Source organism: Thermococcus paralvinellae (assembly GCF_000517445.1).
Classification (GTDB): Archaea; Methanobacteriota_B; Thermococci; order Thermococcales; family Thermococcaceae; genus Thermococcus_B; species Thermococcus_B paralvinellae.
In genome coordinates, this window is the sequence record NZ_CP006965.1 from 392661 (window position 1) to 447037 (window position 54377).

Consider the following 54377-nt stretch of genomic DNA (forward strand, 5'->3'; position numbering starts at 1 on the left):
AGGTGATGGAAATGGTAGTGATAGGTGAAAAGTTCCCAGAAGTTGAAGTTAAGACAACTCATGGAAAGATAAAGCTCCCAGACTACTTCACAGAGAAGGGCAAGTGGTTCATCCTCTTCAGCCACCCAGCAGACTTCACACCAGTCTGTACAACAGAATTTTATGGAATGCAGATTAGATTGGATAAGTTCAGGGAACTTGGTGTTGAACCAATTGGCCTGAGTGTTGACCAGGTATTCAGTCACATCAAGTGGATGGAATGGATTAAGGACAAGTTGGGTGTTGAGATCGAGTTCCCAATAATAGCCGATGACAGAGGGGAGCTTGCAGAAAAGTTAGGCATGATTCCAGCTGGTTCAACAATTACAGCAAGAGCAGTCTTCATCGTTGACGACAAGGGAATCATAAGGGCAATTGTCTACTATCCAGCCGAAGTTGGAAGAGACTGGGATGAGATACTCAGATTAGTTAAGGCACTCAAGATAAGCACTGAGAAAGGTGTTGCATTGCCACACAAGTGGCCAAACAACGAGCTCATAGGTGACAAGGTCATTATTCCACCAGCTAGTACCATTGAGGAGAAGAAGCAGAGAGAAGAGGCCAAAGCTAAAGGCGAAATCGAGTGCTACGACTGGTGGTTCTGCTACAAGAAGCTTGAGTGATTTCTTCCTTTGTTCCTTTATTATTCCCTATCTTAGAAGTTTCTGATAGGTATCTAATTCAAAGAGCTAAAGAATAAAAGTATAAGTTCCTATGAGAATTTGGAGTATTATAAGGAGAATGGCAATTATTGCCAAGTATTGATGTTGTTTTCTTGATATTTTCCTCATTAGGAATGCCTTCCCGCTTAGAGCAGTAAAGAGAACATAAAAATAGATTAGGATGCCAACTTTCCCATGTGTGGAGGAAACCCCTCCAGTAATATGGATCATATATATTATTGCTACTGTCGTTAATCCAACCGCGATAAAGATAAAGTAATGGTGCATTCTGATAGTGTGCTTCTTGGCATAGTATACTCCATTGAGAAAGCTTAGAAAAGCTAAAATTTGGAGTATTGCGTGTATTTGATATGGTTCCATATTTTCACCTCATGCTTTATCAAGAGTGAGTTCCCCACTCCCCCGTATTATGTTGTGTTTTTGTGTAAATTCATCACTATCAGCTAAAGCAAAGATAAATTTAACTTTTTGACTGGGAATGAGAGATTTATCGTAGTGATCTCCAGTATCAAGCCTCCTTTTGAACTCTATAACAGTATACTCGTCCTCTTCTTTTCCAGCATATTCCAAGATGTCATTTGTTCCACCGAGCTCCTCATCTGGTGGATGTGGCCCATAAGTTCCAGTTGAATATGCATCAATTACGATAACTTGTCCGTTTTTAACCCATCCAAAGATTATATCTGCGTCTTTCATTGCATTGCTGGGCTCAAAGCCTATTGCCACCCATCCAGTCGTCTGACCTTTGAGAGCCATATAGAGGTATTCACCATCGTTTCTCCAGTACACGATGAACTTCCCTCCAGCGAGGGACTGTTTGTGGGGGTATTCATTTGGACTTATTACCCCATCTGCTTTCCATTCTCTCAAATGAGATAAAGTAGCTGGGTTTGTTTCTGCTGTTGTAGTTGAACCTTGTTTTCCTTCAATGCAACCGCTTAGTAAAAGTATAGAAACAACAAGCCACAAAATCAGTAATGTTTGGCTTTTCATATCAAATCCCTCTATGTAAACACATGTAAGTGAGAATGTAAAAGAAAGATCAGAAATTGAAGTTTATATCCTTCATAAGCTGGTCGTAGAATTCTTCTTTATAAATTTCTGGATAGCGCATTATGTATTCATACTGTTTTTTAAGGATATTGTAGTGATTTCTTTCCATATTTGCAAGTATTTCGAGTAGGAGTTTGGTTTTCTCGGTGGCGGCATATCTGGCAAGCTCTCTATAGAGTTTCTCACTAACAAGTTCGGCCTGCATAGCAATTTCATAAACTTTGTCAATATCTAACTCTGGCTTTTTAATAACTTCACCCATTTTTTCTGCTATAACTCTAAATTCGCTCATAGTTTCAATCTCAACCTTTTTTGGTTCTGTTTCCTCACTTTTTAGCTTTTCACTAATTTTTTCAATTATTTCACGGTGTTTATCCTCCTCTTTCGCTAAAAAGAGAAGTTCATCTCTTATAATATCGCTTTTCACAATGGAGGCGAGCTTCTCATAAGCCTCCTTAGCCTTAATCTCGGAGTTTATAGCTATTTCAAAAACTTCTTTGTCTGTAATTTCCATAGATGTCACCATATTTAGTTTTTACATTAGTATTATTAACATTTTCTGAACAGATTTGAACAGAACTTTTATTTATTGGATTATAGAAATTTTAACCTGGAATATTCTAAAAGAAAAATCAACTATGTAACTAGCGACTATGGTGTCTAACTTTGAAGCTTTTGTAATTTGATAGTTCTATTTTTAAGTAACATATTTGACTAACATCCCTCAGGTTGATAAAATAGGAATATAATTGTGTATTATAGAAAAAACTTATTATAACGAAAATCAAACCCATTTGAGAGGGATTTGATATGGCAAAGTTTACAGAAGATGTTTCTATTGTTTTGGGTGGTGCAGCTGGACAAGGAATACAGACTGTTGAAGAAATTCTTACAAGGGTCTTAAAGATCTCTGGTTACGACGTCTATGCGAACAAAGAATACATGTCTAGGGTAAGGGGAGGAATAAACACAACAGAGATCAGGGTTTCATCAAAAAGGGTCAGAGCATTTGTCAGAAAAATAGACATCTTAATACCCTTTAAGCGTGGAGTTTTGCCTTGGGTTAAAAAAAAATCTCAGAAAATACAGTTGTTCTTGGTGAGAGGGAAAACGTTGAAGATGAATTTTTAGAAAAAGTGAACTTTATTGAGATTCCATTGAGCAGAATGGCTAAAGAAGTTGGAAGTCCCCTCTATCTAAATACAGTTGCTGCGGGAGTAATAGCAGGCCTTTTCTACGCTGATATTGAAGTTTTGGAGGAATATTTAAGGAAAAGATTTGCGAGTAAGGGCGAAAAAGTTGTTGATAGAAATATTGAAGCGGCTATAAAGGGATATAAGTTGGGTAGGACGCTATGTGAAGAAGGTATAGTAGGAGTTGAAGTGTCTAGAGATAGGAGTGTTAAGGATGAGATCCTCCTCAGCGGAACTGAGGCAGTCGCTTTAGGAGCTTTAGCTGGAGGAATGAATTTCCTCAGCTTTTACCCTATGTCTCCTTCAACGGGAGTTGCCGTCTTCTTAGCCCAACATGCAGAAGACTTTGAAATAATCGTTGAACAGGTGGAAGATGAAATTTCTGCTATAAACATGGCTTTAGGAGCATGGTTTGCTGGAGCAAGGGCTATGGTGACAACATCTGGCGGTGGCTTTGCTTTAATGACAGAGGCAATCAGCTTGGCGGGAATGGCTGAGAATCCAGTAGTTATTCACCTCGCTCAAAGACCTAGCCCTGCAACTGGTTTGCCAACGAGAACAATGCAGGGTGACCTAAATCTGGCTTTGCATGCAGGTCATGGTGAATTCCCAAGGATTATTTTAGCGCCAGGCAGTATTGAAGAGGCATTCTACCTTACAGCGGAGGCATTCAACTTAGCTGACAAGTATCAAGTTCCCGTTATAGTAATGACTGATGAGTATCTCGTGGACACTTACTACAATATCCCAGACATTGAGCTGGACAGGATTAAGGTGGAAAAATACATAGTTGAAGCAGAAGAAGATTACAAAAGGTACAAACTCACAGAAGATGGTATTTCTCCAAGAGCTATTCCGGGATATGGAAAAGGCATAATAGTTGCTAATGGAAATGAGCATGATGAATATGGAGATATAACTGAAGATGGAGAGCTTTCAAGGTTAATGCAGGAGAAGAGAGCTATAAAGAAGCTTGAGACCATAAAGAAGAATGCAAAGCTGCCAAAACTTGTTGGTGATAAAAATGCCAAATATCTTGTAATCGGCTGGGGGTCAACGTATTATGTAATAAAGGACGCACTTGAACAGCTTAATAGAGATGACGTAGCGTTTCTGCACTTCTCATGGGTGTATCCTCTTAGAGATGACATCAAGGAATTATTTGATGGAAAAGTCCTCATTGACATTGAAGGCAATGTAACAGCACAGTTCGCGCAGCTCTTAAAGAAAGAGATTGGTGTTAATGTGAGTTATAAAATCCTCAAGTATGATGGAAGGCCGTTTTCTGTTGAGGAAATTCTTGATGCCCTTAAGGAGGTGTTAGAATGAATTTAAATCCTAAGATTTTTGAGTCCAAAAGACCTGGAAGTCAAGACGTTGCATGGTGTCCTGGCTGTGGAAACTTTGGGATTAGGAATATTTTGATGAATGCTCTCGCTGAACTTGGTTTAACTCCTCAAGAAGTCGTCATTATTAGTGGGATTGGTCAAGCTGCCAAAATGCCTCACTATATCAATGTTCATGGTTATCACACACTCCACGGAAGAGCAATTCCAATAGCAACTGCTGTCAAAGCTTCTAATCCTGAGCTTACTGTCATAGCTGAGGGTGGAGACGGAGATATGTATGCCGAGGGTGGGAATCATCTGCTTCATGCAATAAGGAGGAACCCGGACATAACAGTTCTCATTCATGATAACCAGATTTACGGTTTGACGAAGGGACAAGCATCTCCAACAACGATGCTTGGAATGAAGACGCCCACACAGCCATGGGGTGTCTTTGAAGAACCTTTCAATCCTATTGCTCTTGCCATAGCTCTTAATGCCTCATTTGTTGCGAGAACATTCATGGGCTATTTTAAGGAAAGCGTGGAAATCATAAAGAAGGCCATTCGGCACAAGGGTCTTGCCATAGTTGATATACTCCACCCCTGTGTGAGCTTCAATAAAGTAAACACTTATCAGTGGTATCGCGAGCATACATACTGGATGGAAGACCATGACCCATACAATAGAGAGGATGCTTTTAAGAGGGCTATTGAAAGTGACCCCTTACCATTAGGAATCTTCTACATAAATGAAAGACCTACATTTGAAGAAATGTCTCCTGCATATAAGAGAAATAAAATGCCGCTGTGGAAGAGAGAGCCTAAGATCGAGGAGATAAAAAAGATTTTAGATTCAAAGAGGAGGTTTTGAAATGGTGAAACTTGGAGATACTGCACCAGACTTCAGTTTAAAAGACCAAAATGGGGAGGAATTTAGGCTATCAGATTATAGAGGAAAAAAGGTTCTGCTCTCTTTCCATCCCCTTGCATGGACGGGTATTTGTGCCCAGCAAATGAAAGATTTGGAAGCAAATTATGGGCGTTTTGAGGAGTTAAATACAATTCCAGTAGGAATAAGCGTGGATTCAGTTCCATGCAAGAAGGCGTGGGCAGAATACTTGGGACTAAAGAAGTTGAAAATTTTAGCAGACTTCTGGCCTCATGGAGAAGTTGCAAGGCTCTATGGTGTCTTCAGAGAAAACAATGGTTTCTCTGAGAGAGCAAATATCATAGTAAATGAAGAGGGGAAGATAATATTCATTAAAGTGTACCCCATTAGAGAATTGCCAGATGTTGAAGAACTATTGGAGTTCCTTGAGGAATGATATCTTTTATTAATCCCTGGGAATATAATGTTAAATTGAGGTGAATCAAATGCCAAGGGTTTGGATTGAAAAAATTCTTGATGAGCCGGAACTTTATCTGCTGAGGATTGACGACGACCAAATAAAATACTTTGAAGCAACTTGGGGAATTCCAGAAGGAATAACTTATAATGCTTACCTTCTAAAGCTAGATGGCGCTGTTGTGCTTTTTGATGCTTGGAAAAAGAACTATGCTAAAGAGTTTATAGAGGCACTCTCAAAGCTTGTTGATCCTGAAGAGATAACACACATAATAGTTCATCACACTGAGCCTGACCACAGTGGCTCTCTTCCTAAAGTCCTCGAACTCAATGGCTATAAAGCTCAGCTTATAGGGACAAGCTTTGCAAAGAGGCTTCTTGAGGCTTTTTACGGATCAAAAGCTGTTGAAAACTTCTATACAATTAAAGACGGCGAAGAAATGAAAATAGGTGGAAAAACCTTCCGCTTTATCACAGTTCCATGGCTCCATTGGCCCGATACAATGATTACATATATAGTTGAGCATGGCTTGATGTTTAGCTGTGATGCTGGTGGTGGCTATTCCATCCCAAAGGGTATAGATGACAGCAATGAGGAAATTGTTCAAAATTATCTTCCTTACGTTACAAAGTACATAGTCACTGTCATTGGCCATTATCACAAGTACATTATCCAAAACATAGAGAAGCTTAAGAAGCTTGGAATAATCGAAGAAACGAAAATGATCTTACCTGGGCATGGTCTTATATGGAGGAAGAACCCAAAAAGAATTTTTGAATACTATGAAGCTGTTGGGGCTGGAATTCCAAAGAAAGGCAAAATTCTTGTAATTTATGACTCAATGTATGGCTTTGTTGAGAAAACTATCGAAATAGCCCTCGATGAGTTGAAAAAGCATGGCTATAATCCAGTTGTATATAAGTTTACTGATAAAGAAGCTCCGGCAGTCAGTGATATTCTTGGTGAGGTTCCAGATAGTGAAGCACTTATAATTGGAGCATCAACATATGAAGCAAACATCCATCCAAGAGTCCGCTATGTCCTCTATGAGATAGTTGATAAGGCAAACTACGAGAAGCCTGTCCTAGTCCTTGGTGCATATGGCTGGGGAGGTGTCGCTGGGAGAGAAATTGAGACAATGATAATGAGGAGCAAGTTTGACCATGTTGATACAATTGAAGCTAAAGGAAGGGCAACTAAGGAAGATGAAGAGAAGATTAGAGAGGGAGTTAGAAAGCTCTTAGAGAGGCTGAATAAATGAGGCTCATTATAGTCGGAAACGGTGTTGCAGGAGTTACGCTTGCGAAAGAGCTTTCAGGAGAGTTTGACATAACCATAGTTGATAAAGAAAACCTTCCATACTACAGCAAGCCAATGCTGAGTCATTACATAGCTGGCTTTATTAATGAAAAGGCTCTCTTTCCATATTCTTTTGAATGGTATGAAAAGAAGGATATAGAACTTAAGCTTGGAGTTGAGGCTAAAGTAATAGACAGGGCAAGGAAAAGGCTGATAACCTCTGAAGGGGAGCTTGACTATGATATTTTAGTTCTTGCAACGGGAGCAAAGGCAAGAGAGCCTATGGTGGAAGGCAAAGAGCACTTGAAGGTACTGAGAACGTTTGAAGACGCGAAGGCTATAAGAGATGCTCTTGAGCACGAAGGGGAAATAATAATTTTGGACGGTGGATTTATATCCGTTGAGCTCGCTGGAAATCTTGCAAAGGCTGGCTATGATGTAAGGCTCATTCATAGAAGAAATACACTTCTTGGTCTTGACGAGGAACTGAGCGAAATATTGAAGGAGAGGCTTGAAAACGTTGGAGTTAAGTTTCATCTCAACACAAATCTAGTAAAAGCTGATGAGGGCGGTGTTTTTACAGATAAGGGCTACATTGAGGGCACACTTAAAGTGTGTGCTTTTGGTATAATACCAAATAGGGAGATTGCAATGAGGAGCGGAATACATACTGGGAGAGGTATTCTAATTGATGAGCAATTCAGAACCTCAGCGAGAGATGTGTATGCAATTGGAGACTGTGCCGAGTACAATAGTATAATCTGTGGAACTGCCAGAGCTTCTATGGAACATGCGAGAGTTCTGGCAAATCTGCTTAGGGGAAAAAAGGATAGATATAATTTTGAGCTTCGCTCCTCTGTTTTCAAGCTCGCTGATTTTTCAATCGCAATAATTGGAAAAATTAAAGGAGCAGGGCAGTGGATAAATGAAGATGTCAAAATATTTAGTGCTCAAGGGAAGATTTTGGGTGCAGTGGTTTTTGATGACTTAAAAACTGCTATGAAACTTGAAAAACTTATCAAGACTGGAGCAGGCTATAATGGGCTCTTATAAAAATTATAACAACTTATGGCTTGAGAAAGTCTTTTATATTTCTTTTTCGAAAATATATTGAAACGATTCGATGGGGGTGAATAGCATGGCTGTGAAAAGGGAAATGACAAAGAAGTTTTTAAGCGAAGCTTATGCAGGTGAAAGCCAAGCCCACATGAAGTACCTTATTTTTGCAGAGGTTGCTGAAAAAGAAGGATTTCCAAACATCGCAAAGCTCTTTAGGGCAATCGCCTTTGCTGAGTTTGTTCACGCTAAGAACCATCTCAAAGCTCTTGGAAATGTAAAGGATACAGTTGAAAATCTCCAAATGGCCATAGATGGTGAAACCTTTGAGGTTGAGGAGATGTATCCAGCTTATAAGGCTGTTGCAGAATTGCAAGGGGAAAATGAAGCTGTTAGGAGCACACACTATGCGTTAGAGGCAGAAAAGATTCACGCTGGACTATACAAGAAAGCAAAAGAACTTGCAGAGCAAAAGAAGGACATCGAAATTAAGAAGATTTACATATGTCCTGTCTGTGGTTATACAGCAGTAGACGAAGCCCCAGAAAAGTGTCCAGTCTGTAATATACCGAAAGAAAAGTTTGTTGTCTTTGAGTGAGCTTTTCTTTTTCTTAACTTTTCAAGTTTGAGACACAAACTTTATAAGGTCGACCTAATAATATTAGAGTGAGGTTTGTAAGATGGCAAAGTGGAAATGTATAGTTTGTGGATATATCTACGATGAGGAGGAAGGCGACCCAGACAATGGAATAGCTCCGGGAACAAAGTTTGAAGACTTGCCGGATGATTGGGTTTGCCCGCTCTGTGGAGCTGGAAAAGACATGTTTGAGAAAATAGAGTGAGGTGATGAAGATGTTGAGCAAAACTATAGCTTCTGGAGATTGGAAAGGAGAGAAGCACGTTCCAGTTATAGAGTACAAGAAGGATGGAGATTTGCTTGAGATTGAAGTTAGCGTTGGAAAAGAAATTCCACACCCAAACACACCAGAGCACCACATAGCTTGGATTGAACTCTACTTCCACCCAGAGGGAGAGAAGTTCCCAATTATGGTTGGCAGAGTGGCATTTACCAACCATAGCGATCCACTCACTGAGCCAAAGGCAAAATTCTACATCAGAACAAACAAGAAAGGCAAACTCTATGCTTTAAGCTACTGTAACATTCACGGGCTCTGGGAGAACAGTGTTGATGTTGAGTGATTTTCTTTTCTTTATTCGTTTTTGTCCAGCAATGTTTTTTAATAAGCATGCTGATTTTAGTTTGGTGAAGAGTAATGAAGATTTATAGCCCAGATAGAGAGTATCCACCTGAATATCTCGAAGTTCTTGAAGAGCTTAGGAGAATAATTGATCCCGTTACTGGTGGAGATATACTTGACTCAGGTGTTGTTGCGGGCTTAGAGGTTACCAAAGATACCTTGAAGATATGGCTCAGGTTTGAAAGCCATGCAGAATACAATATAATTGGCGAATCTCCGATAGCTTACTCCAAGATAATCGGCGACATAATGGAACGCTTTGCATTGGTTAAATTTGATAATGTTTACGTTTATGATTTGGCTAACAATATAGTCGGAAAGTTTGAAAATAAGGGCAGGCATAGGCCAGAAGACTTAGGAGATGTCTAAGCAATGGGACTTTTTGACTTTTTAAAGCAGAAGGAACCAAAAGACGTGAAAAAGAAAGAGTTGCCCGAAGAGGTTAGACGTGTTGTTGAAATTCTGAAAAAAGTCAGAGATCCTGAAACTGAGCTGAGCATAGTGGATGAAGGTTTGGTTTATGGACTAACTGTAAAAGGAAAACTTGTCCAAGTTTTTCTCCTCATGGCTCGTTCAACTCCAGAGTGCCATTTCTGCCGGATGATAGCTATAAACGTGCAAAGGAAAATTTTGGATGAAATTATTCGTATACTTAAAGAGGAAGGATTTGACAAAGTTGAAGTTTACAATGAATTAGGGCTACTTTTAGCAGAAGAATAACTCAAAAAATATCTAGAAAGGCGTTAGAATTCGACTTTTATGCCTGTCTCTTCTTCGACCTCTTCGAATCCTTTTTTCATGTACTTGCCAAGTTCAGGGTCGAGCTTTAGGAGCAGAGCTAAGAACTCACCTACATGTTCTTTTTCCTCATTTGCAACATCAAGGAAGGTGTGTTTTACAGCTTCATCATCAATCAGCTCGGCAAACTGCTCGTAGAAGTTTATAGCATCGAGTTCAGCTATAACAGCCCAGCGAAGGGCTTGAACAATTTCGTTTTTGGACAGTTTTTTCTTGTTTATGGAAATTGGATTCAATCCAAGCATGCTATCACCGCTTATATTTCGACCTTAGAGGCAATAAACATTTCCATTAATCAACCTCAAGACTAAAGTCCTGGTAATCCATCCAGATGCCGGTCTTCATAACTGAATCATATTGAGCCTTTAAAAGTTCATAGTGGGCTTTCTCCACTTTAGCCAGTTCGAGAAAAATCTTTTTCACGTTCTCATCTTTTGCTTCCTCAGCAGCCTTTTCATAGAACTCCCACGTCAGCTTTTCCTGTTCCATGCCTATCTCTACCGCCTTGACTTCACTCAGGGACCCTTCATATTTTGGGCTCAGCTTTTCTAAGACTCTCTTATCAATCGTCGGAAGTTCACATTTCTCCACAATCTTCTCAACGAACTTCCTCTCAAAGACGTTCCAATGCTCAGCTTCTTCCCCCGCTAGAAATAGAAACATCTTCTTTGCCCTTTCGTCTTTGGCTTTCTTTGCCATTTCTATATAGAACCTAAGCTCAGCCTTCTCAACTTCAAGTGCCAAAGCAAGTGCTTCAAGCTCGTTCATATTATCACCAAAATTTATTTAGGGCTTAGAGCTATAACTCTTTTGGGAACAAAAATGAAGATCGTCAAAGTGGAAAATCCATTATCACTTAAAAATGAGCTGCTTAGCTTTGTTTTCAGAGTGTACCAAGGCACTAATGGAGCGTATCCAGCTCTTGAGTGGGTTGAGAACAAGCCAAACCCAGAGGACTTTGAAGGCTTCAAAAGGGTATATGAACCTTTTCTAGAATTCAGACTTGGAAAGGAGTTCGATGAGCTGTACATTTTAAAGGGAAATGGGGAGATAATAGGTGTTATTGCCCTCGTTTATACTTTTGAAGACAAAAACATCTGGTGGGTACCGGAGGAACTGAAAAATGAAAAAACTGGTCTAATAGAGTTTTTTATGGTTGATCCAGCATTTAGGGGAAGAGGTTATGGGTCAAAGCTTTTAGAGTTTGCCGTTAAGAGGCTGAAAGAGCTTGGGAAAGAGCCATATTTGATAACGTTCAAACATCTTGGGGCTTATCAGTATTATCTCAAAAGAGGGTTCAAGGAATTGGGGGAATATAAAGATTTTGTCGTATTGAAATATGAGGATTGATATTGAAATAAAGATATAGTTAAGTGTAAAACTTTCGAAAAAGTAGCAAGATACTTTTTCATTTAATAGTGCAAAAGTTTTATATAAATCAAGTTAATGAGATAATATTCTAGAGGGAGATAATATGACTCGCATTTCTACTGGTGTAAGAGGGTTGGACAAAATGCTTAATGGAGGGTTAATACCGGGTAGAGCATATCTCATTAAAGGTGGTCCTGGTACTGGGAAAACAATATTATCCATCCATTTCCTTATGGAGGGAGTTAAGAATGGGGAAAAAGTTCTTTATATAACTCTTGAAGAGCCAATTGAAATTCTCAAGGAGGATATGAGAAAATTGGGTTTTGACATAGATAACCCTCTGTTTGTAGGAATAGATGCAACCCCTGTAAAAGAGAAAAGGAGTATCTTTGAAGGATTCCACTATGAAGAATTCGCAAAGGGTTTTACTGAGCTTGTAAGAGCCGTCAGAGAGAGATTAAAAGAGGATAAGTTTACACGTGTAGTCATTGATCCCATTACAATGATAAAGCTGACGATGGAGGATGAGCTTGAGTACAGGAGGACTTTCCTTGCATTTTTAAAGGAGATTGCAAACTATAATGTAACTTTGTTTTTGACGTCTGAAGTTTACGAAATGAGTATTGAGGACTACTTGGTAAGCGGGGTCATAGAACTGAAAACATTTGAAACAGGCGGGAAGACGGTTAGGGGGATTAAAGTTGTTAAATTCAGAGGCAGCGACTTTGATGAAACTATGAGACCATATAAAATAACCAGCAGTGGAATTGAGGTGTACAGTGAAGAGACAATTCTGTGAGAGTGATTAGGATGAAGTTTGGCATCCCCAAGCTTGATAGATTACTTGGGGAAATTAATGAAGGGAGTGTTGTGCTGATTGAGACGCTTGGGAATCTCGGTGAGGAGATAGTGATAGAGGCACTTAAGAAAAACAGTGACAAAAGTGTTGCGTTTGTTACAAAAAGACTGAAGGAGGAGCTTGGAAAAATACCGGAGCTTAAGGATTTAAAATATATAGTGTTTGGAGAGGACTTTGCCCCTCAGGAACTCTTTAAGATCACGTATCAGCTCAGACAAATTCTTAATGGATACCTCGTTGCATTGTTTTTCTTGCAACCCTTGTTAGTGTACCATCCACCAGAGACAGTGTATAAGTTTTTTTCTGAGGTTTCCTCAATAGCTCATGATAATAAACTTGTACTGATAGCTATACTTGACAAGAGATTAATTGATGAAAGAACTCTTGCCATGTTTGAGAATGTCTCAACTCATGTTATTGAGATTGGTGAAGAACTTGAAAAATTCAGAGTGATACGTGGGATACGGATTAAAAAGTCTCCAAGAGGCTCTTCAAGTTTTTACGAGCTGGTAATTAAGGATGGAAAAGTCACCATAGGTGAGCCACTTGGATGAGGAATCCTTAATAAGAGTTTTGATAAACCTAATGGTGGTGTTAAGTGTTGCATATACTGGCATTATCTTTAACCTACTTGGACAATACTTGCAGAGAGGAGAGAGAATAGTAGCCATGCAAATAGGAGGATCTGTCTTAATTGGATTTTCACTAGTTATGATGCCTATTAAAGATACGACATTAGAACTTATTTTAGGGATTTCATGCGGTATTATAGGAACCTTTCTCCTCATATACCCACTACTTAGGTATAGGCTGGTAAAGTTTTCAAGAGTAACCGTACTTCAATGTGTTCTTATAATATTTTCAAGTCTATTTGGGCATTTATTGGGACTACATGGGGGCGCTGTTTTAAGATCTCTTAGTTTGTTGTCTATTCTTCTATTAGTTCAAGCATTGAAATCGATACATCTGTCTGATGTGGCCTTAAAGACTATTCTAAATGCTTCACTGTGGGTTTTAATACTTTATGCTTGGCTTTGGTATCCGGCCATTAGATATTTTGGAAAATGTGGATATTATTTGGTATATCTTATCTACTTTGGTGCAATTTTGATGTGGTTCTTTTCAGCCATGGCGGTTCATAGCCATCTCAAGAGGTGGTTATAATGGAATGCGTTATCATCCGGGAACTCGTTGAAATAGTAATTGGAATCTCAGTTATATCACTGTTTTTTTCAAAAAAATTTCCTATAATGTACCGATCACTACTTGCTCTTACAATTGGGGTTTTCTTCTTAGCTGAGCCCCTCACAGATCTTATTGTTGGAAATTACTCAATTCTCTTTGAGTATATTGGAGCTCTCGTGTTACTCTGGATAATAGAGAGATTTATTGCTGTGAATACTGGAACTTCATTAAGCCCGTATTACCTCGGAATGTCTGTGTTTGCTGGCATAACCCTCATTACAGTAACAAAAAATCCAACCTTTTTACATGCTGGGACTCTCTTAACGTTTGCCCTTATAACTATAAGGACTGCAGTTGCTGTGGATGTTGTTCAGTGGAAGCACAAGAATGCATTCCTTGCATCTTCACTTTTTCTGCTTGTGGCTACAGTGGCGTTTTTTATGAATTTCTTAATCTTGAGTGATTTTCTTTACTTTGGGGGCATATTCATTTTTATGCTTGCTGTGATAGAGATAACGGGGGTATAGTAATCGTTGAAACGTTAAATTTATTATCTCAAAGACTTAATGAAGGTTCATGAACATATTCATCCCCCTACTAGCAGGAGTTGTATGTGGATATTTGTTCAGGAGAAGGATTAACATAAACCTTGATAAGCCTATGAGTGCAACTTTATTGCTGTTAATTTTCTTTATGGGAGTTGAAGCAGGTAAAGTTGAAATAAACGCCTTAAACTTGTTCATCGCATCATTGACATTTGCGGTTCTGACTATTTTGGGTAGTTTGTTTTTTGCAGTGCTGTTAGGAGGCAGGTTAAGATGAGCTTTTTGTACTTGGTTTTAGCCTCTCTTTTTGCTGGGCTTTTAATTGGGAAATACACAACCCTCGAATTTGGTAGCTTATATGAAGTAATGCTATATCTGTTAATCTTCATTATTGGACTCGACTTGGGAAAAAGTAAAGGAGTGGGGGAAATTAAAAAGCTTGGAAAGATTGCATTGATTCTGCCACTTGCCACTGTAATCGGTTCTCTGCTGGGAGGACTTTTAGCGTCATTTTTGCTTAATATTCCAATAAAATGGGCATTAGGGATTTCAGCAGGATTCGGATGGTATTCATTGACAGGGCCTCTCCTAGCACAGTACTCGACTGTTTATGGTGTAATCGGATTTTTGGCAAATTTAACAAGGGAGATACTAACGATTTTGTTTTATCCGCTGGCTATTAAGAAAATACCCAAGGAACTTGCAGTTTCAATGGGAGGAGCTACGACAATGGATTCTACATTGCCAGTCATTGTAAAATTTGGAGGAAGAGAAATTACGATAATTGCTTTTGTTCATGGCTTTATCCTGACAGCAATATCTCCATTTTTAATTCCTCTTATACTTCAGCTTTGAACCATTAAGTTTATAAGTTCGAACATATTAGTTCTATTTGCAAACTATGGGGTGATCAAAATGAGCAACGAAGAAGTTATTTTGGAAGTTATGAAAAAAGCTGGAAAGCCGCTCAAAAGCGCTGAAATTGCTGAGATGACTGGCATACCAAAGAAAGAAGTTGACAAAATCATTAAAAAGCTGAAGAAGGAAGGAAAGATAATCTCACCAAAACGCTGTTATTATGCTCCTGCCGAGTGATTATTCTTTTTCTCTTTATCTTTCATGAGTTCTTTAATAAGCTTCTGGAGTTCTTCTTCGGCTTTTGCTTTTTCATATATTTCATACTCTTTTGAAACAAAATCATAGTGGTAACGTTCATCGTTTGCAAGTTCCAGAAATATCCTCTTATGCTCTCGGTTTTCGACATTTTTTTCAAGGTATAAATATATCTCTTCTGCAAGTTTTTCGGCTTCCATTGCGATTTCAAGAATATTCTTCAGTTTATATTCTCTCTCTTCAAATGTCTTTTTCCAGCTCTCAATTTTGATGTCTCTTGGTTCTTCATTTGGGAAAAGAGTTTTAAAAATCTCCATAACTTTCATATCATGGGATTTCTCCATCTCAATGAATTCTTTAAATTTTTCTTTATGATATGGGCTGGGGATGTTCTCATAAAGGAAGGTGTAAAGTTCCGTCGCGTCTCTCTCCCCTTTGATGATATAGCTCAGAATATCCTTAAGGGGCATTTTAGTAATTTGTGCTAGAAGTTCCTTTACTTTTTCTTCAATTTCAGCTTTTTTCATAAAAACATCCAATGGAGTTTCCATAATTGCCCCCTCGTCATTATAATATTTTTCCACTTTAAAATCTTTTTTTGCTAAATTTCATCCAACTTTCAAAAATTCTAAGAAAAAATTTGTTAAATAAAATACCGGAGCACTAAGCTATTGTTTATATTTCTCAAAAAGCTTTTTGAGCAATATGCTATGTTGTTCTTCATTGTTAGCTATACTTTCCATAAGTTGCTTGATAATTGGGTGGGAAACTTTTTTAGTCAATTTCTTATATACATTAGCCATTTCTTTTTGAAGTTCTAGATATTTTTCTAAAATTTCTCTAATTTCTTCCAGCTTTTCCTCTGGTATTACTGCTGTTTCTGGAAACTCTTTAAAGTACTCTTCTAGAACCTCTATGGGTGGAATTCTCTCATTCATTACACCAAACTCTAAAGGCATTGCAATCATTGGAACTCCTGGGATTAAAACAGTATTATCTGCTATTGCTTCACCTTCAAATTCTTCAATGAGATCTAAAGCTTCGCTGTAGGATTTCTCAAGGGCTTCCATTATATTTTTGTGGAGCACGGTATCAATTGTAATTCTCAGGAATAGATTTTTGATATCCACATACTCTGGCTCTTTAAGTTTCTTCATACCCCTTATGTATTCTTTTTCTGCTTTCTTTTCTACCTCCTTAGCCTTTTCTACAAGCTCAATAAGTCTTTCCATCACCTTTCACCTCCATAATAGTTTAATAACATTTTGTATTTAAAACTTATGGTAACTCCCTCTAAGCAAAAACATTTTTAAAGGGTTTAGACTTAGGGAGGCATGCAAGATAATACCTCATGGCTCGGGGGTATCCGAAAAAGTAGGAACCTACCGGGCCTCTGTGAGGAGGTGGAAAAATGAAGTATCCGAAGCAGATAAGGACTTACTGCCCGTTCTGTAAGAAGCACACCATTCACAAGGTCGAAAAAGTGAAGAAGAGACCAAGAAGTGAGCTTAGTGCAGGTCAGAGAAGATTCAGGAGAATTCTCAAGGGTTACAAGGGTTTTCCAAGACCAAAGCCAGAGGGCAGAGAAAAGCCAGTTAAAAAGCTTGACTTGAGGTTCAGATGTACCGAGTGTGGAAAGGCTCACACGAGAGGAGAAGGCTTTAGGGTAAAGAAGTTTGAGCTTGTGGAGGTGTGACTATGGCACTTCCAAGGGGATTAATCCCAATGCCAAGGTCAAGGTTCCTTAGGGTTAAGTGCATTGACTGCGGCAATGAGCAGATTGTTTTCAGCAATCCAGCAACAAAAGTGAGATGCCTAGTTTGCGGTGCTACTCTTGTTGAGCCAACTGGTGGTAAGGGAATCATAAAGGCCAAGATATTAGAGGTTCTTGAGTGAACCTTTCTTTTCCTCTTTTCTCCGAAACTTTAAAAACCTCTTTTGCCAACAATCAAAGGGTAAAAATAATTTAGGAGATGGTGAAAATGCCAAGGAGAGCAAGAGAATTTCCTGAAGAGGGAGAATTTGTAATTGCAACTGTTAAGAGCATCCATCCTTATGGGGCATTCCTTACACTTGATGAGTATCCTGGAAAAGAGGGATTCATGCATATAAGCGAAGTAGCATCAACTTGGGTAAAGAACATAAGGGATTACCTTAAAGAGGGTCAAAAGGTAGTTGCAAAAGTGATCAGAGTTGACCCTGGGAAAGGGCATATTGATCTTAGCTTGAAACGTGTGACTCAGCAGCAGAGGAAGGCGAAGATTCAGGAGTTCAAGAGGGCTCAAAAGGCCGAGAATCTTCTAAAGATGGCAGCTGAAAAGCTCAGTAAGGACTTTGAGACAGCATGGAGGGAAGTTTGGGTGCCGCTTGAAGAGGAGTACGGGGAAGTGTATGCAGCCTTTGAAGATGCAGCTCAAAATGGAATTGAAGTCCTCAAGGGTTTAGTGCCAGATGAATGGCTCCCAATTCTGGAGGAGATAATTAAGAGCTATGTCGAAATTCCAACAGTTACAATTGATGCCGAATTTGAAATCACAGTTCCAAAGCCAAACGGTATTGAAATCATCAAGGAAGCGTTAATAAGGGCAAGGGACAGGGCAAATAAGGAGAAGGACATTGAGGTTAAGTTCACCTACCAAGGAGCACCGAGGTACAGGATTGACATCACTGCTCCAGACTATTACAAAGCCGAGGAAGTCCTTGAGGATATAGCAGAAGAAATACTCAGAGTGATTAAAAAGGCTGGTGGGGAGGCAACGCTAATTAGAAAAGAAAAGAGGATTAAGAAGATTAAGAGGAGAGGTAAATGAGGTTCCGCATAAGAAAATGCCCTAAATGCGGAAGGTATACCCTAAAGGAGACATGCCCAATATGTGGTGAAAAAACTAAAGTAGCTCATCCTCCGAGGTTTTCGCCCGAAGATCCGTATGGGGAGTATCGTAGGAAGTTAAAGAGAGAACTTTTGGGTATTGGGAGGCGTTCAGAATGAAAGAAACAATAGTTGTTGCGTATGAGAGGCCAGATATTTACGACCCTATCTTTATTGAGGGTTTACCTGGAATTGGGTTAGTTGGAAAATTAGCAGCTGAGCATCTAATTCAAGAGCTTAACGCTAAGAAGTTTGCTGAGCTCTATTCCCCCCACTTTATGCACCAAGTTTTGATTAAAAAAGACTCAACCGTTGATTTGATGAAAAATGAATTCTACTACTGGAAGAGTCCAGATGACGAGCACAGGGACTTGATCATAATCACTGGAGATACCCAAGTACCCCCAACAGACAGCTACGGTCACTTTGAAGTGGTTGGAAAGATGCTTGACTTCGTTGAGCAGTTTGGAACAAGAGAGATAATAACAATGGGCGGTTATCAAGTTCCAGAGCTTCAAGGTGAGCCGAGAGTTTTGGCTTCATTCACGGATTTGGAAACAAAGGAGAAGTATAAGCAAATCCTTGGGGATTCTGTAATTTTCAGGGAAGATGAAGGAGGAGCGATCGTTGGAGCAGCAGGACTTTTGCTTGGTATAGGAAAGCTTAGAGGAATGAGAGGAGCATGTTTCCTTGGAGAGAGCTTGGGGTATATAGTGGATGCAAAAGCAGCTAAGTCAGTGTTAACAGTTGTAGCAAAGGTCCTCAACCTTGAGATTGATATGACTGCGCTTGATGAGAGAGCTAAGGAGACTGAAGAAATTCTCAGAAAGGTACAAGAAATGCAGAGAGCCATGTTTGAGCAACAATTGCCTCAGCCAGGTCATGAGGAAGAAGACAGAGGGTATTTGTGAGCTGTTCACTTTTTATTTCCATATTTTCTGGTGATCCTATGCACGTAGATGCTGATTTGCACATACACTCACGATATTCAAAAGCAGTTTCAAAACTGATGATTTTCCCCATCCTTGCTGAGTATGCCAAACTTAAAGGACTTAATGTGGTTGGTACTGGGGATATTTTGAATCGTAAATGGGAAGAGGAGCTTTTAAAACATGCAGAAAAAGTTGATGAGGGAACATATGAGATTAAAAGCGTTAGATTCCTCCTCACAGCTGAAGTTGAAGACAGCAAAAGGGTTCACCATGTCCTGATTTTTCCGAGTATTGATGCAGTTAGAGAAATGCGCGAGCATTTGAGGAAGTATTCCAGAGACATAGATACCGAAGGCAGACCCCATCTGAACTTGAGTGGGGCAGAAATAGCGGATTTAGCTAATGAGCTTGATGTTTTGATTGGTCCGGCGCATAGTTTTACCCCGTGGACAGCTCTGTACAAGGAGTATGACAGCTTAGAAGAATGTTATGGAAACGCCAAAATACACTTCCTTGAGCTTGGGCTCTCAGCTGATTCACAAATGGCGGACATGATAAAAGCTCACCATAAGCTAACTTATTTATCAAATTCAGATGCCCACTCTCCCCAGCCCCACCGCTTGGGAAGAGAGTTCAACCGTTTTGAGGTTAAAGATGCAACTTTTGAAGAAATCAGAAAGGCAATTCTAAAGAGAGGCGGAAGGAAAGTAATCCTCAATGCGGGCTTAGATCCAAGATTGGGGAAGTATCACTTAACTGCCTGCTCCAAATGTTATACAAAATACAAGCTTGAAGATGCTAAGCGCTTGAACTGGAGATGCGAGCGCTGTGGAGGAGTCATAAAGAAAGGTGTGAGAGATAGAATTTTGGAACTTGCTGATGCCGAAGAAAAACCCAAAGACAGACCTCCCTATCTCCATTTAGCTCCTTTAGCAGAGATAATTTCAATGGTAACTGGCAAAGGTGTTGAAACCAAAAGTGTAAAGGCAGTTTGGGAGAGGCTTTTAAAGGAATTTGGCAGTGAAATTAAGGTTTTAGTTGATGCTCCAATTGAAAGCATAGCACAGCTCATTGGTGAAGACATAGCTAAAGCTATCTGGGCTTTCCGCAATGAGAAGCTCATAGTTATTCCGGGTGGAGGAGGTAAATACGGTGAAATTAAGCTTCCTGAAGAAATACGGAGAGCAAAAATTCAAGATTTAAACAGTGTTGAGGTTAAACAAGAAGATGTTTATTACAAACCAAAACAGGCTTCAATTCTGAGCTTTTTGAAAAAGAAATAAAAGTCCAAAAGTCACGCCAAAAAGAGTGGTTTTATGAGAACAGCAACTACTGGTACAGCAACATTGTCGTCTATCACTTTTTGGTATTCTGCAAGCATTAAGATAACTGACCATGCAATTTTCATCAAGATGTTCAGTTGTGGCAAGATTAAAAAGGCAATTATGACTGCACTTACAATGTAACCAACGCTTCCTATCCAGTGTTTCCTGAGCTTAACGTTAAATCCATTCTTTCTGAAGTAGTAGAACCTTAGCACACCTGTAATTCCATCACTTATTGCCATCACAAGCATTATTGCTGATGCATAATTGACGTCCATAAATAGAGCCATGGCAGAGAACATAATGCAATAGAACACTTCCCCGTAGTTGTTTCTTATCTGATACCAAGAAAGCTCTTTGTTCATGAGATGGGTAAGTAACTGTCCAATTGCAAAGAGCATAACTACTGCGGCAAGTTCCTTTCCAGTGACTAAACCTTCTCTAAAGAATAGAATTGCAGGAACACTGCTGAAGTGTATTATTTTTCTGTTTATCCAGGCATACTCTTCTCCGAGGTACTTTGTGAACAGGATTGCCAGTACTGGGAACATGACACCAATTATCAAGTATTTTAGCATCTTATTCCCTCCAGTATTTCTAGATTGTTGGATATTTTTTAAGTGAGCTTTATAAATTTTTCTGCAGTTGTTAAATATATTTTCGATAATTGTCGGCAATATGCAGAGTATTATCATGGCAATTCTAATAAACCTGTCTGAGCTAATACCCAGCTGATAGCTATGGAGCAAAAAATCATTGAGATGTTCATGAAGCATCTCAAATTTCAAGGGGATTTGCCATTGGGAGATGATGCTGGAGCGATAAAAATTGGCGAGGAGTGGCTGGTTGCTACAAACGACATGCTTGTAAGAGCAACTGATGTGCCGGAGATAATGACCCCGGAACAAATTGGATTTAAAGCCGTAACAATGAATGTAAGCGATTTAGCTGCTATGGGAGCTAAGCCATTGGGATTTCTCTTTTCACTTGGTGTTCCTCAGAATTTTGATATGGAATACTCAGAAGGAATTGCGAAAGGAATTGCACGGGCATCAACATTCTACAATATTCCTATTCTAAGTGCTGACACGAATGAAGCCTGTGATTTGATAATTGATGGGATTGCTTTGGGGAAAACGGAAAGGCTCTTATTAAGGAGTAATGCAAAGCCAGGTGATTTAGTTTGCGTTACTGGAGATATTGGAAGAGCTTTAGCTGGACTTAAAGTGTATTTTGAGAATCTTGAGATTGAGGTGAGAATCCAAAAAGTCCTTTACGAAAAGCTCCTCGAGCCAAAGGCCAGAATTAGGGAAGGACAGGTTTTGAGCAAATATGCTAATGCCGGAATAGACATAAGCGACGGCATGAGCAAGGAGCTACACCTAATTGCAGAGATGAGCGATGTTAGGATCGTGATTGAGTCTGAAAAATTACCAATTAGAAGAGAAGTCTTTGAAGTGGCTGAGATTTTAGGGTTAGATCCTATTGAAATTGCTTTAGCATCTGGAGAGGAGTTCGAGTTAATATTTACTATCCCAGAGGAGCATTTAAGCAAAATTGACTTTGATTTCACTGTGATTGGAAAGGTTGAAAAGGGAGAAGGAGTTTATCTGAAGCGTGAAGATAAGCTGGAAAAAATGCCGATTTTGGGATGGGAACATCTGACGAAATCCTAATAACTTTCCATATCAATTCTTTTTTGGATGCATATGAAGCGAATCTTACCCACTTACTGGCTTTTTGTTGTTTAAGAGGAGGATTCTCTGACCTCCTCTTTTTGACCAAAAGCTTAAACTACTATGAGTCTTATTTTTTCATGGTGAGACTATGAGGGAAGCCATGTATTGGGAATCTTTAGAGAATAACCGGGTGAGATGCCACTTATGTCCCCTGAACTGCATCATAGATGAAGGCAAGAGGGGCTCATGCAAAGTAAGGAAGAATATAGATGGGATACTTTACACACTCAATTATGGAAAAGTGTCCTCTATGGCTTTAGATCCTATTGAGAAAAAACCTCTTTTCCACTTTTACCCTGGTTCATGTGCATTCTCTATTGGAACTGTAGGCTGTAATATGCACTGCAAGCACTGCCAGAACTGGGAAATCAGTCAAGCTGATGAGAGATTTCCTTATCTCCAAGATGCTACACCAGAAGCAATAGTGAGTTTAGCAAAACACTACGAGTGTGAGAGCATAGCATATACATATAATGAGCCAACAATATGGTATGAATTTGTTCTTGACACGGCAAAGCTTGCCAAAAAGGCTGGGCTTAACAATATTCTCGTCACTAATGGTTACATAAACGAGGAGCCCTTTCGTGAATTGGCGCCGTATATAGATGCAATGAATATTGACATTAAAGCCTTTGACGACAAGTTTTACATGAAAATAGCCAGCGTACCAGGTGGAGAGCCGAGCAGGAGAATAGCTAAAATAGCAAAGAAAGAGTTTGGGATTCATGTTGAGCTAACTTATCTCATAATACCTACGCTTAATGATAAAGAGGATGAAATCCGAACATTTGCAAGATGGGTTGTAGAAGAGATTGGGGATGATACACCTGTCCACTTTTCGAGGTTCTTTCCGCAGTATAGGCTAACCAATCTACCACCAACGCCAGTAGAGACTGTGGAGATGGCATATAGGGTTGCAAAAGAAGAGGGATTGAAATTTGTTTATATAGGCAATATACCAGGGCATCCGGGAGAACATACATATTGTCCAAAATGTGGAAAACCTTTAATAGTGAGGTGGGGCTTTACAATTGAGGAGTATCACATTAAAGATGGAAAATGTAAGTACTGCGGTGAACAAATTCCAATAGTTGGAGATTATAGGAAGAGGCATTATAAGGGAATGTGGTGGTAAAATTGACAGAAATTGGTGTGATTTTTTATATTGAAGGTCTTGGAAATGACAGGAAAGCTTTAGAAAGAGCTATAGAGCAAGTTGTTAAAGAACTAAAGGAAGAGAATACTATAAAGGTTAAACGTGTTAAAGCTGAAGATATCATAGAGAGCAATTCAGAAGATGAACTGCTCAAGTACTCAGCTATGATTGAGGCTGAACTAGAGGGGTCTTTTAATGAAATTATAAAAGCCACCCTAAAATATTCCCCTGTTATAGTCGAGGTATTAAAACCCGGTAAATTGGAGATTAATGCAAAGGAATTAATGAGAACTTTAGGAGATGTGGCTTTATTTATGGGCAAGTTAATGGATCAATTTGGAGGATTAGCTGCATATCCTCCTCTTGACAAACTTCCCAAACCTAGAATCGGTTACAGTGATGAGGAAATTGAAGAATTCATTGTTGACGAGAGGAACGTAAGGTATCAATTTGTAATTGAGACATATGGGAAAGACAAAGAGACAATAGAAGAGACCATAATGAAAGCATTCTACCTTGAAGGATGTAAAATTAACAAGTTTGTCGTACAAGTGCAGGAAGAGAAAGAAGACAAGGTTTATGCATTAGTTGCAGCTGAGCTATTATCCTCTTTTGAAACTCTCATGCAGCTTACAGCAAAATATGCCCCGGTTGCAATTTCGATCCTTGAGCCAGAGATTATCGACGTTACTGCATCAGAACTTCAGAATGTGCTGACAGATTTAGCAGGATTTGTGAATGAACTTGTCCATAGACCTTTGAAGAAAAAGCTTGTTGAGCAAGATACTATTAAATTTAGCCTTTCTTAGTGGTTTTATTTTCACTCTAGTTTTTTAGGATTTTTAAACGGAAACCTTTTTAAGTTAAACTTGCTTCTTTTCTTGGTACTTACTTAGAATCTCCCCCAAGATTTCGACATTTGAGGAGGAAATATTATCGGCAAAAGGCGAAGAAATTGTAGGCATTTAGTAAAGCTCCTTTCAATTTTTACGGCAATTAGCGAGCTTATTAAATCGTTTGAAAGCGTCTGAAACCGAAAAGTATATATACCCCAAGTTTATAGTTAGGTATTGACAACACATTAGAAAACACTCTAGGGCTTTATGCCCAAAACCATGGAGGTGTTGAGAAATGAAAGTTAGAAAGATTGCGGCCCTTGCAGTTGGTGCCGCAATGGTTGGAGCAACGATGGGCTTTGCAAGTGCTCAAGCAAACCTTCCAGGAAAGGACTTCTTCGTTAAGGATGGTGCCCCAAACGTTAAAATCGTCGTTGGTAGCCAAGCTGCCGCAATGGACGTTGCAAGCGCAGCTGACATTGCTGTTGCATTAGGAAGCTTACTCTACACTGAAAAAGAAGTCGAGGCAAGCGGTGTTAGCGTTGTTGTTAAGAAGGACTTAACCCCAGATTACACATACTACATTCCAGTCTTTAGCAACTACTATGAAGACACTGGTGTTGACCCAAGTGCAACTGATTGGGAACAACTTACAGATAACTGGTGGAATGGAAGTGCCTACAACGGTTCATACACTGATTGGAAATCATGGACACCAAAGTTTGTTGACGAAGTAGAAAACATGGATGCAATAAATGGTGACTACCAGATTGACTGGGACTTCACAATTAATAACATTGAGCTTAGTGATGCAGAGCAGGATACAGTTACCTATGTACCAAAGAGTGCCAGCCTTGTAATTCCAGCAGGTGACTTTACAGTCTTACTCAACTACACAATTGCAAACTGGACATATAGTGAAACCATCCCAGATGACATTTGGGGTAATCTAAGTCCATCTACAACTACAGATGAAGTTCATGACGATGACAACCCAGGAGGATACACATTCTCCGGATACATTTACGATGGTGTTGGCGCTGGTGACACATTCACAGTGTTTGGCAATGAATATTACATCTTAGAAGTCTTAGCTGACGGTATTAAGTATGGTCACGACCATGGACAGCAATGGTTCCATGTTGGCGACGTCAAGGAGTTTGACGGCTACAAGATCAAGGCTATTGACATCAGTGTCAGCCCAAGCAACAAGGCACTCTTTGAGATCACAGCTCCAGATGGAAGAAGTGATCTCATAATCGTGAGCACAGACGATGGAGAGGTCGACATCAGCACCAAGTCAGACAAATTCAATCCAGGAGAAGTTATTCTCAAGCTTGATGACACCTTCGTCGGTATTGATGGCAACTTGATTGCCCAACTTGAGGTCAGAACAAACGTTGTTGACGTTCACACTGGTGACGAGCTTGTTTCAGGATGGACAGTTGACTTCCACATTGATGGTGGCAAGGTCAAGTGGATTACACTTACAAATGTCAATGACCTATCTGGAAGCACACTCGACATCCTCGGCAAATACAAGATGTACTATGAGGTTGAGAGCCATACCTTGGAGACTGATGATGCAACATACTATGCTGCAAAGGCTTACATTGTAGTTGAGCCATCAGAGCCAATCATTGATACTAAGGAGCTCAAAGTCGGAGACTATGTACCTGACACTACATGGGAAATCGCAGAGATCAAAGGTGGCACCTACACCGAAGTTACAGTCATGCACCCAACAGAGCCAATCACATACCTCGACACTGAAATTGACCCAGAGAACATTGACAGCAACCTCATCCTTGTTGGTGGACCAGTCGCAAACGCAATCACCAAGTACCTCGTTGACAACGGTTACAGCACAGTTGACTGGTACAACAGCGCTGGCGACATTGAGTACATTGAGGACTTCAACGGATTCGGTGTCCTCATCGTTGCAGGTAAGGACAGATACGCTACAAGAGAAGCTGCCAAGCAGCTTATGGAGTACTTGGCTAAGCTCTGAAGTTTCTTTCCTTCTTTTTAATTAACTTTTCTGGAGGTTTTTGGATTGAATAAGCGCCTTCTTGCTCTTGTGTTAATAATAGTTTTAATTGTAACCCCTTTGGTTGTTGCTTTTTATGGATATAGCAACTATACAAAGGCAATTGAACCACAAAAGAAGCCATTAGCCGTGAAGCCTGTTGCTGTACCTTTCGAGGGAAGAACATATCCAATTATGCTTGAAAGTTATCTCACTGGAGATCCACTAGTTGATATAAATATGACACTAAGGAGTCCCTATGAAAGAGCAACAATAATTTTGGGGGACCCAAGTTTTAAAGATTGCAAAGGTAGTGAGGCATGTGTCTGGAGGGTTAGGACAGTCTCAGAACTTGGAGCCACTATTGGAGCAGTGTTTGGAGTTAAGTACTATGTAGAAGATGTTGTAAAAAGCGGTAGCAATGAAACTGCTGCATATAAGGCCGCTAAAGAAACTACTGAAAGAATTGACAACCGATATTTAGCATTCATACCAAAAGTTGAGATAGGGCTTGGTCTCATAGGAAATAAAAAGCATCTTCTGGTTATATTAAAAGGTCCAAGAGAAGGTGCTGAAAAGAACAGAATTTACTGTCCAAAGCCAGGAGTTATAGTCCTCGAAGGAACAACTGAAGATACACTCTTTGTTGAAGTGTTACTCGTCAAAACGATAATCTCATCTCAAGTTAAATGATCACTATCTTCTCATACATTTTTCTCGTATCATTGTCAAGTAGTTTTAAAAATTCCTCTTTGCTTTTGAATGGTCTTTTTGCGAGGATTTTTGCAACTCGTTTCTTACCTATCCCTGGTAAATAGCTGAGAACTTTTGAGCTCTCTCTATTGACATTGATAGGAATTGGAACTCCAGTTATGCTCCTAAATCCATGATCAACAATTAAAACATTGTAGAATTTATTAAGTTCAATCTGTTTGGGTATACCAACTATCAGCGGATAGCTTCCAATTTGTCTCCCATAGGTTAGTCCATTGTCATGCACCTCAGCTCTGACCTCTCTTAGTATTGTCCCAACTGGAACAACTCGCTTAAGCATAGGCAAATCAATCTCGTGCCTAATTTTATACTTGTAGTGCTTTATCAAATGTTTGTGCTTTTCTGTCTTAACTTTGTCTCTCATGAACCACAGGGGCGTTCCAGGAAACACTACCACTTGGCGAATGTTAATTCTTCTGACCATTAATCCATCATCAACAAGCTTCTTAAGAAATTGGAATGTAATCTCATAGCTTTTCTTGGTCTCACCGGGTAATCCGAAGATAATATTTATTCCAGGCAAAAGCCAAGGCATGCCATTGTATCCCCTCTTAGCTCCAATTTCATTGAGAATTTTCACTGCTTCATAAGTTTCTTCAGCCGTTGTATTAAGGTTGTTCTTCTTAGCAACTTTTGGATCAGCGGTTTCCAGTCCAAATGCAACTACATTTCCGGGAGTTCCATATTTTATCAGGGTTTTTGCAATTCTAATGCTCTCCTCTGGATAGTTTGCTATTACAGCGGGATTTGCATTATCAACATGGAGTGTCTTTAGATTTGGAGCAACTTCTCTAATTCCCTTGAAGAGCTTTTCAATTGCATCTGGATTTGGAATTGGAACTCTTCCATTGGGCCTTGCCATATATGAAAAAATACAGCTCTGCCTTCCAACACGAAAATGTCTGACACCAATCTTGTAAAGGAGTTCAATCTCTTCAATAATATCCTTTATAGGTCTGTCTTCAACTTTTCTATATCTCACGGGTTCTGTACAAAAGCTGCATCCTCCGATCCCCATAGCTTTTGGGCAACCCCTCTGAGTTTCTATCTCAACTATTACGAATTCGGGATGATCTGGAAACTGCTTAACAACTTCAGCACCGAGCAAGGCATAGTCTCTAAGCTCATCATAATTTCTGAATCTAAAAGGGTCAGCATCTTTAGGGTTAGCTAAAAAATCGTATAGAAAAGCCTCTAGATCTCCATAGACTATATAATCAAAAAGCTGGTTTGCAAGCATTAGCTCTCGAGAATCTATTCTTATCCCCCCTTGATGAGCAGAACCCATGAAAGCAGGGCCACCTAGAATTTTTACGCCATTAAACTGTTTCAAAAATTTAGCCACCTCTTCCACTTGTGATGGAACTGCAGAGAGATATTTCCCCGGAGTGTGTAAACCACCAATGTAAATTATCAAATCTGCCTTTGAGAGTATTTTCCTAACCTTGAAGACATTGGGGGTTTTATTTTTTGTTTTTATTCCCTGTTCTCCCTCAAAAGTGAAGCGCAAATCATCAATGGTAAGATAAAAGATTTGAGCATTTTTTCTAGCTTTCTTAATTGCCCCATAAGCATAACGAGGATAAATTCCCAAATATGGAGGAACTCCCAAACCAGCCGGTTCATCAGTGTATCCATCAACTATTGCGACTATCATGTTCATGAGTTTAAGTGAAAGGTTTAAAAATTCACCGAATGTTAAATGCTACCTAATGTATTGATTGTAGGCTAGCTTAAAATTTGTTCTTTCATCAAGAATTCCTCAATATCTTTTATCTCTTCAACTGAAAGCTGGAAAACTCTCTTTTCGGCATGAGGAATCTTTTCAAAGATTTCTCTAATCTTTTTGAATTCTTCTTTGGTCAGTCCTAGCATGTGATATGAGTCTTTTAGAGCTTTTGATGCTTTTTTTCTTCGGTGCTGGAATAATGCTTTAACTAACCTCTCGTCGAGCTCAATCTGCTCTTCTTTGGGCTTTGGTTCTAAGATTATTACTGCAGAATCAACTTTTGGCTTTGGATAGAATGCGCCCTTACCAATTTTTTCAACAAGCTCAACATCTGCCTTTGCTTGAACCATAACTGATAAGCGTGAGTAGTTTTTGTCACCAGGTTTTGCAATCATTCTCTGAGCAAATTCAAGCTGATAAATGAGAACTGCCCTTTTAAAATCATATTTCAGAAATTTGAAAGTTATTGGAGACGATATCTGATACGGCAGATTTGAAACTATTTTATCAAATTGGGGAAATTCGACTTTAAGTGCATCTCCATGAATTATTTCAACATTTTCCCAAGAGTATTCTTTCTGAAGGATTTCAACAAGACGAGAGTCCTTCTCAACTGCATAGACTTTCTTTGCGTACTTGCTCAATTCATCTGTCAAAAACCCCAATCCAGGTCCAATTTCAAGAACACTCTCATTGGCCTTTATTTTAGCTCTCTCAATTTCTCTCTTGATAATGTCATCCACTATTAAAAAATTTTGTCCCAAATCGGAGTTTATTCTCAAGTTATATTTCGAAAGAAGATAAAAAAGGCGAGATTTAAGCATCTCTACTCCCTGAAGAGTCTGTTGTGTCCAACAAAGAGTCTGTATCTGTCTTTTCCTTGTAGTTCATCGAGAATTCTCTTTGTTATCATTTTAACTGGGTCTGGGAGCCCTTTAACTCTGTGCTTCAAGTCTTCAAAGCTTTCAAATGGCTGTCTTTGTCTCTCTTCAATAATCTCCCACATATGCTTTTTCCCAATTCCCGGTAAAAGCTCTAAACTGTGCAGCCTGTTTGTTATAGGGGGTGCCATGTTAAAGAACTTTACAAATCTTTCTTCATTGTTCTTCACGATCTCTTCTATAACATAAGGTAATTCAGCTTTTGCAGTTGGGGTTAAGTCTTCATATCTGAGCTTCCTATTTATCATAAGGATTTTATCTCTTTGTCCCTTTCCTATGAAAACCCTCTCATATAACATTAAATCTGTCTTGGGGATAACCTCCAGAAGAGTAAATGCCTTTTCTCCTATAACTTGAGCAATTGGTTTATTGTCCCTCTTCATCCTAAAGTGCTCCATATCAATGTAACCAGTGGGTAAATAATCTAACACGTAAGCATACTCTTCATATTCTGTGTTTTTCTTCTTTTTTATGCTTTGCATATATGAGTGTTTTCTATAATAATCCATTTTCTCTCCCCCAGAAGATATACATCTAAGAGGTTTTTATATTTTTGTCTGCTTTCTTATAGAAAAGTATGAAGCAGAAAAAGAATAGAAGAAATCACTCTCTGTATTCATCGAGTATTCTGATTATCTCTTCGGCTTCTTCATTGGTTGGCATGTAATCTTCTTTGGCAAATATTACTCTGATATCTAAGTAGTCTTCTGGCATAATGTCAATAATTTTTGTTGCTAATCTTTCATCCATCCACTCAAATGCAGAAATTAGCTTATCTTTAAGCTCCTTTGCTTGTTGTGGTGTAACCTTTGCAAATCTTTCTGCATGCTCAAGGCTTATTCTTGCTTCATAAAACATTGGCTCTTCTGGATTTTCATCTAACCCTTCCTCTCTTCTTTTCAGCAGTATTTCTTTTGTTTCTGCAATTGTTAAATAGTGCTCTTCAAGCTTTTTCCTTCCTATCATTTTAGGTCACTTCTGAGGTCTTAAGTGAACTGGGTGGATAAAGAACGTCTTAACCTTTCCACCATCAGTTATCTGGACGATGTAGGCATCGCCTCTCTTGCCTACAACGGTTCCAGTTCTACCGTGGAATCTTGGGTCTGGCATGCCTTTGTGATAGCTTGGCTCAATTACAATGTGAACTCTCTGTCCAACCTCAAACTCTTGGAGGAATCTCGTGAGTGGTGGAAGTCCTCTCCTCCTTGGGTGCTTGCTAAGCTTACCCCTTGTTTTCCTCCTAAAGCTGTGCGCTTTTTGAACCATATCAATCACCTCTTAGGGTTTTAATTAAATTTCAAGGCTTTAGGAATTTACAATTTTAAGTTTGCTTTTCAGCGAAAGGGTCTTTCCCCAAGTGTCATAAGCTCATTTACATAAGCGTTTATAAAGTTTTCACCTTATCATCTAGGATATTCAACACATCTAACTTTTCACACCATGCTTTCTTTCCTAGGATTTCTGAGACTGATGGAGTTGTTCTTCCATTATCTCCAGATATAAGTTCCTTAATGTATAATCCCCCATCTGTGATTAGTCTAAGCTTGAAATGCTTATTATCAATAATTTCCGCCTTAACATCATAAACTTTTCTAACCCTCACAATGTCCGCTCTTCTTCTCAGAACTCTCTTTGGAGTCCTTTGGTAAATTGTGCAATTTTGGAGCTTTTCTACAACTTTCTTTACATCCTCAGCTGTTATACCCTCTTCAATATAAACAAGAGCTTCGTACTCTTTTTTGTGATTACTTGTGAGTATTTTTTTCATTTCCTCTCTGTTAATGAATTTTAAATCTAGAACCCCCACCTTTTTGCTCTGATTAATCTCTTGGGCAATCTTTTCCAAGTTAATTTTCCTCTTTATGGGTTTCTTTATTTCTACAACAAAGGGTCTCCCATTGCCAAGCATTCTAACGTCAACATCCTCTCTTCCGGCTCCATGGAAGATGCACTTACCCTTTGTTGCTTTTGAAAATGGCTTGCAAATTATTGAAGCAACACTCTCTTTGAAACCCTTTAGTGGTGTCTGGGGAATACCTCTTACAAGCTTTCTATACTTGCCATAAATGTATAATGGCTTTATCTGGAGTTCAATCCTCTCATTATAGGGATCAATAATGAAAATAATATCTGGATTTTCTTTATCAACGGGCTTTTGGAAGAGAACTTCAAGAAACTTTCCCACTTCTCTGTTAAATTCCCTGTTAATTGGTTCAGAAAATTCTAACTCAAACTCTTCCCATAGCTGCTTTTCTTTATCCATGATCTCTTTTGGAAATCTTGAGCCGACAAGAAAGCTCTCAAACTCAATTCCCAGCCTTTGGGCTTTATCATAACACAATCTCGCGAAGTATTCAGTTTTTTTGAAGATATTTCCACAGAGCTCACACTTCTCAGGCTCTTCAAAAGTTGACATTCCTCTTGCTTCTCGCTCCATATTGAGGACTAATCTAATTGATTTTCCCCTAATATAGTTGGTACTTTTGCCTAACATGCCAAAGGCTCTTCCAAGACAGTTGTTGCATAGGCTGCACTTTTCCAAGATTTTTTCTGACTTTTCAAGTATCACTCTCATCACCTGTCAAATATTCAATGTGAAAGGGATTTTCAGCTTTTAATATGTCATCTGTCCAACCTTAAGCTTTATATCCTAATGTTGTCAATTAGCTTTGATGCCAATGATGACTCGAAGGCAGAGGATAATAAAGCTTTTGGAGGAAAGAGATTACAGTGTTAGTGAATTAGCCATGATGCTTGATATGAGAGGAAAGGGTAGTAAAAAAGCAGTTCTTGAGGATTTAAAAGCAATCTCTAAGATATTAAAGCGCGAAGGGAAGATTCTACTCATTCAGCCTGCTGTTTGCAGGAAATGTGGATTCATATTTAGGGCTGAAATAAACATTCCTTCAAAATGTCCTCGTTGTAAGTCCCAGTGGATTGAGGAGCCGAGATTCAAGATAGGGGTGAAATGAGATGAGAAAAGTTGAGGTTTTTATGAAAGAGAAGGGAGTAAATCCAGGAGATTACGTCGAAGTTGTTGAAAAAGAAAATGGAGGTCACAGTATCTACAGAGGTTTAGTAATGCCCCCTTATGAGCTTTCAGAGGGAGAAACACTTACATTAAAGCTCGACAATGGTTACAACATTGGAATTCTTGTTGATCAGATAGTTGAAATTAAAGTTCTTGAAAAAGCTAAGCCAAGAGAAGTGAGAAAATTCAAGGCTCTTTTGCCTAAGAAGCCGAACTTGCCCAACGTTACAATCTTTGGAACCGGTGGAACAATTGCATCAAAGATTGATTATAAAACTGGTGCTGTTCATCCGGCATTTACAGCTGAGGAATTAGCTTTAGCTGTTCCGGAGATATTTGAAATAGCTAATATAACTCCAAATCTCATTATGAACATTCTCAGTGAAGATATGAAGCCAGAATACTGGGTTAAGATTGCTCATGAGGTTGCCAAGGCTTTAAATGAAGGAGAGGATGGAGTTATCATTGGACACGGAACAGATACAATGGGATACACCGCAGCGGCATTAAGCTTCATGCTAAGAGATTTAGGAAAGCCTGTTATTTTAGTTGGTGCGCAGAGAAGCTCCGATAGACCCTCAAGTGATGCTGCAATGAATCTTATCTGTTCAGTTAGGATGGCCACTGCTGATTTTGGTGAAGTTGCCGTTGTTATGCATGGTGAAACTGGTGATACTTATTGTTTAGCTCACAGAGGTACAAAAGTCAGGAAGATGCACACTTCAAGAAGAGATGCTTTTAGAAGCATAAATGATATCCCAATAGCCAAGATTTGGAGTGATGGGAGGATAGAGTTCCTTAGAGATGATTATAGGAGGAGAACAAATTCCGAGGTCTGGGTAGATGATAAAGTTGAGGAGAAAGTTGCTCTTGTAAAGTCATTTCCAGGTATGCAAAGCGAGATCATTGATTTCTTCGTTGATAAGGGTTACAAGGGCATTGTTATAGAAGGAACAGGTTTAGGACATACACCGACTCATCTTATACCCTCAATCGAAAGGGCAGTCCAAGAAGGGGTAGCAGTTTGTATGACAAGTCAGTGTATCTATGGGAGGATAAACATGAACGTTTATTCAACGGGTAGAAAGCTTCTCAAAGCCGGAGTTATTCCATGTGAAGACATGCTTCCAGAAACAGCTTATGTAAAGCTAATCTGGGTTCTTGGACACACTCAGAATCTTGAAGAAGTTAGAAAGATGATGCTAACGAACTATGCGGGTGAGATAACACCTTACACAAGATTTGATACATATCTGAGGTGATGATGATGGAACTTAATTACAAAGAGCTTGGGCTTAAAGTAGGATTGGAGATTCATAGACAGCTTGATACTAAAAAGCTGTTCTCACCTGTGCCAAGTGAGCTTCATGAAGAAGTTGATTTTACATTTCAGAGAAAGTTAAGACCAACAATGAGTGAGCTCGGAGAGATTGATCAAGCGGCTTTAGAGGAATTCAAAAAGGGGAGGATTTACATTTATGAAGGAAACTACGAGTTCAGTGATTTAGTTTACATGGACGAAGAGCCACCTCACATGCCGGATGAAGAAGCTTTAAGAGTAGCTCTTCAAATTGCATACCTTCTCAACGCTACTCCCGTTGATGAGGTTCACTTCATGCGTAAAATCGTTATTGATGGATCCAACGTTTCGGGCTTCCAGAGAACTGCAATAATAGCGATGAACGGAAAGGTTGATACTCCATGGGGTAGCGTTGGAATTCCAACAATTTGTCTGGAGGAAGATGCTGCGAGAATAATTGAGAGGGAAGATGGCAAAGTGATTTACAGGATTGACCGTTTGGGAATTCCATTAGTTGAAATTGCAACAACTCCAGATATTCACCACCCAGAACAAGCAAAGGTTGTTGCCAAATACATAGGGGATGCCTTGAGGGCAACAAGAAAAGTCAAGCGTGGTCTGGGAACAATCAGACAAGACTTGAACGTTTCAATTAAAGGTGGTGCAAGGATTGAAATTAAAGGTGTCCAGGAGCTGGACATGATACCCATCATTATTGAGCGTGAAGTTTTAAGGCAACTAAACCTCCTTAAGATTCGTGATGAACTCAAGAAGAGAAGGGCAAGTGAGGAAGAATTGAAAGAAGAGTTCTATGATGTCACCGACATCTTCGAGAACACCCAATCAAAGATTATCTCAAAAACCATTAAGAAAGGTGGAAAGGTTCTTGCATTAAAGCTTCCAAAGTTCAGAGGGCTCATTGGTTATGAAATTCAACCAGGAAGAAGATTGGGTACAGAAATGGCAGACAGGGCGAAGAAATATGTTAAAGGAATATTCCACATTGATGAATTACCTAATTATGGAATCACGCAAGAGGAAGTTAATGCAGTCATTGAGAGACTTGGCTTAGGAGAGCAAGACGCTTTTGTTCTAGTTGCGGCCGAGGAAGAGACAGCCAAGAAAGCTTTGAGAGAAGTCCTTCAAAGGGCTAAAGAAGCACTTCATGGAGTTCCAGAAGAAACAAGGAGAGCCCTGCCAGATGGAAACACACAATATATGCGTCCACTGCCAGGTAAAGCGAGAATGTACCCAGAGACAGATATTCCGCCTATACTCATAACGAAAGAAATGAAGGAGGAAATCCTTGCTAACCTTCCGGAGCTTCCACAAGCTAAGGTTGAGCGCTATGTCAAGGAGTTCAAGATTGACAAGAGCTTAGCCAAAACACTGGTCGATGATGAAAGGGATGAGCTGTTTGAGGAGCTTATTGAGATGGGTGTTAAGCCTTCATTAGCTGCGTCAATCCTTGTGGTTGTTCTTAAAGGTCTGAAGAAAGAAGTCCCAATTGAGAACATAACCGATGAGCACATCAAGGAGGCATTTAAGCTTTACCTTGACAACAAGATTGCCAAAGAGGCGTTTGAAGAGATATTCAAAGAGTTGGCATTACATCCAAAAAAGACAGCTCTTCAGGTTGCAGAGGAGAAAGGACTTACCCTTCTCAGTGAAGAGGAAGTAGAGAGAATCATTGACGAGATAGTTCAGCAGAACATTGATGTTATCAAAGCTAAGGGAATGGGAGCAATGGGTATGATAATGGGAAGGGCTATGGCAAAGCTCAGGGGCAAAGCTGATGGTAAGCTCGTCAGTCAATTAGTCAGGAAGAAGATTCAGGAGCTTAGCTCTTAATTTTCTTTTCTTCAATAAATTTTTAAGTACCAACCCATAAAGTAATTTTGGTGAGCAAATGCCAATAGCAACTTCTCCAACAATTCCTATATCAAGAAAGCGATGGGAAAAGGGTCTTAGGGAATCCTCAAAGAATAAAAAGCTGAAAAAAGAGGAGTTTAGATTAGTTTATGTTAGGATCAAAACAAAAGATGATAAAACTGTAGGTGAAGCTGCTAAAGAGCTCGAGATGAGGTTTAAGGAGTTTTCTCCGGCAAGACTTATTGAGCCAGATGACATAAATTTGCTCCTAGCGGTTGAGAAGTGCCTAAAAAATAATCTGCCAAGGATTTATGTTGTTGAGCTAACAGATGGTATCAGCAGATGGTTTTATGTGTTTCCAAGTGCAGAAAGGATAAAATTCGAAAAGAAGGATTTATATCGTGTGTTTATAGTCAAGAGAAGAGAAGCTCTTGAAGAAGTTTTAGAACGAATTGCAAGCGGTGAATTCTCTAAAAAGTTCAGATTGAGTTTTTTAACTGTTCTTCAAATCTTAATTGGGTTTGCGCCATTTGTCATAACATATATTGCAGGGGATACAAAATCCTTGAAAGACCTGTTTAATTATCTGATCTGGGCTGGTGCACTCATTTCTGCGATTCAGGGAATTAAAAGGGGATACAAAGAGAAAAGCTGGGAAGAGTAGTCAGTGCATCGGCTCCTCATCACAGCTCAGAGTGAGGGAAAAAGTCATCATCCTCAAATAGAGTTGGGTGGCAAACTTTTAAGACTTTAGTCATAATTGTAAGAGATAAATTTTTGTACACATATAAAGTAGTAAATACGGTGATGAAGATGACCAGAAGAATTAGGAAAGCATTGAAATCGAAACTTTCTGGCGTTACGGTAATATATTACCGCCTTGAAGGTATTGCTCCAGAACAAGTCAGGGAAATGCTGCCTTCCGCACTCGAGTTCAAGAATCCAACACCCGAAAGCTTCAAAATTCTTCTTGGAAAACTTGAAGGAAAGAACATAATTCCACTTGAGGTCTTTGACGTTCGCTCTGAGGAGAGGATTATATACGTTTATGAAGCTCCTGAGAATGAGTATCTTGCGATAAAGGGTGTTAAACCCAGAGTTTTTGGAATGATAAAGAGTGCCTTTGAAGACTTTCTCCAACTTCTTGCAGAAGACAAACTCGATGAGATACCTTATTATGGGCTCGATATCAGGAAAAAAGGTCGGAAGAGATTAGGAAAAGAACTCGCTGTCTATGTCCTATCGGGATTTATGATGATGGTAGTTGGTGGGGTAACCGAAAGCTATCTCCATAATCGCTGGATCGGATACCTTTTTGGGGCTGTTATCCTTGTTGCTCTTGGCTACTTTCTTATGCCGAGAAAAGTTAGAAAACCGATAAACGAAGTTTCTTATAAATACTGGGAAAAAGCAGTTGAAAAAGCTGTGAAGAAAGGGAAAATGAGAATAAAATGGGTAGAGCTTTAACGGCCAAGCTCCTTATGAGCCTTAGCCAAGTGCTTTGCAGCTATTGCTGCCAAGAGTGAAAGTTCTCCGGCTAAGACTGCTCCAGCCACTATCTCGGCAAACTTCTTTGCATTTGTTCCAGCCGGTTCTCCCCCTCCAGCGACGCCCATAATGCTCAACGCTTCTCTCTGAGGTGGGACCCTTGTCCCTCCGCCGACTGTTCCAATCTCTAAGCTTGGCATCGTTATGCTTATGTACAAATCTCCCTCTGGGGTTACCTCTGCTAACGTTATTCCATGAGCACCTTCTGTAATCTGCGCCTCATCCTGACCTGTTGCCAAGAAAATGGCACCAACGATGTTTGCAAAATGAGCGTTAAATCCATAACTTCCAGCCTGTGCAGAGCCAACTAAGTTCTTGCGGTAATTGACCTCTGCTATTAGCTCAGGTGTCGTTTTAAGCTTTTTCTCAACGATTTCTCTTGGAATAACAGCTTCAGCTATAACAGTTTTCCCCCTACCTAAAATGAAATTAATTGCGTTGGGCTTCTTATCGACACATAAGTTTCCAGACAGAGCAAGATATCTAACATCTGGGAACTTTTCTTCAATGACTTTCATTATTTCCTCGCTCGCTATCGTTACCATATTCATGCCCATAGCATCGCCAGTTTCAAATTCAAATCTTAAATAGAGGTTGTTGCCCACTATAAATGGCTTAACATCTTTAAGCTTTCCATGTCTTGTAACCTTTGAAACAGCAACTTCTTGCAGATAGTCTATATTCTCTTTCACCCATTCTGCAACTTCTCTTGCCCTTCTTGCATCTGGGCACTTTAGTAGGGGCGCTCTCGTCATCTTGTCGTTAATAATTGTTGTTTTTACTCCTCCAGCAGCTGTTAAAGCTGAACACCCTCTATTCACTGATGCAACCAGTGCTCCCTCTGTTGTAGCTAATGGAATGTAAAATTCTCCTTTGGCATATTCGCCATTTATCTTAAGCGGTCCAGCAACACCCATTGGGATTTGAACGACACCAATCATGTTTTCAATATTTTTTCCAATAACTTCGTTTGGATCAATTGAGTAGTGACCTACGTGCTTTAAACTTATTCCAAATTTCTTTTCAAGGGCCTTTCTTCTGATTTCTGTTGCGAGTTTTTTGTCACCGTTGGTGTATTTTTCGACTTGATGGAGTTTTATTTGTCCATTTGCAACTTTTTCAATAATCTCCTCAATGTTCATTAAAACACCTCCAAAAATAGTTGTCTCACTTTTCGAATTCAAATATCCATTCTTCCATTACCTGACCAGCTTCGTAAAAAGCAAGTGCAGCATCACTTTTTGGTTTATAAACAAGAACGGGAATTCCAACGTTAACAGATTCAGGAACAACATCATCATATGGAATTACACCAAGAACTGGTACATTAAGCTCGCTTTCAACTGCTTCTACAATTTTAGCAATTACATCTTGAGATTCCCTAACTTTATTAAAGATCACACCAACTTTTAAGTCATATTCATCGCCTAATGCCTTGAGCTTTTCTATTTCGTTCTCCACCATTTTTTCAAATGAGTATATTGGAGAACGCTCAATTTCAACTACTATGAGTTGATAGTCTGCAACTTCAAATGTTGGAAGGGTATCAAAGGGTATTCCAGTTGGAGAATCAACAAAAATTATACCAAACTTATTTTTTAATTGTTCTACAATACTTTTTAGTTTCTTGGTAGAAATCCCTAGAACCTCCTGTAAGTTTGAGCTCCCGGGCATTACGTAAACTCCTGTTAAGGGATGTTTATAGATTGCCCATTCAGGATCAAGATCTGGATTTTTCAAGACTGAGTGAAGGGTATAGTTGACATTTTCAAGTGCAAAATGAAACCCAAGGTTCGGTAAATATAAATCTCCATCAATTGCAAGAACTCTATATTCTCTCTGAGCAAAATATGTACTCAGGTTGGCAGTTGTTGTAGTTTTACCTGCTCCTCCTCTCCCCGTGACTACTACAACAACCATATGAGATGCACACTCCTCAATTTTAATATTAATAAGGGTTTAAATAAATTAAGCTGCATTCTAAGTTTTTCTATCTTTCATAGAATATAAGGTTTTCTAATTCACCATTAGCTAACGTGCAAAAAGTCGTAAAAAGAAGTTAGAAATGGAAATTTACCCAATAACTTCTCCAAAGGCAAATTTCTGCTTTACAGAGTTTATGACAATTTCCACCTCATCCCCAATTTTAGTCTTGGGAACAAACACGACAAATCCTTTAATTCTTGCTATGCCATCTCCACCCTTGCCAAGGGCTTCAATCTTGACTTTATATCTTTCTCCAACCTTAACTGGAGGTTGTCTACCTCTTGACTTGCCTCTATCAAATCTCTTTCCACCAAACTTTCTATTCTCCAACTCAGACACCACCACAGAGATGTGTGCATTTAAAGGCTACCTTTGGTGCTATTTAAACCTTTTGGTAGTATCTTTGTGTTTTTTCAAAACTTTTATTGTTTAAATTACAAGGTTCTTATTATAATGCTTGAATTTTATTCATAATTAGTAGCAAAATCTTCAAAGTTGTCTGCTCTCCGATACAAGAGATTTGGAATATTATCGTTTATTACCGAAAACAATTTTGTTCTTTGCACAAAAAGTTTATATCAAATTTCCATTTAGATATTCATGTAAGCGTTTTATGGAGATGATAGAAATGGCTGATAAAATGGTTGCTATTATGAAAACTAAACCAGCTTACGGTGCAGAGCTTGTTGAAATTGATGTTCCTAAGCCAAAAGAAGGGGAAGTTCTCATTAAGGTTTTAGCAACTAGCATTTGTGGTACTGATTTGCATATCTATGAATGGAACGAGTGGGCTCAGACCAGAATCAAGCCGCCTCAAATTATGGGACATGAAGTTGCAGGGGAAGTTATAGAGGTTGGTCCAGGAGTCGAGGACATACAGGTTGGAGACTACATCTCCGCAGAAACTCACATAGTGTGTGGCAAGTGCTACCAATGTAAAACTGGAAACTATCACGTATGTCAAAATACAAAGATTTTTGGTGTTGATAGTGATGGTGTTTTTGCTGAGTATGCTATAGTCCCAGCTCAGAATGCATGGAAAAATCCCAAGAATATTCCACCAGAATACGCAACCCTCCAAGAACCACTAGGAAATGCTGTTGATACTGTTTTAGCAGAGCCTGTCACTGGAAAAACTGTTCTTATAACGGGAGCTGGACCTCTTGGGTTACTTGGCATAACAGTTGCAAAAGCCGCAGGAGCTTCTCTCGTAATAGTGAGCGAGCCAAGCGACTTCAGAAGAGAATTAGCAAAGAAAGTTGGCGCTGATGTTGTTATTAATCCCTTTGAAGAAGATGTCGTCAAGGAAGTTAGAGACTTAACAGATGGCAATGGTGTTGATGTATTCCTCGAATTCAGCGGTGCCCCAAAAGCCCTTGAACAGGGATTGCAGGCAGTAACTCCGGCAGGGAGAGTTTCTCTGCTTGGACTCTTCCCAAGGAATGTCTCACTCGACTTTAACAATTTGATAATCTTCAAGTCACTCACAGTTTATGGAATAACCGGAAGACATCTCTGGCAAACCTGGTACACAGTGTCAAAACTGCTCCAGAGCGGAAAACTCAACCTAGACCCAATAATTACCCATAAGTACAAAGGTTTTGACAAGTTTGAAGAGGCTTTTGAGCTTATGCGTGCAGGAAAAACTGGTAAAGTTGTATTCTTCCCACACAAAAAGTGAACTTTCTTTTCTCTGTTTATTTTCTAACCGCAATTTTTAAGTAAATGCACACCAACTTTTTGCGGGAGGGGATATTATGGAACTAAGTTATCAGGAAAAATTAACTCTCATTAAGCTTAAGGACTTAAGAAGGGTAAAATTTGAGGACTTGGTTAAGGAAACCGGGCTTGATCAAGTTGCAGTCATGAGGGCTGTCTTGTGGCTTCAAAGCAAGGGGCTTGCAAAACTTCACGAAAAGCAGAAGAAGATTGTAAAGCTAACGGAAACTGGTAAAAGGTACGCTGAAATTGGACTTCCTGAAAGAAGGGCTCTAAAGCTTCTTGTTGAGAGAGGCAAAGTTGTGCTTGATGAATTAAGGGAAGTTCTCAGCGATGATGAGCTTAAGCCGATAGTTGGAATTCTAAGAAGAGAAGGCTGGGCTACAGTTAGAAAAGAAAACGAAAAGCTTGTTCTCGAGATTACAGAGAAAGGCAAAGCAGCCTTAAATGAAGACAGACCTATAGATAAAGTTCTCAAAATTCTTGCTGAAAAAGGTGAACTTGAGGCCAAAGAAATTGAAGGATTAATATCATTAAACGAGCTCAAGAGAAGAAAAATTGCAGAGGACGAGCTTAAAACGGAGAGAGAAGTTGAGATAACAGAAGAGGGGCTTAGGCTAGCAGAAAAAGGCTTGGAACTTAAAGAAGAAGTCTCAATCCTTACACCCGAGCTCATAAAGAGCGGCAATTGGAGGAGCGTTGAGTTCAAGCGCTTCAACATCAAGGCACCAGTTAAGAGAATTTATCCGGGTAAAAAGCAGCCTTATAGGGCTTTTCTTGATAAGATTAGAAGAAAGCTCATTGAGATGGGCTTTATTGAAATGACTGCTGAGAGCTTAATTGAAACCCAATTCTGGAACTTTGATGCTCTGTTCCAGCCTCAAAATCATCCGGCAAGAGACTGGACAGACACTTATCAGCTTAAGTATCCAAAGTATGGATTCTTGCCAGAGGAAGGGCTTGTTGAAAGGGTTAAAGCTGCTCATGAGCACGGCTGGATAACTGGCTCAAGAGGCTGGGGCTATAGATGGGATCCAAGGATGGCCATGATGCTAATGCCAAGGGCACATGGAACAGCATTAAGTGCTCGCCAGTTAGCTAAAGATATTCAAATTCCAGGAAAGTACTTTGCCATTCAGAGAGTCTTCAGACCAGATGTTTTAGATAGAACTCACTTGATAGAGTTCAACCAAGTTGAAGGATTCGTTATTGGGGAGGATTTGACCTTTAAACACCTCCTTGGAATACTCAAGCGCTTTGCTACTGAGGTTGCAGGAGCGAAGAAAGTGAAGTTCTTGCCTGATTATTATCCATTCACAGAGCCCAGTGTTCAGATGAGCGCTAAACATCCAGAACTTGGTTGGGTTGAGTTTGGAGGAGCTGGGATTTTTAGAGAGGAAATGACAAAACCCCTTGGAATTGACGTTCCAGTGATTGCTTGGGGAATTGGAATTGACAGACTAGCGATGTTTAAGCTCGGAATTGACGACATAAGGTACCTCTTCAGCTATGACTTGAGGTGGCTAAGAGAGGCTAAAATAATTTGGTGAGGTGGGCAAAATGCCAAAGTTCGATGTTGCTAAAGCTGATTTGGAACGCTTGGTTGGAAAGGGCTTTACAGTTGAGGAGTGGGAAGACTTATTCCTTTACGCTAAATGCGAGCTTGATGATGTCTGGGAAGAAAATGGCAAAATTTATTTCAAAGCCGATGCAAAAGATACGAACAGACCCGACTTGTGGAGTGCTGAGGGAATTGCAAGGCAGATAAAGTGGGCACTCGGAATGAAAAAGGGTCTGCCAAAATACGAAATTGAGAAGAGCGACATTGTTGTTTACGTTGATGAGAAGCTTAAGGATATTAGGCCTTATGGAGTCTATGCATTAGTTGAGGACGTTAAGCTTGATGAGGAGGCACTTAAGCAGTTGATTCAACTTCAAGAAAAAATTGCTCTGACTTTTGGAAGAAAGAGAAGGGAAGTTGCAATTGGAACTTTTGACTTTGACAAGCTTAGGCCTCCATTCTACTACAAAGCGGTTGAGCCAGAGAAGATAAAATTCATTCCTCTGAACTGCGAGGAAGAGATGACAGCAAATGAGATACTTGAGAAACACGAGAAGGGAATTGAATATGGCCACCTTATTAAAGGAAAGCCATATTATCCCCTTTTGGTTGACAGCGAGGGCAACGTTCTTTCTATGCCTCCAGTTATAAACTCAGAGACCCATGGAAAAGTTACTGAGGAAACAAGAAACATATTCATAGACATCACTGGATGGGACTTGAACAAGATAATGCTTGCTTTGAATGTTATTGTTACGGCTTTAGCAGAGCGCGGCGGAAAGATAAAGAGCGTAAAAGTTGTTTACAGAGACTTTGAAATAGAAACGCCTGATTTGACTCCAAAAGAGTTTGAAGTTGAACTTGATTACATCAAAAAGCTTGCTGGAATCGAGCTGAGTGATGAGCAGATTAAGGAGCTTTTAGAGAGGATGTTCTACGAAGTAAAGCTTGAAAATGGAAAAGCCAAACTCAAATATCCGGCGTTTAGAGACGACATAATGCATGCCCGTGACGTTTTGGAGGATGTCCTCATTGCTTACGGCTATAACGAGATTGAACCGGAAGAACCAAAATTAGCTGTTCAAGGAAAGGGAGATGACTTTATTGAGTTTGAGAATGCCATTAGAGAATTAATGATTGGCTTTGGACTACAAGAAGTCATGACCTTTAATCTTACTAACAAGGAAGTCCAGTTCACCAAGATGAACATTCCAGAAGAGGAGATAGTCGAAATTGAAAATCCAGTAAGTTTGAGATGGAGTGCATTGAGGAAGTGGCTTATCCCTTCACTGATGGAGTTCCTTAGCTTAAACACTCATGAAGAATATCCGCAGAAAATTTTCGAAGTTGGAAAGGCTACTCTAATAGATGAAACAAAGGAAACAAAAACAGTGAGCGAGAGCAAATTAGCTGTTGCTATAGCTCATCCAAGAGTTACATTCACAGAGGTCAAAGAAATCCTTGACAGCGTCATGTACCACTTAGGCATTGAATACGAGCTTGAAGAGACAGAGCATGGCTCATTCATTCCTGGCAGAGTTGGAAAGATAATTGTTGAGGGGAAAGAAATTGGTATAATTGGCGAAATTCACCCGCAAGTTTTAGAGAACTGGGGAATTGAAATGCCTGTTGCGGCATTTGAGGTATTCTTAAAGCCTCTTTACAAGCTTTCCTCTTAACTTAATTTTTCGGTGAGTGTTATGAATTTAAGTTTGCTTTTTGCAATTGTCCTTGGTCTCTTAATTGGATTATATATGCCAAAATTGATGGAAAAGTATAAAGAATGGGGCAGGTTTTTTCTCTTGATTATAATAGTTGGGCTTGCTTTAGTGAATTGGAGAGCCGGAAAAGTCCGAGATGCTTATATTTACTTTGAAATAGTTGTATGGCTTCTATTTGGTTTGATCATTTATGTTGAGGAATTTGGTATAAAAATCATGATGACCCTTCTCCTTATAACTGTTGGAATCCTTGGATTAACTCTTTACCAGTTTGAAGCAGCTATAACAGACATTTTAGGATTAGCTATTAGCACAATAGTGGCGTTATATGGGTTTGCATATTTGGGGGATTTGGTAAACCAAAGAAGGGCTGAGAAATCCAAAAAGCCAAAAACTAAGTCTTGAACTTTTTCTTTTGTTTTATTTTCCTCTCTAGTCTTTTGATTAATTGGGTAAGCATTATCTCAAAGTTCTCGATGGCACTCAACACCTCATTATCCCTTACGCATTTGATCTCCATCCTTCTCACCTCCAATAATGATATCCATTAATGTGCATTTAAATTTTGTCTCAGTTTTATTGTCAATGTTTCGAAAAATTTGAGATATATTTGCATAGTCTTGGATATTTTTCTTTTACATTTATAAAGATTTACATAATAAAAGACATTGATGTTTGGAGAAAAAACTTAAATGTTTATTTATATACATTGATGCACAAAAATTTCGAATTAAACGAGCCAAATTAACGCTGTATTTCCAAAAATTTTTTATAACTAAAGCTTGTTATCTTATTGTAGGCGAGAAGTATGAGAATTGCCTTAAAAATAGCGTATGATGGGAGTAAATTTTACGGGTTTCAGCGACAACCTGAACTGAGAACAGTAGAAGGTGAGATAATTAAAGTTCTCCAGAAACTTAATCTGATTGAATCTCCAGAAAAAGCCAATTTCAAAGGAGCTTCAAGAACAGATAGAGGAGTCAGCGCATTTGGAAATGTGGTTGCATTCGATACCGAAAATCCAAAACTGGCTCAGCCGAGAATTTTAAATCATCACTTAAGAGATGTTTGGGTTTTAGGAATTGCTCAAGTTCCAGAGGATTTTCATCCAAGGTTTTGGGCCAAAAGTAAGATTTACCGCTACTACTTAGTTAATGAAGGGTTTGATATAGATGCAATGAAAGAATGTGGTAGGCTTTTCGTTGGTACTCATGATTTTTCTGCCTTTGCCAAGCTTGAAAAGTTTAGAGACCCAATAAGAGAAGTAACAAAGCTTGAAATAATCCCAAAAGGGGACATTATTGTAATCGAAATCGAAGGAAAGAGTTTTCTCTGGGAGATGGTCAGGAGAATTGTAACTGCATTAAAGCTATGTGGTCTTGGTATTATTAAGGCTGAAGATATAAGGAGAATGCTAAACAGAAAAACTAATAAAAGGCTTCCTGCAGCACCTCCGGAGAATCTTGTTCTGTGGGAGATAAAATATGACAAAGTAAATTTTCAAATTGATGAATACTCACTCAAAAAGATTAGACAGGAATTTTTTGAAAAGTTTAGCTATGCTTTGATTAGAACTAGCATATTTAAGGATTTTTTGTCTTTTCTATGATTTTTGCTTAACTTTACTGGAAATGTTATTATCGTAGAACTTTCCATAATAATGCTTCAAGGCTTTTTCTCTTTCGATAAAGTGAGTGAATAATAGTGGATCGTCGTCCTGAACATCAACTATAACGGCCTCTTTTCCATCTTTCGGCCTTAGTGCTCTTCCAATTGTCTGGATTGTCATTATGTCACTCTTTCCGCCACCAGCTAAAATTATAGCGGAAATCTCTGGTATATCAACTCCTTCTTTAAGCAGGGTTGAAACCAAGACTCGAATTTCTCCATTCTTAAACTTTTCAAAGATTTCCCATCTGTTGGGGCTTTGGGAACTTAAAAACTCAGCGTTAATTCCTCTCTTTTTGAGCATCTTCATCAGGATTTCTCCGTGGTCAATTCTTCTAACGTCAATCAAGACTCTGTGTCCTTCTTTTGCAAGTTCGATAGCTTTTTCAACGATAGCTTTGTTTCTCTCCTCGTTTTCCATAATCATCTCTTCATAAAGCTCCTTATACCTCTCAGCTAGGGCAGGCATCTTTGATTCATATCTAATAATCTCAAACTTTGGCTTTGCCAAAAAGCCTTCCTTAATCAGCTCATCAGCCTTAACTTCGTAAATTATCGGCCCTATTGCTCCCTCAATCTTTATCTCCTCTCCTCTGATTCTTCTCCAAGGTGTAGCTGAGAGTCCAAAACGATAGACTTGAGGTAGAGACATTCCAAGCTGATAGAACTTTTCAGCAGCTGAAGTTCTGTGACACTCATCAAAAATCACTATAGCATAGGGGAGCTTGAGTTTGTCGGCTCCTCTTGATAGGAGTGTTTGAATCATGGCTACAGTTACGGGCTTTTCACTCCACTTATTATCTCCAACGATACCAGCTTCTACCCCAAGAACTTCTTCAACTTTTTCTTTCCACTGATAAAGAAGCTCTTTAGTATGAACAACTATAAGGGTTGAAAGATTAAGCTCATGAACAATTCTCAAACCTACAACTGTTTTTCCGCTTCCAACAGGCAATGCAAGAACACCCATCTTTGCCTTTATTGCTTTTCTAACGGCTTTCTGCTGATATCTTCTTAGCTTGTACTTTTCGTTCCACTCTGAGTTCAGATTGATGCCCTCAACTTCACGTTCATCTATAATCCTCACACGATACCCCTTAGAATTCAAAAGCCTCTTAACTCTCGGAATTAACCCTACAGGGAATGATTTTTCATATGGATCGTACAAGCTTTCGGGCTTCTCCCACTTGCCGAAATCTCTCTTGTAGCTTAGGGCCTCATAAATCATGAAGTAGACTTTTGGTTCTGCTTTCTCAATAATGACTTTTGCACTTTTATTTGGAATTCGTAACGTTACCATGGACATCGTCAATCAAAAGACACTTTTGGAAAAAACTCTTTATAGACTTTTTGGCTCAAATTTGTGCAGAAAGGATAAAAGTAATTTAACATAATTAGGAAGGGTGGTGTTATGTTAAGGGAAATCATTGAAGAATTTATGGATGATGTTGTTACTATTGAAAAACCAGTCAACAAGAACCTTGAAGTTACAAGGTATCTGCTCAAATACAAGACCAAGCCCGTTCTTTTCAAAGATGTTAATGGATGGGAAGTTGCCGGCAACATCTGGAGCACGAGGGAGAGAATAGCAAAATACCTAGGCATTAAAAAGGAGGAAATTCTGCACGTTATGGAGTACGCAATGGATAATCTTCATGATTACAAGTTAATTGAGAAGGCGGAGTTCATGAGAAACAGAACTAAAGATTTCTCACTTAAAGAACTCCCGATTCCAAAGTATTATCCGAAGGATGGGGGAGAATATTTCACGTCTGCTATTGTTGTTGCAAAAGATGAAAACGGCTTTGTAAACATGTCTTTCCATAGAATGATGGTGATTGATGGTAAGAGAGCAGCAATAAGAATTGTTCCCCGTCATTTGTATGCAATGTGGAAAGAGAAAGCAGAAAGAGGAGAAGAGCTTGATGTCAGAATAATTGTTGGTAATCCAATCTACGTTTTGCTTGCCGCTGCTACGAGCGTGGAATACGGCAAGAGTGAGCTTAATATTGCTTCGGCCATAAAAGAGAAAACTCTTGGTGGAAAGCTTGAAGTTGTCAACGTCAACGGTATTGAAGTTCCAGCGGAGAGTGAGTTTGTTTTTGAGGCAAAGATTCTTCCGGAGCTGACTGATGAAGGTCCTTTCGTTGACATAACTGGCACTTATGACTACGTTAGAAAGCAGCCTGTTGTGATTTTTGAGAAGATGTATCACGTTGACAATCCAATTTTCCATGCCCTTTTGCCTGGAGGTTATGAGCACTACATGCTCATGGGTCTTCCAAAAGAGCCTCAAATCTACAAGAGCGTGAAAAGGGTTGTTCCCAAAGTGCATGGGGTTAGACTAACTGAAGGTGGATGTATGTGGCTCCACGCGGTAGTTAGCATAACAAAGCAGCATGAAGGAGACGGCAAAAACGCAATCTTAGCGGCTTTCTCTGGACATCCATCATTAAAGCACGTTGTAGTTGTTGATGAGGATATAAACATCTATGATGACAGAGAAGTTGAATGGGCAATAGCGACGAGGTTTCAAGCTGATAGGGATATGGTGATAGTTCCTAACGCAAGAGGAAGTTCTCTTGACCCTTCAGCTGAAAAAAGCTTGACAGCAAAGTGGGGAATTGATGCAACGAAGCCCTTGGATAAAAAGGAGGAGTTTGAGAAGGCTAAATTATGACCTTTCCTTTTCAACCTTATTTTACCGATTAATCTCAAGCGATAGAATCTTTGACTTCTTGGCTGCAGCATCTACTGCCTTCATTATCGCCGTTCTGACTCTGCTGTCTTCAAGCTCAAAAATTCCATCTATAGTCGTTCCTCCAGGAGTTATTACCATATCCCTAATTTGAGCTGGATGCAGATTTGTCTCAAGGAGAAGCTTTGCTGTTCCTAAGAGAGTCTGTGCACTTGCTAATAGGGCAACATCCCTTGGCAGTCCAACTTTCAAGCCGCCGTATATGAGAGATTCTAGAAAGACAGAAGCATAAGCTGGCCCAGAGCCGCTCAGCCCTGTTATTGCGTCCATGTATTCTTCTTCAATTTTAATGCACTTCCCAAAAGTTTCAAAAATTTCCTCGACGAGCTTTATTTCCTCATCACTTAGATCATTTGTGGCGTAGGCTGTGAACGATTCCTTCACGAGGATTGCTATGTTTGGCATAGCTCTTACAAACTTTGCATCAGCTGAGCTTTTGAGAACCTTTAAGGGAATACCAGCGGCAAATGAAATGACAATTTTTCCTTCAACAGCTTCTCTGATTTCCTCCAGAACTTTTCTAACTTTGTTTGGTTTCACGGTTAGTATTATTATATCAGCCATTTCTGCTGCGATTTTATTGTCTCTCAGCACTTCGACACCATGTTCTTCGAGCCATTTAATCTTCTCAATCTTTCTCCTTGTGGCTATGACCCCATATTTCTCTGAGAGCGCTTTGGCAACAGCACTCCCAATCGTCCCAGCTCCAATAACCGCTATCTTCATTTTATCACCCCTAACGTATAAGCTAACTCTGCGTTTAGGATTGAACCTCCGGCAGCTCCTCTAATGAGATTGTGTCCTAAAGTGACGTATTTGAACTTTCTCTCTCCGATTTTTTCTAATCTCCCAACTGTAACGGTCATCCCATTGCCTAATTCCCTGTGCAGTTTTGGTTGGGGGATTTCCCTATAGACGATTGGCTTTGCATATGAAGGAAGCTTAAGCTCTTTCAATGGGTCAAAGAATTCAAAAGCTTTTCTAAGTTCTTCAACGCTGATGTCTTCATCAAGTTCAACAAAAACTGCCTCTGTGTGTCCATGGGACACTGGAACTCTTGTTGTAATAGCGGATATTTCGAAGTCAAAGCCAAGGATTTTCCTTGATTCGTTCTCAATTTTCCACTCCTCTTTTTCAATGTATGGAATTACGTTGTCAAAGATCTGCAGGGCTGATAAGCCTTTAAATCCGGCTCCACTTATTGCTTGCATCGTTGCAACGTTGACCTTTTTGAGCCCGAATTCTGAGAGAACTTTAAGCGAAAGCACTAGAATAGCTGTGGAACAGTTTGGGTTTGTAACTATAAATCCTTCCCACTCTCTTTGCTCTTGCTGGAATTCAATAAGCTTTAACTGGTCACTATTGACCTCCGGAACCAAGATAGGTACATCTTCTTCATATCTATGGGATGAAGCATTGCTGAATACGGGAATTTTCTCGGCGAGCCTTTCTTCCACTTTACCGGCTATTGAAGAAGGAAGAGCTGAGAAGACTAAATCCACGTCTGGGTTCTTTAAGAACTCATCTAAGTTTTCCACCTCTATATCTCCAATATCATCACTGACCCATTCTGCAATCTCTCTGTACTTCTTTCCTTTGGATCTCTCTGAGGCAACTAGTCTTTCAATTTTGAACCGGGGATGACGTGTCAAGAGCCTTACGAATGTCTGTCCAACTAAGCCTGTTGCGCCTAAAACCGCAACCTTCATCACAAAACCTCCTTAAATGCTTCTAAACTTGGTTCTATTGGAGCCGGAAGCTTAAAGTTCTCAATTATTACGTTTGGGTCTTTCAGTCCATGTCCTGTTGTAATTAAAACGTAGCTTTCATCTGGCTCAATTAGGCTAAGTTCTTTCAGCTTAATTAGACCAGCCAAGGAAGATGCCGATGCTGGTTCGACAAAAATTCCCTCCTTTGATGCGAGCAGTTTTTGAGCCCTAAGAATCTCTTCATCACTCACACTCTCAAACAATCCACCCGATTCTTTAACAGCTCTCCAAGCTTTCTTCCAGTTGGCTGGATTTCCAATCCTTATGGCTGTTGCTACGGTTTCGGGTTTCTCTTCAGGCTTGAACTCTCTCTTCTCCTTCCAGGCTTTAGCCAGTGGAGATGCTCCTTCAGCCTGAATACCAATCATCCTTGGCAGTTTCTCTATAAAGCCAGCCTCATAAAGCTCCTTAAAGCCCTTCCAGATTGCCGAAATGTTGCCAGCGTTTCCTACGGGCAGAATAACATTATCTGGAACAAAGCCAAGTTGGTCAAATATCTCAAAAGCTATTGTTTTCTGTCCCTCAAGGCGGAAGGGATTTATTGAGTTGAGCATGTAAACTCCCAATTCCCTGCTTGCCTCTACCACAACCCTCAAAGCCTCGTCAAAGTTCCCTCTAACTGGCACAACTTTTGCCCCGTATACTATAGCCTGGGCAAGCTTTCCTAATGCTATTTTTCCGCTTGGCACTAAAACATAGCTCTTTATCCCTGCTTTTGCTGAATAAGCTGCTAGAGACGCTGAGGTATTCCCCGTTGAGGCACATATAACTTTGTCCATGCCCAGCTCAATTGCCTTTGAAACACCAACTGTCATTCCTCTATCCTTGAAAGAACCTGTTGGATTTGCACCTTCATTTTTGACATAAAGCTCTTTCATCCCAAGTTCTCTCTGGAGATTTTCCAGACGATACAGAGGTGTTCCTCCTTCATTGAGAGAAACCCTCTTTTCAACGGGAATAAAGCTCTTGTACTTCCAGAGTGTTATGTTTTTTCCATCAAAAACATTTTCAACTTTATCCAAATCGATGACTACCTCTAATAAGCCGCCGCAGTCGCACCTATATCTAACTTTATCTTCCGGATATTCTCTACCACACTCTATACATCTAAGCATTTTGCTCCTCCTCCAACTTTGGTTATGAAGTATTCCGCTCTAATTCCCTCATTCCCAAATGCTTCGACCATAGCCTCTCCGATACTTCTCAAATCTTCCCCCAAAGCAAACATCGCTGGACCAGAGCCTGATAAAGAAACACCATAAGCACCACTTTCCAGTGCAGCTCTTCTAACATTATCGAACCATGATATGAGTGGTTTTCTGTATGGGATAGCTAAGTAGTCATCCAGAAGTTTCCCGACTTTTTCTATATCCCCTTCTTTCAAAGCCGAGATTAAGGCACTTGCAAGGGCTAAATTTCTGACAGCATCGCTTAGGGGAACATATTTTGGCAGGACTTCTCTTGCTCTTTTTGTGCTCACCTCGACTTCTGGAAGAACAATGACAAGCTCAAAGTTTACATCTAGCTTAAACACCTCAAGAGGTGAAAGAGATTTTAGTATCGTGAATCCACCAAAGAGGGATGGAACAATGTTGTCCCCATGAGCACTTCCAGATGCTGCCTTTTCTCCTTCAAGAGCAGCTTTTATTATGAGTTCTTTGTTTTTAACTTCAAGAAGAGTTGCCATTGCCAATGCTCCACCCAATGCTGATGCTCCAGAGCTACCGAGCCCGCTTTTGGGCCTTATTCCTTTTTTAACCTTCATTTTAAAGCCCATCTCTGCTTTAAGCATCTTCAAGAGCGCAAGAGCAGATATTGAAGCAACGTTTTTTTCTGGATCTTCTGGCACGTTAAATCCTTCAACTTTTACTTCAATTTCATTGCTTTCTCTGATTTTGATAACATCTCTAGGTTCATCAAGGCATAAACCAAACACATCAAACCCTGGCCCAAAGTTCGCTATCGTTGCTGGAGCTAAAACCTTCATTTAAAATCACCTCATGAAGTTCATTTAGGGCATCTTCTAGTTCTTCTCTTCTCACAAGAAAACAAATCCAGTTTTTGCCCTTGTCACAAACCTTGGCGTTAAATTCGATTTCGTCACTTCCGACAACTCCAATTCTTGCAAAGTTTTCGTCAATGACTTTGTAGGTTATTATTGGCATTCCTGATTTTATATCTGAAACAAGCGTCCCTAATTTCCAGTCACTTGTCTTTCCAAGGATTATCGGGATTTTATCTTTCACTGGTTCAATAGTTCGCTCATGCAAAGCTTTCATTCCGAGCCTTGAAGCTATTAGTGCTTCATCATAAGAAACGAATGGAATTAACTTTGCCTTTCTAACTATTCTTGGATCAGCTGTGTAAATTCCCTCAACATCGCTCATTATCAAAACTGTCCTTGCATTTAAAAGAGAGCCTAAAATCGATGCTGTGTAATCGCTTCCTCCTCTTCCAAGCGTGGTTCTAAAGCTTTTATAGCCTCCCAAGAATCCCGTCACAACTGGAACTTTGCCCTCTTTTAACAGAGTTTCAAGTGCCTTCACTCTGTTTGCAGTTTCTCTGAAGTTAACATTGGCGTTCCCAAAGTTGTTGTCTGTTCTAATTATATGGAAAGCATCAACTGGAACGCTTTCTATCCCCCGATTTCTCAAAGCTTCTGTAAATATTTTCACTGATAGTCTTTCTCCAAAGGACAAAACGTGGTCAATGAACGCTCCTCTATTTGGGAAACTCCTTTCACTCCTCAGAACTTGCCGAAGCTCAAGGAAGAATTTCTCAACATTCAAATCGACTCCAAGTTGTTCAATGACCTTTTCATGCTTTTCTGCAATTTCTTGAATTATTTTTTCGTCCTTATTGTTTGCTAAATGTAACAGAGAGTCTGTAACTCCCTTTAACGCTGAAAGAACAACCACAACCTCATTTCCATCATGGAGCTTCTTGACGAGCCCTAAAGCTTCACTAAAAGAGTCTCTAACTGAGCTTCCTCCAAATTTAATAACTATTCTTGGTTTGGCGGAGAGTTTGTAAATCACCGATAGTGCATCACCCTACTCGTAGAGTTTTTAATTTGCTTATAAGTTTTTTCGAAAAATTTTTGTCTTTCTGTCGAGATTTGCAAAACTAACCTGCAAGTGAATTGTCAAAACGTCACATTTTAGTGCAATAATTTTCAAAATAGTTCAATTAGATTTGTTTCGAAATGACATAATGATAATTTAGCTAGCTTTTCCTAGCCAAAAATTTAAATACTAAAAGTCAATCTTCAAAGTCGGTGATGGTGATGCCTCGCCAATATTGATAGCCCAAAACATGGAAATTAAAAGAGATGAGTTAGTTGTATTTAGAAAGCTCTTTTTAAGGGCTTTGAACGAAAACCAGCTTCTGATTCTAAGGAGTATCAATGGGAAGCACCACTCTCTAAACGCCCTTTTAGAAGAACTAAGCAGAGAAGCCAAGAAGCCTATCTCAACATTAAAACTCAATGCCAAGATTCTGAAGGAGCTTGGCTTAATTGACTACGGCGAAAAGAACAATCCAAAGCCTGTTGAATTGACAAAGCATGGAAAGCTTGTTCTAAAAATTCTTGGGGTGATAGAATGAGTGAAAGCCTAGTTCGCTCAGCCTTAAATGACAAGCTCAAAGAAATGCTCTCAGAAGTGAACAACTTCCATCTCAACTCCTCTATAACGTGTCTTGAAATTTTAAAGGCAGTGATAGCAAAGAAAAGAGAAAACGATGTAATAATCTTAAGCAAAGGACACTCAGCACCAGCATTTTATGTAATTCTTTCAGAGCTCGGACTTTTAAGTGAAGAAGATCTGAAAAGCTTTGCTAATTTAGATGGACTGCCAAGCCATGTTATCAGAGGTTTGCCCTTTATTGAGGTCTCAAGCGGTTCATTAGGGCAGGGATTGTCAGTTGCCAATGGAATAGCACTAGCCTCAAAGCTTGAAGGAGAAGAAAAGAACGTTTACGTAAT

Annotated in this window: 68 protein-coding genes (1 of these 68 only partly in view); 44 read left to right on the forward strand and 24 right to left on the reverse strand. The window is 39.5% G+C overall.

The window, feature by feature from the left end; all coding sequences use genetic code 11:
- Positions 1-11 precede the first annotated feature (11 nt).
- Entirely contained in the window at positions 12-662 is a 651-nt protein-coding gene (locus TES1_RS02165) for a peroxiredoxin (RefSeq protein ID WP_042679815.1), read from the forward strand.
- Positions 663-728: 66 nt separating this feature from the next.
- Here TES1_RS02165 and TES1_RS02170 read toward each other — a convergent pair whose 3' ends face one another.
- Genes TES1_RS02170 through TES1_RS02180 form a run of 3 tightly spaced genes read right to left on the reverse strand, consistent with a single transcriptional unit; the run spans position 729 to position 2289 of the window.
- Complete coding sequence (locus TES1_RS02170; protein ID WP_042679816.1) at positions 729-1082, reverse strand: hypothetical protein; 354 nt, start codon at positions 1080-1082, stop codon at positions 729-731.
- A 9-nt stretch (positions 1083-1091) separates the two neighbouring features.
- A complete protein-coding gene (locus TES1_RS02175; RefSeq protein WP_042679818.1) occupies positions 1092-1715 on the reverse strand; it encodes a DOMON domain-containing protein in 624 nt (207 codons plus the stop codon).
- A 49-nt stretch (positions 1716-1764) separates the two neighbouring features.
- Positions 1765-2289 carry a ferritin-like domain-containing protein gene (locus TES1_RS02180; protein WP_042679820.1) on the reverse strand — a complete coding sequence of 175 codons (525 nt, stop codon included), beginning with the start codon at positions 2287-2289 and terminating at the stop codon, positions 1765-1767.
- A 296-nt stretch (positions 2290-2585) separates the two neighbouring features.
- Between TES1_RS02180 and TES1_RS11075 the strand changes: the two genes are divergently transcribed.
- From TES1_RS11075 to TES1_RS02230, 11 genes are all read left to right on the forward strand, one after another.
- A complete protein-coding gene (locus TES1_RS11075) occupies positions 2586-2906 on the forward strand; it encodes a 2-oxoacid:acceptor oxidoreductase family protein (protein ID WP_227738503.1) in 321 nt (106 codons plus the stop codon).
- Positions 2849-4297 carry a 2-oxoacid:acceptor oxidoreductase subunit alpha gene (locus tag TES1_RS02185; RefSeq protein ID WP_227738526.1) on the forward strand — a complete coding sequence of 483 codons (1449 nt, stop codon included), beginning with the start codon at positions 2849-2851 and terminating at the stop codon, positions 4295-4297. Before TES1_RS11075 ends, TES1_RS02185 begins: the two co-directional genes overlap by 58 nt.
- A complete protein-coding gene (locus TES1_RS02190; protein ID WP_042679821.1) occupies positions 4294-5169 on the forward strand; it encodes a thiamine pyrophosphate-dependent enzyme in 876 nt (291 codons plus the stop codon). The genes TES1_RS02185 and TES1_RS02190 overlap by 4 nt, the downstream gene beginning before the upstream one ends.
- Position 5170: 1 nt before the next feature.
- Positions 5171-5623, forward strand: coding sequence for a peroxiredoxin (locus TES1_RS02195; RefSeq protein WP_173391286.1), 453 nt, complete (start codon positions 5171-5173; stop codon positions 5621-5623).
- Between the two features lie 49 nt (positions 5624-5672).
- Entirely contained in the window at positions 5673-6905 is a 1233-nt protein-coding gene (locus TES1_RS02200) for an FprA family A-type flavoprotein (RefSeq protein WP_042679822.1), read from the forward strand.
- Positions 6902-7996, forward strand: coding sequence for an NAD(P)/FAD-dependent oxidoreductase (locus tag TES1_RS02205; RefSeq protein ID WP_042679824.1), 1095 nt, complete (start codon positions 6902-6904; stop codon positions 7994-7996). The genes TES1_RS02200 and TES1_RS02205 overlap by 4 nt, the downstream gene beginning before the upstream one ends.
- Before the next feature lie 85 nt (positions 7997-8081).
- The gene (locus tag TES1_RS02210; RefSeq protein WP_042679825.1) at positions 8082-8597 is read left to right on the forward strand and encodes a rubrerythrin family protein; all 516 of its coding nucleotides are present in this window, start codon (positions 8082-8084) and stop codon (positions 8595-8597) included.
- Between the two features lie 82 nt (positions 8598-8679).
- Positions 8680-8841 carry a rubredoxin gene (gene rd / locus TES1_RS02215; RefSeq protein ID WP_042679826.1) on the forward strand — a complete coding sequence of 54 codons (162 nt, stop codon included), beginning with the start codon at positions 8680-8682 and terminating at the stop codon, positions 8839-8841.
- Between the two features lie 10 nt (positions 8842-8851).
- A complete protein-coding gene (locus TES1_RS02220; protein ID WP_042679828.1) occupies positions 8852-9199 on the forward strand; it encodes a class II SORL domain-containing protein in 348 nt (115 codons plus the stop codon).
- Between the two features lie 74 nt (positions 9200-9273).
- Positions 9274-9627: an iron-sulfur cluster assembly protein gene (locus tag TES1_RS02225; protein ID WP_042679830.1), complete on the forward strand. Its 354-nt coding sequence runs from the start codon at positions 9274-9276 to the stop codon at positions 9625-9627.
- Between the two features lie 3 nt (positions 9628-9630).
- Positions 9631-9978, forward strand: coding sequence for an iron-sulfur cluster assembly protein (locus tag TES1_RS02230; RefSeq protein WP_042679832.1), 348 nt, complete (start codon positions 9631-9633; stop codon positions 9976-9978).
- A 23-nt stretch (positions 9979-10001) separates the two neighbouring features.
- Here TES1_RS02230 and TES1_RS02235 read toward each other — a convergent pair whose 3' ends face one another.
- Both TES1_RS02235 and TES1_RS02240 read right to left on the reverse strand, forming a co-directional pair.
- The gene (locus TES1_RS02235; RefSeq protein WP_042679833.1) at positions 10002-10301 is read right to left on the reverse strand and encodes a ferritin family protein; all 300 of its coding nucleotides are present in this window, start codon (positions 10299-10301) and stop codon (positions 10002-10004) included.
- A 46-nt stretch (positions 10302-10347) separates the two neighbouring features.
- The gene (locus TES1_RS02240) at positions 10348-10824 is read right to left on the reverse strand and encodes a ferritin family protein (protein WP_042679834.1); all 477 of its coding nucleotides are present in this window, start codon (positions 10822-10824) and stop codon (positions 10348-10350) included.
- 54 nt (positions 10825-10878) lie between these two features.
- On the opposite strand from TES1_RS02240, the gene TES1_RS02245 reads away from it, so the two are divergent.
- From TES1_RS02245 to TES1_RS02280, 8 genes are all read left to right on the forward strand, one after another.
- Complete coding sequence (locus TES1_RS02245) at positions 10879-11406, forward strand: GNAT family N-acetyltransferase (protein ID WP_042679836.1); 528 nt, start codon at positions 10879-10881, stop codon at positions 11404-11406.
- A gap of 124 nt (positions 11407-11530) precedes the next feature.
- Positions 11531-12226, forward strand: coding sequence for an RAD55 family ATPase (locus TES1_RS02250; protein WP_042679838.1), 696 nt, complete (start codon positions 11531-11533; stop codon positions 12224-12226).
- Positions 12227-12237: 11 nt separating this feature from the next.
- Positions 12238-12840, forward strand: a complete 603-nt coding sequence (locus TES1_RS02255) for a hypothetical protein (protein WP_042679839.1) — start codon at positions 12238-12240, stop codon at positions 12838-12840.
- Positions 12833-13450: a hypothetical protein gene (locus TES1_RS02260; RefSeq protein WP_042679840.1), complete on the forward strand. Its 618-nt coding sequence runs from the start codon at positions 12833-12835 to the stop codon at positions 13448-13450. The genes TES1_RS02255 and TES1_RS02260 overlap by 8 nt, the downstream gene beginning before the upstream one ends.
- On the forward strand, positions 13450-13998 hold the full coding sequence (locus TES1_RS02265; protein WP_042679841.1) for a hypothetical protein: 549 nt from the start codon (positions 13450-13452) through the stop codon (positions 13996-13998). The genes TES1_RS02260 and TES1_RS02265 overlap by 1 nt, the downstream gene beginning before the upstream one ends.
- Positions 13999-14047: 49 nt before the next feature.
- Positions 14048-14293 (forward strand): LysO family transporter, encoded by a 246-nt coding sequence (locus TES1_RS02270; RefSeq protein WP_042679842.1) that lies wholly within the window; start codon positions 14048-14050, stop codon positions 14291-14293.
- Entirely contained in the window at positions 14290-14871 is a 582-nt protein-coding gene (locus TES1_RS02275) for a lysine exporter LysO family protein (protein WP_042679843.1), read from the forward strand. Before TES1_RS02270 ends, TES1_RS02275 begins: the two co-directional genes overlap by 4 nt.
- Before the next feature lie 60 nt (positions 14872-14931).
- Positions 14932-15111: a winged helix-turn-helix transcriptional regulator gene (locus TES1_RS02280; protein WP_042679845.1), complete on the forward strand. Its 180-nt coding sequence runs from the start codon at positions 14932-14934 to the stop codon at positions 15109-15111.
- On the opposite strand, the gene TES1_RS02285 is transcribed toward TES1_RS02280, so the two are convergent.
- Positions 15093-15680 carry a ferritin-like domain-containing protein gene (locus tag TES1_RS02285; protein ID WP_042679846.1) on the reverse strand — a complete coding sequence of 196 codons (588 nt, stop codon included), beginning with the start codon at positions 15678-15680 and terminating at the stop codon, positions 15093-15095. The genes TES1_RS02280 and TES1_RS02285 overlap by 19 nt on opposite strands.
- Before the next feature lie 117 nt (positions 15681-15797).
- Positions 15798-16361: a ferritin family protein gene (locus TES1_RS02290; RefSeq protein ID WP_042679848.1), complete on the reverse strand. Its 564-nt coding sequence runs from the start codon at positions 16359-16361 to the stop codon at positions 15798-15800.
- 179 nt (positions 16362-16540) lie between these two features.
- Here TES1_RS02290 and TES1_RS02295 point away from each other — a divergent pair, with 179 nt between their 5' ends.
- The 6 genes from TES1_RS02295 to TES1_RS02320 all read left to right on the forward strand — a co-directional run bounded on the left by TES1_RS02295 (position 16541) and on the right by TES1_RS02320 (position 20213).
- Complete coding sequence (locus tag TES1_RS02295) at positions 16541-16825, forward strand: 50S ribosomal protein L44e (RefSeq protein ID WP_042679849.1); 285 nt, start codon at positions 16541-16543, stop codon at positions 16823-16825.
- A gap of 2 nt (positions 16826-16827) precedes the next feature.
- Positions 16828-17025: a 30S ribosomal protein S27e gene (locus TES1_RS02300; RefSeq protein ID WP_042679851.1), complete on the forward strand. Its 198-nt coding sequence runs from the start codon at positions 16828-16830 to the stop codon at positions 17023-17025.
- 86 nt (positions 17026-17111) lie between these two features.
- Positions 17112-17939: a translation initiation factor IF-2 subunit alpha gene (locus TES1_RS02305; protein WP_042679853.1), complete on the forward strand. Its 828-nt coding sequence runs from the start codon at positions 17112-17114 to the stop codon at positions 17937-17939.
- A complete protein-coding gene (locus TES1_RS02310) occupies positions 17936-18118 on the forward strand; it encodes an RNA-protein complex protein Nop10 (protein WP_042679854.1) in 183 nt (60 codons plus the stop codon). The genes TES1_RS02305 and TES1_RS02310 overlap by 4 nt, the downstream gene beginning before the upstream one ends.
- Positions 18115-18909, forward strand: coding sequence for a proteasome assembly chaperone family protein (locus TES1_RS02315; RefSeq protein ID WP_042679855.1), 795 nt, complete (start codon positions 18115-18117; stop codon positions 18907-18909). Before TES1_RS02310 ends, TES1_RS02315 begins: the two co-directional genes overlap by 4 nt.
- Positions 18910-18947: 38 nt before the next feature.
- On the forward strand, positions 18948-20213 hold the full coding sequence (locus TES1_RS02320; protein WP_042679857.1) for a TIGR00375 family protein: 1266 nt from the start codon (positions 18948-18950) through the stop codon (positions 20211-20213).
- An 11-nt stretch (positions 20214-20224) separates the two neighbouring features.
- Here TES1_RS02320 and TES1_RS02325 read toward each other — a convergent pair whose 3' ends face one another.
- Complete coding sequence (locus tag TES1_RS02325; RefSeq protein WP_042679858.1) at positions 20225-20833, reverse strand: membrane protein; 609 nt, start codon at positions 20831-20833, stop codon at positions 20225-20227.
- 162 nt (positions 20834-20995) lie between these two features.
- On the opposite strand from TES1_RS02325, the gene TES1_RS02330 reads away from it, so the two are divergent.
- The 5 genes from TES1_RS02330 (at position 20996) to TES1_RS02350 (ending at position 26708) form a co-directional block, all read left to right on the forward strand.
- Entirely contained in the window at positions 20996-21931 is a 936-nt protein-coding gene (locus TES1_RS02330) for a thiamine-phosphate kinase (protein WP_042679860.1), read from the forward strand.
- Between the two features lie 151 nt (positions 21932-22082).
- Entirely contained in the window at positions 22083-23129 is a 1047-nt protein-coding gene (gene amrS / locus TES1_RS02335; protein WP_042679861.1) for an AmmeMemoRadiSam system radical SAM enzyme, read from the forward strand.
- Positions 23130-23131: 2 nt separating this feature from the next.
- Entirely contained in the window at positions 23132-23959 is an 828-nt protein-coding gene (locus TES1_RS02340; RefSeq protein ID WP_042679863.1) for a hypothetical protein, read from the forward strand.
- Between the two features lie 322 nt (positions 23960-24281).
- Positions 24282-25997, forward strand: coding sequence for an S-layer protein (locus TES1_RS02345; protein ID WP_042679865.1), 1716 nt, complete (start codon positions 24282-24284; stop codon positions 25995-25997).
- 45 nt (positions 25998-26042) lie between these two features.
- Positions 26043-26708: a hypothetical protein gene (locus TES1_RS02350; RefSeq protein WP_051408157.1), complete on the forward strand. Its 666-nt coding sequence runs from the start codon at positions 26043-26045 to the stop codon at positions 26706-26708.
- Here the strand turns inward: TES1_RS02350 and TES1_RS02355 are convergent.
- The 6 genes from TES1_RS02355 to TES1_RS02380 all read right to left on the reverse strand — a co-directional run bounded on the left by TES1_RS02355 (position 26701) and on the right by TES1_RS02380 (position 32028).
- On the reverse strand, positions 26701-28446 hold the full coding sequence (locus tag TES1_RS02355) for a radical SAM protein (RefSeq protein WP_042682660.1): 1746 nt from the start codon (positions 28444-28446) through the stop codon (positions 26701-26703). The genes TES1_RS02350 and TES1_RS02355 overlap by 8 nt on opposite strands.
- Before the next feature lie 71 nt (positions 28447-28517).
- On the reverse strand, positions 28518-29342 hold the full coding sequence (gene rsmA, locus TES1_RS02360; protein ID WP_042679866.1) for a 16S rRNA (adenine(1518)-N(6)/adenine(1519)-N(6))-dimethyltransferase RsmA: 825 nt from the start codon (positions 29340-29342) through the stop codon (positions 28518-28520).
- A gap of 2 nt (positions 29343-29344) precedes the next feature.
- Positions 29345-29968 carry a DUF655 domain-containing protein gene (locus TES1_RS02365; protein WP_042679867.1) on the reverse strand — a complete coding sequence of 208 codons (624 nt, stop codon included), beginning with the start codon at positions 29966-29968 and terminating at the stop codon, positions 29345-29347.
- Positions 29969-30062: 94 nt separating this feature from the next.
- Positions 30063-30425, reverse strand: coding sequence for an RNA polymerase Rpb4 family protein (locus TES1_RS02370; RefSeq protein WP_042679868.1), 363 nt, complete (start codon positions 30423-30425; stop codon positions 30063-30065).
- A gap of 6 nt (positions 30426-30431) precedes the next feature.
- Positions 30432-30725, reverse strand: a complete 294-nt coding sequence (locus tag TES1_RS02375; RefSeq protein WP_042679869.1) for a 50S ribosomal protein L21e — start codon at positions 30723-30725, stop codon at positions 30432-30434.
- Positions 30726-30843: 118 nt separating this feature from the next.
- Positions 30844-32028, reverse strand: coding sequence for a tRNA pseudouridine(54/55) synthase Pus10 (locus TES1_RS02380; RefSeq protein ID WP_042679871.1), 1185 nt, complete (start codon positions 32026-32028; stop codon positions 30844-30846).
- Positions 32029-32137: 109 nt separating this feature from the next.
- Between TES1_RS02380 and TES1_RS02385 the strand changes: the two genes are divergently transcribed.
- From TES1_RS02385 to TES1_RS02405, 5 genes are all read left to right on the forward strand, one after another.
- Positions 32138-32431 carry a transcriptional regulator gene (locus TES1_RS02385; protein ID WP_042679873.1) on the forward strand — a complete coding sequence of 98 codons (294 nt, stop codon included), beginning with the start codon at positions 32138-32140 and terminating at the stop codon, positions 32429-32431.
- 1 nt (position 32432) lies between these two features.
- A complete protein-coding gene (gatD, locus tag TES1_RS02390) occupies positions 32433-33752 on the forward strand; it encodes a Glu-tRNA(Gln) amidotransferase subunit GatD (protein ID WP_042679874.1) in 1320 nt (439 codons plus the stop codon).
- Positions 33752-35641, forward strand: a complete 1890-nt coding sequence (gene gatE / locus TES1_RS02395; protein ID WP_042679876.1) for a Glu-tRNA(Gln) amidotransferase subunit GatE — start codon at positions 33752-33754, stop codon at positions 35639-35641. Before gatD ends, gatE begins: the two co-directional genes overlap by 1 nt.
- Before the next feature lie 58 nt (positions 35642-35699).
- The gene (locus tag TES1_RS02400) at positions 35700-36326 is read left to right on the forward strand and encodes a hypothetical protein (RefSeq protein ID WP_042679877.1); all 627 of its coding nucleotides are present in this window, start codon (positions 35700-35702) and stop codon (positions 36324-36326) included.
- A 143-nt stretch (positions 36327-36469) separates the two neighbouring features.
- Positions 36470-37129 (forward strand): hypothetical protein, encoded by a 660-nt coding sequence (locus TES1_RS02405; protein ID WP_144080586.1) that lies wholly within the window; start codon positions 36470-36472, stop codon positions 37127-37129.
- On the opposite strand, the gene hmgA is transcribed toward TES1_RS02405, so the two are convergent.
- The 3 genes from hmgA to TES1_RS02420 form a co-directional block, all read right to left on the reverse strand.
- Positions 37126-38352, reverse strand: a complete 1227-nt coding sequence (hmgA, locus tag TES1_RS02410; RefSeq protein WP_042679882.1) for a hydroxymethylglutaryl-CoA reductase (NADPH) — start codon at positions 38350-38352, stop codon at positions 37126-37128. The two genes, TES1_RS02405 and hmgA, sit on opposite strands and share 4 nt — an antisense overlap.
- A gap of 25 nt (positions 38353-38377) precedes the next feature.
- Complete coding sequence (locus tag TES1_RS02415; protein ID WP_042679884.1) at positions 38378-39130, reverse strand: MinD/ParA family ATP-binding protein; 753 nt, start codon at positions 39128-39130, stop codon at positions 38378-38380.
- Positions 39131-39283: 153 nt separating this feature from the next.
- Positions 39284-39526, reverse strand: coding sequence for a TRAM domain-containing protein (locus TES1_RS02420; protein ID WP_042679886.1), 243 nt, complete (start codon positions 39524-39526; stop codon positions 39284-39286).
- A 298-nt stretch (positions 39527-39824) separates the two neighbouring features.
- Between TES1_RS02420 and tdh the strand changes: the two genes are divergently transcribed.
- The 4 genes from tdh (at position 39825) to TES1_RS02440 (ending at position 44602) form a co-directional block, all read left to right on the forward strand.
- Positions 39825-40877, forward strand: a complete 1053-nt coding sequence (gene tdh, locus TES1_RS02425) for an L-threonine 3-dehydrogenase (protein ID WP_042679888.1) — start codon at positions 39825-39827, stop codon at positions 40875-40877.
- Positions 40878-40953: 76 nt separating this feature from the next.
- The gene (gene pheS / locus TES1_RS02430) at positions 40954-42465 is read left to right on the forward strand and encodes a phenylalanine--tRNA ligase subunit alpha (RefSeq protein ID WP_042679890.1); all 1512 of its coding nucleotides are present in this window, start codon (positions 40954-40956) and stop codon (positions 42463-42465) included.
- Positions 42466-42475: 10 nt separating this feature from the next.
- Positions 42476-44155 (forward strand): phenylalanine--tRNA ligase subunit beta, encoded by a 1680-nt coding sequence (gene pheT / locus TES1_RS02435; RefSeq protein ID WP_042679892.1) that lies wholly within the window; start codon positions 42476-42478, stop codon positions 44153-44155.
- Between the two features lie 21 nt (positions 44156-44176).
- Positions 44177-44602, forward strand: a complete 426-nt coding sequence (locus TES1_RS02440; RefSeq protein ID WP_042679894.1) for a hypothetical protein — start codon at positions 44177-44179, stop codon at positions 44600-44602.
- Here TES1_RS02440 and TES1_RS11155 read toward each other — a convergent pair.
- Positions 44592-44717 carry a hypothetical protein gene (locus TES1_RS11155; protein WP_265100804.1) on the reverse strand — a complete coding sequence of 42 codons (126 nt, stop codon included), beginning with the start codon at positions 44715-44717 and terminating at the stop codon, positions 44592-44594. The genes TES1_RS02440 and TES1_RS11155 overlap by 11 nt on opposite strands.
- A gap of 288 nt (positions 44718-45005) precedes the next feature.
- On the opposite strand from TES1_RS11155, the gene truA reads away from it, so the two are divergent.
- Complete coding sequence (gene truA, locus TES1_RS02445; RefSeq protein ID WP_042679896.1) at positions 45006-45806, forward strand: tRNA pseudouridine(38-40) synthase TruA; 801 nt, start codon at positions 45006-45008, stop codon at positions 45804-45806.
- Here the strand turns inward: truA and TES1_RS02450 are convergent.
- Positions 45801-47165 carry a DEAD/DEAH box helicase gene (locus TES1_RS02450; RefSeq protein ID WP_042679899.1) on the reverse strand — a complete coding sequence of 455 codons (1365 nt, stop codon included), beginning with the start codon at positions 47163-47165 and terminating at the stop codon, positions 45801-45803. The two genes, truA and TES1_RS02450, sit on opposite strands and share 6 nt — an antisense overlap.
- A 111-nt stretch (positions 47166-47276) precedes the next feature.
- Between TES1_RS02450 and TES1_RS02455 the strand changes: the two genes are divergently transcribed.
- On the forward strand, positions 47277-48545 hold the full coding sequence (locus TES1_RS02455; RefSeq protein WP_042679901.1) for a UbiD family decarboxylase: 1269 nt from the start codon (positions 47277-47279) through the stop codon (positions 48543-48545).
- A 21-nt stretch (positions 48546-48566) separates the two neighbouring features.
- Here TES1_RS02455 and proC read toward each other — a convergent pair whose 3' ends face one another.
- Genes proC through TES1_RS02480 form a run of 5 tightly spaced genes read right to left on the reverse strand, consistent with a single transcriptional unit; the run spans position 48567 to position 53430 of the window.
- Complete coding sequence (proC, locus tag TES1_RS02460) at positions 48567-49349, reverse strand: pyrroline-5-carboxylate reductase (RefSeq protein ID WP_042679903.1); 783 nt, start codon at positions 49347-49349, stop codon at positions 48567-48569.
- Entirely contained in the window at positions 49346-50332 is a 987-nt protein-coding gene (gene asd / locus TES1_RS02465; RefSeq protein WP_042679905.1) for an aspartate-semialdehyde dehydrogenase, read from the reverse strand. Before asd ends, proC begins: the two co-directional genes overlap by 4 nt.
- Positions 50332-51507 carry a threonine synthase gene (gene thrC / locus TES1_RS02470; RefSeq protein WP_042679907.1) on the reverse strand — a complete coding sequence of 392 codons (1176 nt, stop codon included), beginning with the start codon at positions 51505-51507 and terminating at the stop codon, positions 50332-50334. The genes asd and thrC overlap by 1 nt, the downstream gene beginning before the upstream one ends.
- On the reverse strand, positions 51492-52379 hold the full coding sequence (locus tag TES1_RS02475; RefSeq protein WP_042679909.1) for a homoserine kinase: 888 nt from the start codon (positions 52377-52379) through the stop codon (positions 51492-51494). The genes thrC and TES1_RS02475 overlap by 16 nt, the downstream gene beginning before the upstream one ends.
- Entirely contained in the window at positions 52330-53430 is a 1101-nt protein-coding gene (locus TES1_RS02480) for an aspartate kinase (RefSeq protein ID WP_042679912.1), read from the reverse strand. Before TES1_RS02480 ends, TES1_RS02475 begins: the two co-directional genes overlap by 50 nt.
- Positions 53431-53707: 277 nt before the next feature.
- On the opposite strand from TES1_RS02480, the gene TES1_RS02485 reads away from it, so the two are divergent.
- Complete coding sequence (locus TES1_RS02485; RefSeq protein ID WP_042679914.1) at positions 53708-53998, forward strand: hypothetical protein; 291 nt, start codon at positions 53708-53710, stop codon at positions 53996-53998.
- Positions 53995-54377, forward strand: partial view of a 1-deoxy-D-xylulose-5-phosphate synthase N-terminal domain-containing protein gene (locus tag TES1_RS02490; RefSeq protein WP_051408158.1) — the 5' portion only. It continues 283 nt past the right edge of the window; only the first 383 of its 666 coding nucleotides appear in the window; the start codon lies at positions 53995-53997; the stop codon falls past the right edge of the window. The genes TES1_RS02485 and TES1_RS02490 overlap by 4 nt, the downstream gene beginning before the upstream one ends.

Coding starts and splice junctions, on each gene's coding strand:
- TES1_RS02165 (WP_042679815.1), top strand. CDS start 12: ATGGTAGTGATAGGTGAAAAGTTCCCAGAAGTTGAAGTTAAGACAACT.
- TES1_RS02170 (WP_042679816.1), bottom strand. CDS start 1,082: ATGGAACCATATCAAATACACGCAATACTCCAAATTTTAGCTTTTCTA.
- TES1_RS02175 (WP_042679818.1), bottom strand. CDS start 1,715: ATGAAAAGCCAAACATTACTGATTTTGTGGCTTGTTGTTTCTATACTT.
- TES1_RS02180 (WP_042679820.1), bottom strand. CDS start 2,289: ATGGAAATTACAGACAAAGAAGTTTTTGAAATAGCTATAAACTCCGAG.
- TES1_RS11075 (WP_227738503.1), top strand. CDS start 2,586: ATGGCAAAGTTTACAGAAGATGTTTCTATTGTTTTGGGTGGTGCAGCT.
- TES1_RS02190 (WP_042679821.1), top strand. CDS start 4,294: ATGAATTTAAATCCTAAGATTTTTGAGTCCAAAAGACCTGGAAGTCAA.
- TES1_RS02195 (WP_173391286.1), top strand. CDS start 5,171: ATGGTGAAACTTGGAGATACTGCACCAGACTTCAGTTTAAAAGACCAA.
- TES1_RS02200 (WP_042679822.1), top strand. CDS start 5,673: ATGCCAAGGGTTTGGATTGAAAAAATTCTTGATGAGCCGGAACTTTAT.
- TES1_RS02205 (WP_042679824.1), top strand. CDS start 6,902: ATGAGGCTCATTATAGTCGGAAACGGTGTTGCAGGAGTTACGCTTGCG.
- TES1_RS02210 (WP_042679825.1), top strand. CDS start 8,082: ATGGCTGTGAAAAGGGAAATGACAAAGAAGTTTTTAAGCGAAGCTTAT.
- rd (WP_042679826.1), top strand. CDS start 8,680: ATGGCAAAGTGGAAATGTATAGTTTGTGGATATATCTACGATGAGGAG.
- TES1_RS02220 (WP_042679828.1), top strand. CDS start 8,852: ATGTTGAGCAAAACTATAGCTTCTGGAGATTGGAAAGGAGAGAAGCAC.
- TES1_RS02225 (WP_042679830.1), top strand. CDS start 9,274: ATGAAGATTTATAGCCCAGATAGAGAGTATCCACCTGAATATCTCGAA.
- TES1_RS02230 (WP_042679832.1), top strand. CDS start 9,631: ATGGGACTTTTTGACTTTTTAAAGCAGAAGGAACCAAAAGACGTGAAA.
- TES1_RS02235 (WP_042679833.1), bottom strand. CDS start 10,301: ATGCTTGGATTGAATCCAATTTCCATAAACAAGAAAAAACTGTCCAAA.
- TES1_RS02240 (WP_042679834.1), bottom strand. CDS start 10,824: ATGAACGAGCTTGAAGCACTTGCTTTGGCACTTGAAGTTGAGAAGGCT.
- TES1_RS02245 (WP_042679836.1), top strand. CDS start 10,879: ATGAAGATCGTCAAAGTGGAAAATCCATTATCACTTAAAAATGAGCTG.
- TES1_RS02250 (WP_042679838.1), top strand. CDS start 11,531: ATGACTCGCATTTCTACTGGTGTAAGAGGGTTGGACAAAATGCTTAAT.
- TES1_RS02255 (WP_042679839.1), top strand. CDS start 12,238: ATGAAGTTTGGCATCCCCAAGCTTGATAGATTACTTGGGGAAATTAAT.
- TES1_RS02265 (WP_042679841.1), top strand. CDS start 13,450: ATGGAATGCGTTATCATCCGGGAACTCGTTGAAATAGTAATTGGAATC.
- TES1_RS02270 (WP_042679842.1), top strand. CDS start 14,048: ATGAACATATTCATCCCCCTACTAGCAGGAGTTGTATGTGGATATTTG.
- TES1_RS02275 (WP_042679843.1), top strand. CDS start 14,290: ATGAGCTTTTTGTACTTGGTTTTAGCCTCTCTTTTTGCTGGGCTTTTA.
- TES1_RS02280 (WP_042679845.1), top strand. CDS start 14,932: ATGAGCAACGAAGAAGTTATTTTGGAAGTTATGAAAAAAGCTGGAAAG.
- TES1_RS02285 (WP_042679846.1), bottom strand. CDS start 15,680: ATGGAAACTCCATTGGATGTTTTTATGAAAAAAGCTGAAATTGAAGAA.
- TES1_RS02290 (WP_042679848.1), bottom strand. CDS start 16,361: ATGGAAAGACTTATTGAGCTTGTAGAAAAGGCTAAGGAGGTAGAAAAG.
- TES1_RS02295 (WP_042679849.1), top strand. CDS start 16,541: ATGAAGTATCCGAAGCAGATAAGGACTTACTGCCCGTTCTGTAAGAAG.
- TES1_RS02300 (WP_042679851.1), top strand. CDS start 16,828: ATGGCACTTCCAAGGGGATTAATCCCAATGCCAAGGTCAAGGTTCCTT.
- TES1_RS02305 (WP_042679853.1), top strand. CDS start 17,112: ATGCCAAGGAGAGCAAGAGAATTTCCTGAAGAGGGAGAATTTGTAATT.
- TES1_RS02310 (WP_042679854.1), top strand. CDS start 17,936: ATGAGGTTCCGCATAAGAAAATGCCCTAAATGCGGAAGGTATACCCTA.
- TES1_RS02315 (WP_042679855.1), top strand. CDS start 18,115: ATGAAAGAAACAATAGTTGTTGCGTATGAGAGGCCAGATATTTACGAC.
- TES1_RS02320 (WP_042679857.1), top strand. CDS start 18,948: ATGCACGTAGATGCTGATTTGCACATACACTCACGATATTCAAAAGCA.
- TES1_RS02325 (WP_042679858.1), bottom strand. CDS start 20,833: ATGCTAAAATACTTGATAATTGGTGTCATGTTCCCAGTACTGGCAATC.
- TES1_RS02330 (WP_042679860.1), top strand. CDS start 20,996: ATGGAGCAAAAAATCATTGAGATGTTCATGAAGCATCTCAAATTTCAA.
- amrS (WP_042679861.1), top strand. CDS start 22,083: ATGAGGGAAGCCATGTATTGGGAATCTTTAGAGAATAACCGGGTGAGA.
- TES1_RS02345 (WP_042679865.1), top strand. CDS start 24,282: ATGAAAGTTAGAAAGATTGCGGCCCTTGCAGTTGGTGCCGCAATGGTT.
- TES1_RS02355 (WP_042682660.1), bottom strand. CDS start 28,446: ATGATAGTCGCAATAGTTGATGGATACACTGATGAACCGGCTGGTTTG.
- rsmA (WP_042679866.1), bottom strand. CDS start 29,342: ATGCTTAAATCTCGCCTTTTTTATCTTCTTTCGAAATATAACTTGAGA.
- TES1_RS02365 (WP_042679867.1), bottom strand. CDS start 29,968: ATGGATTATTATAGAAAACACTCATATATGCAAAGCATAAAAAAGAAG.
- TES1_RS02370 (WP_042679868.1), bottom strand. CDS start 30,425: ATGATAGGAAGGAAAAAGCTTGAAGAGCACTATTTAACAATTGCAGAA.
- TES1_RS02375 (WP_042679869.1), bottom strand. CDS start 30,725: ATGGTTCAAAAAGCGCACAGCTTTAGGAGGAAAACAAGGGGTAAGCTT.
- TES1_RS02385 (WP_042679873.1), top strand. CDS start 32,138: ATGATGACTCGAAGGCAGAGGATAATAAAGCTTTTGGAGGAAAGAGAT.
- gatD (WP_042679874.1), top strand. CDS start 32,433: ATGAGAAAAGTTGAGGTTTTTATGAAAGAGAAGGGAGTAAATCCAGGA.
- gatE (WP_042679876.1), top strand. CDS start 33,752: ATGATGATGGAACTTAATTACAAAGAGCTTGGGCTTAAAGTAGGATTG.
- TES1_RS02400 (WP_042679877.1), top strand. CDS start 35,700: ATGCCAATAGCAACTTCTCCAACAATTCCTATATCAAGAAAGCGATGG.
- TES1_RS02405 (WP_144080586.1), top strand. CDS start 36,470: ATGAAGATGACCAGAAGAATTAGGAAAGCATTGAAATCGAAACTTTCT.
- hmgA (WP_042679882.1), bottom strand. CDS start 38,352: ATGAACATTGAGGAGATTATTGAAAAAGTTGCAAATGGACAAATAAAA.
- TES1_RS02415 (WP_042679884.1), bottom strand. CDS start 39,130: ATGGTTGTTGTAGTAGTCACGGGGAGAGGAGGAGCAGGTAAAACTACA.
- tdh (WP_042679888.1), top strand. CDS start 39,825: ATGGCTGATAAAATGGTTGCTATTATGAAAACTAAACCAGCTTACGGT.
- pheS (WP_042679890.1), top strand. CDS start 40,954: ATGGAACTAAGTTATCAGGAAAAATTAACTCTCATTAAGCTTAAGGAC.
- pheT (WP_042679892.1), top strand. CDS start 42,476: ATGCCAAAGTTCGATGTTGCTAAAGCTGATTTGGAACGCTTGGTTGGA.
- TES1_RS02440 (WP_042679894.1), top strand. CDS start 44,177: ATGAATTTAAGTTTGCTTTTTGCAATTGTCCTTGGTCTCTTAATTGGA.
- TES1_RS11155 (WP_265100804.1), bottom strand. CDS start 44,717: ATGGAGATCAAATGCGTAAGGGATAATGAGGTGTTGAGTGCCATCGAG.
- truA (WP_042679896.1), top strand. CDS start 45,006: ATGAGAATTGCCTTAAAAATAGCGTATGATGGGAGTAAATTTTACGGG.
- TES1_RS02450 (WP_042679899.1), bottom strand. CDS start 47,165: ATGGTAACGTTACGAATTCCAAATAAAAGTGCAAAAGTCATTATTGAG.
- TES1_RS02455 (WP_042679901.1), top strand. CDS start 47,277: ATGTTAAGGGAAATCATTGAAGAATTTATGGATGATGTTGTTACTATT.
- proC (WP_042679903.1), bottom strand. CDS start 49,349: ATGAAGATAGCGGTTATTGGAGCTGGGACGATTGGGAGTGCTGTTGCC.
- asd (WP_042679905.1), bottom strand. CDS start 50,332: ATGAAGGTTGCGGTTTTAGGCGCAACAGGCTTAGTTGGACAGACATTC.
- thrC (WP_042679907.1), bottom strand. CDS start 51,507: ATGCTTAGATGTATAGAGTGTGGTAGAGAATATCCGGAAGATAAAGTT.
- TES1_RS02475 (WP_042679909.1), bottom strand. CDS start 52,379: ATGAAGGTTTTAGCTCCAGCAACGATAGCGAACTTTGGGCCAGGGTTT.
- TES1_RS02485 (WP_042679914.1), top strand. CDS start 53,708: ATGGAAATTAAAAGAGATGAGTTAGTTGTATTTAGAAAGCTCTTTTTA.